General features: G+C 71.8%; 48 protein-coding genes, 3 tRNA genes and 1 pseudogene. 30 read left to right on the top strand and 22 right to left on the bottom strand.

Going from position 1 to position 51,789, the window contains the following annotated elements; translation table 11 throughout:
• Positions 1-48 precede the first annotated feature (48 nt).
• Both B124_RS29760 and B124_RS29755 read right to left on the bottom strand, forming a co-directional pair.
• Complete coding sequence (locus tag B124_RS29760; RefSeq protein WP_496506080.1) at positions 49-540, bottom strand: transposase; 492 nt, start codon at positions 538-540, stop codon at positions 49-51.
• A gap of 150 nt (positions 541-690) precedes the next feature.
• Positions 691-921, bottom strand: coding sequence for an IS110 family transposase (locus B124_RS29755; protein WP_496506086.1), 231 nt, complete (start codon positions 919-921; stop codon positions 691-693).
• Positions 922-1,274: 353 nt separating this feature from the next.
• On the opposite strand from B124_RS29755, the gene paaB reads away from it, so the two are divergent.
• The 4 genes from paaB to B124_RS29735 all read left to right on the top strand — a co-directional run bounded on the left by paaB (position 1,275) and on the right by B124_RS29735 (position 4,391).
• Entirely contained in the window at positions 1,275-1,607 is a 333-nt protein-coding gene (paaB, locus tag B124_RS29750) for a 1,2-phenylacetyl-CoA epoxidase subunit PaaB (RefSeq protein ID WP_496506085.1), read from the top strand.
• Positions 1,604-2,407, top strand: a complete 804-nt coding sequence (gene paaC / locus B124_RS29745; RefSeq protein WP_496506079.1) for a 1,2-phenylacetyl-CoA epoxidase subunit PaaC — start codon at positions 1,604-1,606, stop codon at positions 2,405-2,407. The genes paaB and paaC overlap by 4 nt, the downstream gene beginning before the upstream one ends.
• The gene (paaD, locus tag B124_RS29740) at positions 2,401-2,985 is read left to right on the top strand and encodes a 1,2-phenylacetyl-CoA epoxidase subunit PaaD (protein ID WP_496506078.1); all 585 of its coding nucleotides are present in this window, start codon (positions 2,401-2,403) and stop codon (positions 2,983-2,985) included. Before paaC ends, paaD begins: the two co-directional genes overlap by 7 nt.
• Before the next feature lie 305 nt (positions 2,986-3,290).
• Positions 3,291-4,391: a 2Fe-2S iron-sulfur cluster-binding protein gene (locus B124_RS29735; protein ID WP_496506077.1), complete on the top strand. Its 1,101-nt coding sequence runs from the start codon at positions 3,291-3,293 to the stop codon at positions 4,389-4,391.
• Positions 4,392-4,426: 35 nt separating this feature from the next.
• Here the strand turns inward: B124_RS29735 and B124_RS29730 are convergent, their stop codons facing one another.
• The 4 genes from B124_RS29730 to B124_RS29715 form a co-directional block, all read right to left on the bottom strand.
• Positions 4,427-4,771, bottom strand: a complete 345-nt coding sequence (locus tag B124_RS29730; protein ID WP_496506076.1) for a rhodanese-like domain-containing protein — start codon at positions 4,769-4,771, stop codon at positions 4,427-4,429.
• Positions 4,772-4,841: 70 nt separating this feature from the next.
• Entirely contained in the window at positions 4,842-5,696 is an 855-nt protein-coding gene (locus tag B124_RS29725; RefSeq protein WP_496506075.1) for a J domain-containing protein, read from the bottom strand.
• Positions 5,697-6,032: 336 nt separating this feature from the next.
• Positions 6,033-6,608: a TerD family protein gene (locus B124_RS29720; protein ID WP_496506074.1), complete on the bottom strand. Its 576-nt coding sequence runs from the start codon at positions 6,606-6,608 to the stop codon at positions 6,033-6,035.
• Positions 6,609-7,067: 459 nt separating this feature from the next.
• A tRNA-Leu gene (locus B124_RS29715) sits at positions 7,068-7,151 on the bottom strand.
• Positions 7,152-7,535: 384 nt separating this feature from the next.
• Between B124_RS29715 and B124_RS29710 the strand changes: the two genes are divergently transcribed.
• From B124_RS29710 to B124_RS29680, 7 genes are all read left to right on the top strand, one after another.
• Positions 7,536-8,411, top strand: coding sequence for an FHA domain-containing protein (locus tag B124_RS29710; RefSeq protein ID WP_496506073.1), 876 nt, complete (start codon positions 7,536-7,538; stop codon positions 8,409-8,411).
• A gap of 10 nt (positions 8,412-8,421) precedes the next feature.
• On the top strand, positions 8,422-8,928 hold the full coding sequence (locus B124_RS29705) for an FHA domain-containing protein FhaB/FipA (protein WP_496506072.1): 507 nt from the start codon (positions 8,422-8,424) through the stop codon (positions 8,926-8,928).
• 26 nt (positions 8,929-8,954) lie between these two features.
• A complete protein-coding gene (locus tag B124_RS29700; RefSeq protein ID WP_496506071.1) occupies positions 8,955-10,508 on the top strand; it encodes a PP2C family protein-serine/threonine phosphatase in 1,554 nt (517 codons plus the stop codon).
• 25 nt (positions 10,509-10,533) lie between these two features.
• Positions 10,534-11,943 (top strand): FtsW/RodA/SpoVE family cell cycle protein, encoded by a 1,410-nt coding sequence (locus tag B124_RS29695; protein WP_496506070.1) that lies wholly within the window; start codon positions 10,534-10,536, stop codon positions 11,941-11,943.
• Entirely contained in the window at positions 11,940-13,394 is a 1,455-nt protein-coding gene (locus B124_RS29690) for a peptidoglycan D,D-transpeptidase FtsI family protein (RefSeq protein ID WP_496506069.1), read from the top strand. The genes B124_RS29695 and B124_RS29690 overlap by 4 nt, the downstream gene beginning before the upstream one ends.
• Positions 13,395-13,673: 279 nt before the next feature.
• Entirely contained in the window at positions 13,674-15,614 is a 1,941-nt protein-coding gene (gene pknB / locus B124_RS29685; RefSeq protein ID WP_496506068.1) for a Stk1 family PASTA domain-containing Ser/Thr kinase, read from the top strand.
• 78 nt (positions 15,615-15,692) lie between these two features.
• Positions 15,693-15,765 (top strand) — tRNA-Ala (locus tag B124_RS29680).
• A gap of 106 nt (positions 15,766-15,871) precedes the next feature.
• Here the strand turns inward: B124_RS29680 and B124_RS29675 are convergent.
• On the bottom strand, positions 15,872-16,696 hold the full coding sequence (locus B124_RS29675; RefSeq protein WP_496506067.1) for a DUF5324 family protein: 825 nt from the start codon (positions 16,694-16,696) through the stop codon (positions 15,872-15,874).
• 180 nt (positions 16,697-16,876) lie between these two features.
• Here B124_RS29675 and B124_RS29670 point away from each other — a divergent pair, with 180 nt between their 5' ends.
• Positions 16,877-17,401 carry a peptidylprolyl isomerase gene (locus B124_RS29670; RefSeq protein ID WP_496506066.1) on the top strand — a complete coding sequence of 175 codons (525 nt, stop codon included), beginning with the start codon at positions 16,877-16,879 and terminating at the stop codon, positions 17,399-17,401.
• 118 nt (positions 17,402-17,519) lie between these two features.
• A complete protein-coding gene (locus B124_RS29665; RefSeq protein ID WP_496506065.1) occupies positions 17,520-18,419 on the top strand; it encodes a rhomboid family intramembrane serine protease in 900 nt (299 codons plus the stop codon).
• 311 nt (positions 18,420-18,730) lie between these two features.
• Here B124_RS29665 and crgA read toward each other — a convergent pair whose 3' ends face one another.
• A complete protein-coding gene (gene crgA / locus B124_RS29660) occupies positions 18,731-18,988 on the bottom strand; it encodes a cell division protein CrgA (RefSeq protein WP_027752954.1) in 258 nt (85 codons plus the stop codon).
• A 128-nt stretch (positions 18,989-19,116) separates the two neighbouring features.
• Between crgA and B124_RS29655 the strand changes: the two genes are divergently transcribed.
• From B124_RS29655 to B124_RS29625, 7 genes are all read left to right on the top strand, one after another.
• Positions 19,117-19,866, top strand: a complete 750-nt coding sequence (locus tag B124_RS29655) for a DUF881 domain-containing protein (RefSeq protein WP_496506064.1) — start codon at positions 19,117-19,119, stop codon at positions 19,864-19,866.
• Positions 19,867-19,938: 72 nt separating this feature from the next.
• Positions 19,939-20,187 (top strand): hypothetical protein, encoded by a 249-nt coding sequence (locus B124_RS29650; RefSeq protein WP_496506087.1) that lies wholly within the window; start codon positions 19,939-19,941, stop codon positions 20,185-20,187.
• Positions 20,184-20,882, top strand: a complete 699-nt coding sequence (locus tag B124_RS29645) for an aminodeoxychorismate/anthranilate synthase component II (RefSeq protein ID WP_496506063.1) — start codon at positions 20,184-20,186, stop codon at positions 20,880-20,882. Before B124_RS29650 ends, B124_RS29645 begins: the two co-directional genes overlap by 4 nt.
• Complete coding sequence (locus tag B124_RS29640) at positions 20,879-23,491, top strand: class E sortase (protein WP_496506062.1); 2,613 nt, start codon at positions 20,879-20,881, stop codon at positions 23,489-23,491. The genes B124_RS29645 and B124_RS29640 overlap by 4 nt, the downstream gene beginning before the upstream one ends.
• Positions 23,492-23,539: 48 nt before the next feature.
• Positions 23,540-24,517, top strand: coding sequence for a class E sortase (locus B124_RS29635; protein WP_496506061.1), 978 nt, complete (start codon positions 23,540-23,542; stop codon positions 24,515-24,517).
• Between the two features lie 169 nt (positions 24,518-24,686).
• Positions 24,687-25,232 carry a DNA-binding protein gene (locus tag B124_RS29630; protein WP_496506060.1) on the top strand — a complete coding sequence of 182 codons (546 nt, stop codon included), beginning with the start codon at positions 24,687-24,689 and terminating at the stop codon, positions 25,230-25,232.
• A 46-nt stretch (positions 25,233-25,278) separates the two neighbouring features.
• On the top strand, positions 25,279-26,748 hold the full coding sequence (locus B124_RS29625) for a serine/threonine-protein kinase (protein ID WP_496506059.1): 1,470 nt from the start codon (positions 25,279-25,281) through the stop codon (positions 26,746-26,748).
• 34 nt (positions 26,749-26,782) lie between these two features.
• On the opposite strand, the gene B124_RS29620 is transcribed toward B124_RS29625, so the two are convergent.
• The 4 genes from B124_RS29620 to B124_RS29605 all read right to left on the bottom strand — a co-directional run bounded on the left by B124_RS29620 (position 26,783) and on the right by B124_RS29605 (position 30,051).
• Positions 26,783-28,282, bottom strand: a complete 1,500-nt coding sequence (locus B124_RS29620; RefSeq protein WP_496506058.1) for a hypothetical protein — start codon at positions 28,280-28,282, stop codon at positions 26,783-26,785.
• A complete protein-coding gene (locus B124_RS29615; protein WP_496506057.1) occupies positions 28,276-28,695 on the bottom strand; it encodes a hypothetical protein in 420 nt (139 codons plus the stop codon). Before B124_RS29615 ends, B124_RS29620 begins: the two co-directional genes overlap by 7 nt.
• 79 nt (positions 28,696-28,774) lie before the next feature.
• Entirely contained in the window at positions 28,775-29,719 is a 945-nt protein-coding gene (locus B124_RS29610) for a vWA domain-containing protein (RefSeq protein ID WP_496506056.1), read from the bottom strand.
• A gap of 197 nt (positions 29,720-29,916) precedes the next feature.
• The gene (locus B124_RS29605) at positions 29,917-30,051 is read right to left on the bottom strand and encodes a DLW-39 family protein (protein ID WP_018838829.1); all 135 of its coding nucleotides are present in this window, start codon (positions 30,049-30,051) and stop codon (positions 29,917-29,919) included.
• A gap of 179 nt (positions 30,052-30,230) precedes the next feature.
• Between B124_RS29605 and B124_RS29600 the strand changes: the two genes are divergently transcribed.
• On the top strand, positions 30,231-31,736 hold the full coding sequence (locus tag B124_RS29600; protein WP_496506055.1) for an MFS transporter: 1,506 nt from the start codon (positions 30,231-30,233) through the stop codon (positions 31,734-31,736).
• Between the two features lie 52 nt (positions 31,737-31,788).
• Here B124_RS29600 and B124_RS29595 read toward each other — a convergent pair.
• From B124_RS29595 to dnaA, 9 genes and pseudogenes are all read right to left on the bottom strand, one after another.
• A tRNA-Ile gene (locus B124_RS29595) sits at positions 31,789-31,862 on the bottom strand.
• Between the two features lie 68 nt (positions 31,863-31,930).
• A complete protein-coding gene (locus tag B124_RS29590; RefSeq protein ID WP_496506054.1) occupies positions 31,931-32,707 on the bottom strand; it encodes a DUF3566 domain-containing protein in 777 nt (258 codons plus the stop codon).
• Between the two features lie 3 nt (positions 32,708-32,710).
• Positions 32,711-35,353 carry a DNA gyrase subunit A gene (gene gyrA, locus B124_RS29585; protein WP_496506053.1) on the bottom strand — a complete coding sequence of 881 codons (2,643 nt, stop codon included), beginning with the start codon at positions 35,351-35,353 and terminating at the stop codon, positions 32,711-32,713.
• A gap of 90 nt (positions 35,354-35,443) precedes the next feature.
• Positions 35,444-37,576 carry a DNA topoisomerase (ATP-hydrolyzing) subunit B gene (gene gyrB / locus B124_RS29580; protein WP_496506052.1) on the bottom strand — a complete coding sequence of 711 codons (2,133 nt, stop codon included), beginning with the start codon at positions 37,574-37,576 and terminating at the stop codon, positions 35,444-35,446.
• A 292-nt stretch (positions 37,577-37,868) separates the two neighbouring features.
• Positions 37,869-38,480, bottom strand: a complete 612-nt coding sequence (locus B124_RS29575) for a DciA family protein (RefSeq protein ID WP_496506051.1) — start codon at positions 38,478-38,480, stop codon at positions 37,869-37,871.
• Positions 38,477-39,610, bottom strand: a complete 1,134-nt coding sequence (recF, locus tag B124_RS29570; RefSeq protein ID WP_496506050.1) for a DNA replication/repair protein RecF — start codon at positions 39,608-39,610, stop codon at positions 38,477-38,479. The genes B124_RS29575 and recF overlap by 4 nt, the downstream gene beginning before the upstream one ends.
• Positions 39,611-39,688: 78 nt before the next feature.
• The gene (gene gnd / locus B124_RS29565; protein WP_496506084.1) at positions 39,689-40,567 is read right to left on the bottom strand and encodes a phosphogluconate dehydrogenase (NAD(+)-dependent, decarboxylating); all 879 of its coding nucleotides are present in this window, start codon (positions 40,565-40,567) and stop codon (positions 39,689-39,691) included.
• Between the two features lie 55 nt (positions 40,568-40,622).
• Positions 40,623-41,762, bottom strand: a complete 1,140-nt coding sequence (dnaN, locus tag B124_RS29560; protein WP_496506083.1) for a DNA polymerase III subunit beta — start codon at positions 41,760-41,762, stop codon at positions 40,623-40,625.
• An 814-nt stretch (positions 41,763-42,576) separates the two neighbouring features.
• Positions 42,577-43,977: pseudogene (gene dnaA, locus B124_RS29555) on the bottom strand (chromosomal replication initiator protein DnaA); the annotation flags it as partial.
• Between the two features lie 871 nt (positions 43,978-44,848).
• Here dnaA and rpmH point away from each other — a divergent pair.
• The 9 genes from rpmH (at position 44,849) to B124_RS29510 (ending at position 51,473) form a co-directional block, all read left to right on the top strand.
• Entirely contained in the window at positions 44,849-44,986 is a 138-nt protein-coding gene (rpmH, locus tag B124_RS29550; RefSeq protein WP_496506049.1) for a 50S ribosomal protein L34, read from the top strand.
• A gap of 16 nt (positions 44,987-45,002) precedes the next feature.
• Entirely contained in the window at positions 45,003-45,371 is a 369-nt protein-coding gene (gene rnpA, locus B124_RS29545) for a ribonuclease P protein component (protein WP_496506048.1), read from the top strand.
• Positions 45,368-45,652: a membrane protein insertion efficiency factor YidD gene (yidD, locus tag B124_RS29540; RefSeq protein WP_018838819.1), complete on the top strand. Its 285-nt coding sequence runs from the start codon at positions 45,368-45,370 to the stop codon at positions 45,650-45,652. The genes rnpA and yidD overlap by 4 nt, the downstream gene beginning before the upstream one ends.
• A 3-nt stretch (positions 45,653-45,655) precedes the next feature.
• Positions 45,656-46,927, top strand: a complete 1,272-nt coding sequence (yidC, locus tag B124_RS29535; protein WP_496506047.1) for a membrane protein insertase YidC — start codon at positions 45,656-45,658, stop codon at positions 46,925-46,927.
• Between the two features lie 110 nt (positions 46,928-47,037).
• Complete coding sequence (locus B124_RS29530) at positions 47,038-47,508, top strand: Jag family protein (RefSeq protein ID WP_496506082.1); 471 nt, start codon at positions 47,038-47,040, stop codon at positions 47,506-47,508.
• A 148-nt stretch (positions 47,509-47,656) separates the two neighbouring features.
• Positions 47,657-48,358, top strand: coding sequence for a 16S rRNA (guanine(527)-N(7))-methyltransferase RsmG (rsmG, locus tag B124_RS29525; RefSeq protein ID WP_496506081.1), 702 nt, complete (start codon positions 47,657-47,659; stop codon positions 48,356-48,358).
• A 236-nt stretch (positions 48,359-48,594) separates the two neighbouring features.
• Positions 48,595-49,638, top strand: coding sequence for a ParA family protein (locus tag B124_RS29520; RefSeq protein ID WP_496506046.1), 1,044 nt, complete (start codon positions 48,595-48,597; stop codon positions 49,636-49,638).
• On the top strand, positions 49,635-50,732 hold the full coding sequence (locus tag B124_RS29515; protein ID WP_496506045.1) for a ParB/RepB/Spo0J family partition protein: 1,098 nt from the start codon (positions 49,635-49,637) through the stop codon (positions 50,730-50,732). Before B124_RS29520 ends, B124_RS29515 begins: the two co-directional genes overlap by 4 nt.
• A gap of 123 nt (positions 50,733-50,855) precedes the next feature.
• Positions 50,856-51,473, top strand: a complete 618-nt coding sequence (locus B124_RS29510) for a GNAT family N-acetyltransferase (protein ID WP_496506044.1) — start codon at positions 50,856-50,858, stop codon at positions 51,471-51,473.
• 70 nt (positions 51,474-51,543) lie between these two features.
• Here B124_RS29510 and B124_RS29505 read toward each other — a convergent pair.
• Positions 51,544-51,789, bottom strand: a 246-nt coding sequence (locus B124_RS29505) for an IS30 family transposase (RefSeq protein WP_496506043.1), incomplete at its 5' end; no start/stop codon positions are given.

The raw sequence follows: 51,789 nt of genomic DNA, 5'->3' as shown, positions 1-51,789 counted from the left end.
GGCCCTGCCGGGTGCGAGCACGGAGGGGGCGGCTGCCTAATGCTGTTGTCAAGCTGTGAGGTGGAGAGGCGGCCGGGCTTGGTAGGGGTGGCGGTCGCGCAGGATTGCGTGGAGGACGTTGACTTTTCGGCGGGCCAGGGCGGTCAGGGCTTGGTGATGGCGTTTGCCCTNGGCTCGTTTGCGGTCGTCGAAGGTCCGCGAGGCCGGATCGCGCTGGATGGAGCAGAGCGTTGCCTGGCAGAAGATCCGCTTGAGGGCCTTGTCGCTGCCGGTGGCGCTGCGCGAGTGGCGGACTTTCCCGGACTGGGAGAGCGCAGGCGCCAGGCCGGCCGCGGCGGCGAGCGCGTCACCGCTGGCGAAGCGGTGGATATCGCCGACGAGGGCGGGGAACTCGGCGGTCAGTGTGGCCCTCATCCCCGGCAGGCTGCGGATGAGGGCCCCGTCAGGGTGGATGCCGGCCAGTCCTTCGGTCTCGGCCTCCAGGGTGGTGAGCCGGTCCTTGCCGGCGAGGAGTTCACCGGCGAGTTCCCGGATGAGCATCGCGGTGCGGCGCTCGCCGACGACGGCGGTGCGCTGAGCGTTCGCCGAACAGGCCGCGGCCTGGGCCAGGGTTTGGGCAAGGGGCTGTCTGACACCGCGTTTGCGCAGGCAGTCGGCGATACGGCTGGGTCCGGCCCGGCGGATCTGGGCCTAGGTGACGTAGTGGCCGAGCAGGATCAGGGCCGACTTGCGGGTCGGGTCTGTGGCCCGTTCCAGCCCGGGATGGATGCCGGTGAGCAGGTCACGCAGCCGGGCGGTGCAGGCGGTTGCGTCCNTGACCAGTGTGGTGCGGTTGCTGACCAGCAGCCGCAGTTCCACGGCGGTCTCTTCCGGCAGCTCGACAGTGCGCAGGTCGTCACGGAGCATGACCTGTTCGGCGATGACCTACTCCTTCCGCCTGTCCTCGCCCTCCACAGCGATGATCCGCAGCGCCTGATCACCAGTCCGGAACAAGTGGCGGGGCAGGGGGATCAGCCGCCTGAGCCATCCAGGGCAGCCAGCATGAAAGCCATCCCTGCCCCACCCGCGCAGTCCCAGAGTCGCGAACTCCCGGGACCCACTCAAGAAGGTAGGACCGCATGAGCGCGGAGAACGTCAACGCGGGGCGGCATACGGGTGCGGGCTCTGGCGGCACGGAACCAGACACGGACGGGGGCGTGGGCACGGACGCGGGTCTGGGCGCGGACGCGGGTGCCCGCTCCGGCGCGGGCGCGGGCCATGGCGCAAGCGCGGGCGTGGGCCTTCGCGGCGCGGATGCCGGGACCGGTGCCGGCGAAGGCGCCCCGGCGGGGGACTGGCCGCTGTGGGAGGTGTTCGTCCGCAGCAGACGCGGCCTGTCGCACGTGCACGCCGGCTCGCTGCACGCCCCGGACGCCGCCATGGCCCTGCGCAACGCCCGCGATCTCTACACCCGGCGCCAGGAGGGCGTCTCGGTGTGGGTCGTGCCGTCGGCGGCGGTCACGGCCTCCTCACCCGACGAGAAGGACCCGTTCTTCGCGCCCGCCGCCGACAAGCCGTACCGCCACCCGACGTTCTACGAGCTGCCGGAGGGGGTGCGGAACCTGTGAGCACCGCCCCGGACCCGGCCCCCGCCGCCCCGGCACCCGCCTCCACCACCGCCGAGCCCGCCACCGCCGAGCCGGCCATCGCGGGCCCCGCCGCCGCGGGTGCGCTGGCGCTGGGGGACGACGCGCTGGTGCTCTCCCACCGGCTCACGGAGTGGACCGGTCACGCGCCGGTCCTGGAGGAGGAGGTCGCCCTCGCGAACATCGCGCTCGACCTCCTCGGCCAGGCGCGCACGCTGCTGTCCCTCGTCGGCGACGAGGACGAGCTGGCGTTCCTCCGCGAGGAACGCGCCTTCCGCAACGTCCAGTTGGCCGAGCAGCCGAACGGCGACTTCGCGCACACCATCGCCCGCCAGCTCTACTTCTCCGTCTATCAGGAGCTGCTGTACGGGCAGTTGGCCGCGGACGGCGAGGCGGCACCGCTGGCGCCGCTCGCGGCGAAGGCGGTCAAGGAGGTCGCGTACCACCGCGACCACGCCGAGCAGTGGACGCTGCGCCTCGGCGACGGCACCGAGACCTCGCACGCCCGGATGCGCGCCGGCCTCGACGCCCTCTGGCGGTACACGGGCGAGCTGTTCCGGCCCGTCGAGGGACTGGCGGTGGACTGGGCCGGGCTGGAAGCGGCGTGGCTGGACACCGTGGGCGACGTGCTGGCGCGCGCCACGCTCACGCTGCCCGAGGGCCCGCGCGGCACGGGCTGGTCGGCAGGCGCCGGACGGGAGGGCGTGCACACGGAGCCGTTCGGCCGGATGCTCGCGGAGATGCAGCATCTGCACCGCAGCCACCCGGGGGCGTCATGGTGACGGACACGGAGACGAACGCGGACCCGTCGCCGGCGACCCCGCTGGAGGAGCGGCTGCGGGAGCTGGCCGGCAGCGTGCCGGACCCGGAGCTGCCGATGCTCACGCTCGCGGAGCTGGGCGTGGTGCGCGGGGTGCGCAGGACCGGGGCGGCGGCGGTGGAGGTCGAGCTGACCCCGACGTACACGGGCTGCCCGGCCGTGGAGGCCATGGCCGAGGACATCGAGCGGTTGCTGCGCGAGCGCGGCGGGATGACGGACGTGCGCGTCCGGCGCGTGCTGGCCCCGGCGTGGACGACGGACGACATCACGCCGGAGGGCCGCCGCAAGCTGGCGGAGTCGGGCATAGCCCCGCCCCGCACCACCCGGCCGTCCGGCCCGGTGCCGGTGACGCTGAGCCCGCGACAGGGCGTGCCTGCGGCCACCCCTGCGCACACAGGAAAGGCCGAGCCCGTGCGCTGTCCGCACTGCGGCTCGGCCGATACCGTCCTGCTCTCCCCGTTCTCGTCTACAGCCTGCAAGGCGCTGTGCCGCTGCACCGACTGCCTTGAGCCCTTTGACCACTTCAAGGAGCTGACTTGAACCCTCCCCAGCCGAAGCAGGGGATTCCTGGCTCAGGAAGCCCGGCGGGTCAGCGACCCGAAAGGTCTTACACCCTCAACACCAGCCGGGACGGAACCCGCCCGGTTTGATGCAACAAGCTCGGAGGTGCATGTGCTGTCTTGGCTCTCGATCAGCACGCACAGGATGCTTGGTTCTCGCAACCCGCGTCCAGGGCGTTACCAGACGCTGATCCAGCCTGAAGGCGGATCGACTTACCCTCTTCTGCTCCCCAGGAGTCCGATTCATCCCCGGCCTGATCGCCAAGGCATCCTGGGAGGAAACACGTGACCTCCGCCGCCGCACCCCGGGGGCACGCCGTCTTCCACGACCTCAAGGTCGCCGACGTCCGCCGCCTCACGGACGACTCCGTCGCCGTCACCTTCGCCGTGCCGCCCGAGCTGCGCACCGCGTACAGCTTCCGCGCCGGGCAGCACGTCGCCCTGCGGATCCCCACCGGCACCGACGGCGGCGCCAGCGACCGGCGGACGTACTCGATCTGCTCCCCCGAGGACCCCGAGCCCGCCGAGCTGACCGTCGGCGTCCGCGAGGTCGCCGGCGGCGCCTGCTCGCCGTACGTCAACCGGCAGCTCGCGCCGGGGGAGACCCTGCCCGTGCTCACCCCCGCCGGCCGCTTCGGGCTGCGCGGCGCCGCCGTCCCCGACGGGCGCTACGGCGCGGTGGTCGGCGGCAGCGGCATCACCCCCGTGCTCTCCCTCGCCGCGACCCTCCTCGGGCGCGACCCCGCGGCCCGCTTCTGCCTCGTCCGCAGCGACCGGTCCACCGACTCCGCGATGTTCCTGGAGGAGGTCGCCGACCTCAAGGACCGCTATCCCGACCGGCTGCAGGTCGTGCAGTCGCTCAGCCGCGAGGAGCAGCAGGCGGGGCTGCCCGCCGGGCGGCTGGACGCGGCGCGGCTGGCGGAGCTGCTGCCCGCGCTGCTGCCGGTGGCGGAGGTCGCGGGCTGGTTCCTGTGCGGGCCCTTCGGGCTCATCCAGCAGGCGGAGCGCGGGCTGCGCGCCCTCGGCGTGCCCCGCGGCCGGATCCACGAGGAGATCTTCCACGTGGACGACGCCCCCGCCCCGCAGCCGGCCGCCGGCACGGCGCCCGAGCACAGCACGCTGACCGCCACCCTCGCGGGCCGCTCCGGCAGTTGGCCGCTGCGGCCGGGCGAGAAGCTGCTCGACGCGGTGCTCCGGGCCCGGCCGGACGCCCCGTACGCGTGCAAGGGCGGCGTCTGCGGTACGTGCCGGGCGTTCCTGGTCCGCGGCGAGGTCCGGATGGACCGCAGCTACGCGCTGGAGCCGGACGAGCTCGCCGCCGGATACGTGCTGGCCTGCCAGTCGCACCCGGTGACGGAGCAGGTGGAGCTGGACTTCGACCGCTGAGCCGCTGAGCCGCTGAGCCCGGGGGTGCGGAGGCGTCAGAGCACGTGGCCGGGGGCACCGCCGTCGTTCACGACCGCCCGCCCGGCGGCGGCCCACGCCTCCATGCCCCCGGCGACGTTGACGGCGTCGATCCCCTGCTGCGCCAGATACATCGCCACCTGCGCCGAGCGCCCGCCGGAGCGGCAGATCACGTTGATCCGGCCGTCCTGCGGCGCCGCCTCGGTCACCTCGCCGTAGCGCGCGGCGAACTGGCTCATCGGGACGTGCAGGGCGCCCTCGGCGTGGCCGGCCTGCCACTCGTCGTCCTCACGGACGTCCAGCAGAAAGGCGGCCTCCGTCAGCTCGTCGATGGCGACCGTGGGTACGTGACCAAAGCTCATACCCCCGACGCTACCTGACCGCCGCCCGGCTCCCCCGGCCCCGTCTGCCAGGCCCCCGCCCGGCCCCGCCTCAGCCGCGGGCCAGCTCCGCGAGCGTGGCTTCCTTCTCCGCCACCCGCACCAGCAGCTCCTCGGCGATCTCCTCCAGCAGCCGGTCCGGGTCGTCGGGCGCCAGCTTCAGCATCTGGCCGATCGCCCCCTCCTCCAACTGCTTCGCGACCGACACCAGCAGCTCCTTGCGCTGGGCCAGCCACTCCAGCCGCGCGTACAGCTCCTCGGTGCGGCTGCGCCGGGGCTCCTCGGCCGCGGGCCCGGCCTCCCACTCCGCCTTGAGCGCGGTCAGCGCGGCCACGTCCCCGGAGGCGTACGCGGTGTTCACGCGGGCGATGAACGCGCTGCGCCGGTCCGACTCGTGCTCGTCCTGCGCGAGGTCGGGGTGCGCCATGCGGGCCAGCTCGCGGTAGATCCGGCGGGCCTCCTCGCTGGGCCGCACCCGCGGCGGCGGCGATACGGGCCGGCCGGTGAGCATGTCGGCGGCCTCCGGCGAGAGCCCGTCGGAGTCGAGCCAGCCGCCGAACAGCTCCTCGACGCCGGGCATCGGCATCACCAGCGCCCGCGCCTCGTCGGCACGGCGCTTGTCCTCCGGGTCGCCGGTCTGCTCGGCCCGGGCCTCGGCGATGAGGGCGTCCAGCTCGTCGAGGCGGCTGTACATGGGGCCGAGGCGCTGGTGGTGGAGGCGGGAGAAGTTGTCGACCTCGATACGGAACGTCTCGACGGCCACCTCGAACTCGATGAGGGCCTGCTCCGCGGCGCGTACGGCGCGATCCAGGCGCTCGGCACCGCTGTCGCCGCCGTCCCCATCCCCGGCGCGGGCGTGCTCGTCGTCGGAGGGCGTCTGCTCGTCGGGTTCCGCGGGTTCCGTCACCCCGCAAGCGTACGGGGTGGGCCCCGGCGTGAGGCGGCCAGTTCCGCGAGGAGTGACCCGCCGCATACGGACCGCGCCCACCCAGCGCCCACCCAGCGTCCCCCAGCGCCGCCGCCGCGCCCGCGCCGCACCTGTGCCGCCCCACGGCCGGCGCCGGCCCCGGAAACGGCGGAACCGGCGACGGCCTTGCCGTCGCCGGTTCCGCTGACCGGGCAGGGCGGGAGGACCGCGGGCCCGAGGGCCCGCGGATCCACCGCCTCACGAGCCGTCACCGGCTCGGACGTCGACCGAGACGTCGACTCAAACGCCGACTCGGGCGTCGACTCGGGCGTCGACTCAGACGTTGACGCCGAAGTCCTGCGCGATGCCGCGCAGCCCCGAGGCGTAGCCCTGGCCCACGGCGCGGAACTTCCACTCGGCCCCGTGGCGGTACAGCTCGCCGAAGACCATGGCGGTCTCGGTCGAGGCGTCCTCGCTGAGGTCGTAGCGGGCGATCTCGTTGTTGTCGGCCTGGTTGACGACGCGGATGAACGCGTTGCGCACCTGGCCGAAGCTCTGCTGGCGGCTCTCCGCCTCGTAGATCGACACCGGGAAGCTGATCTTCTCGATCTCGGCGGGCACGCCCGCGAGGTTCACCTTCACCTGCTCGTCGTCACCCTCGCCCTCACCGGTGAGGTTGTCACCGGTGTGCTCGACGGAGCCGTCGGGGCTCTTGAGGTTGTTGAAGAAGATGAAGTGCTGGTCCGAGAGGACCTTCCCGTCGGCGCCGAGCAGCAGCGCGCTGGCGTCGAGGTCGAAGTCCGAGCCGGTGGTGGTACGCACGTCCCAGCCGAGGCCGACGACGACGGCCGTGAGCCCCGGCGCCTCCTTCGTCAGCGAGACGTTTCCACCCTTAGCGAGGCTGACACCCATGACTTACCCTGCCCCAATCCGGCGCGGGCCGCGCCGCTTGACGAACATTGCTGGGCCCGGCTGACCGCGGCACCCATTGGTGCAACGAGCACCCCGGGACCCCGGTTCCCGCCAGCGTACGGCGACGAATCGGACCTCGTGTCCACGGGTCTACCACCTTCGCCGATCGCCCCGGAACCCCCCGGGCGGCGCGTTACGCCGTCCGGGCGTTTCACGTGAAACCAGACCCCGGCAACCCTGCTGCGGCCCGGCTCTCCCCGCAACCGTTTCACACCACGCCGACCAGCGCATTCTTGCCCTGACATGCCCTGACGCGCCCTGAAATGCCCTGATGTGCGCCGCAGAGCCGCGCGGGCGACGGGGGAGCGACAGGGGGAGACCACGGCGAAACGACGGAAGGTGCCCGGCCCGATGACTTCCGTCTCGGAACCGGACACCTTCCGTCGGTGCTTCCGTGTGTGCGCGAGGGGGGAGTTGAACCCCCACGTCCTTTCGGACACTGGAACCTGAATCCAGCGCGTCTGCCTATTCCGCCACCCGCGCAAAGGGTGCGCCGTACGCGGCCACTGGCCGCCTCGGCGTCGTGCTGACGTCAGGAAGCCTAGCACGCAGTTCCGGCCCGAATCACATCCGATTTGCCCGCACCGCAACCGCTCGGGGCCGCTGGTGCGGGACACTGGGAGGAGCCGCCCGTACCATCCCAGGAGACACCTGGGCGGACGGTGAGGAGCAGGACCGGACGGCCCGACGGACAGCCGGCCGGAAGGTGCGGGACAGGCGTGAGACAGGTGTGAGAGAGGACACCGCGTACCGGCGGCGGGGACCGGGAACCAGTCCATTCCCCCGCGCGTGGATACGATCAGCGTGCAGTTTCGAGCAGCATGTTCGAGGGCCCGGCGGGAAGGCCCGTAGGAGAGGAGGTGCCCCGTGGGAGTACTCAAGCGCTTCGAGCAGCGTCTCGAGGGTCTCGTCAACGGCACCTTCGCCAAGGTGTTCAAGTCCGAGGTGCAGCCGGTGGAGATCGCCGGCGCCCTGCAGCGCGAGTGCGACAACAACGCCACGATCTGGAACCGTGAGCGTACGGTCGTGCCCAACGACTTCATCGTGGAGCTGAGCCCCCCCGACTACGACCGGCTCGCTCCGTACTCCGGCCAGCTCGGCGAGGAGCTCGCGGCCATGGTCCGCGACTACGCCCAGCAGCAGCGCTACACCTTCATGGGCCCCATAAAGGTGCATCTGGAGAAGGCGGAGGACCTCGACACGGGCCTCTACCGGATCCGCAGCCGCACCCTGGCCGGCAGCCACTCCCAGGCGCCCGCACGGGGCCGTCCTCCCGGCGGTGCGCCCGGTGCGCCCGGTGCGCCCCCCGGACCGCCCGCCCCCGCCGGCCCCGGCAGCTACGGCTCCCAGCCGAGCGACTACGCCGCCTACGGCCGGCCGCCGCAGCACCAGCCGCCGCCGATGCCCGCGGGCCCGCCGCCCGGCCCGCCCGGCGGCGCCCCCGCCGGCGGCGCGCGCCGGTTGCGCCACTGGCTGGAGATCAACGGAGTGCGCCACCAGATGACCAGGCAGTCGCTGGTCCTCGGGCGCAGCACGGAAGCAGACGTACGGATCGACGACCCCGGCGTCTCCCGCCGGCACGCCGAGATCCGTACCTTCGACGGCGGCGCGATGGTGCAGGATCTCGGGTCGACCAACGGCATCGTGGTAGACGAGCAGCACACCCAGCGCGCTACGCTCCGCGACGGCTCGCGCATCCGCGTGGGCAGCACCACCGTCCTCTACCGGCAAGCCGAAGGGTGAAGCGGGGCCGATGTCAGAGCTGACCCTGACGGTCATGCGGCTGGGTTTTCTCGCCGTACTGTGGCTGTTCGTCATCGTCGCCGTACAGGTCATCCGCAGCGACCTGTTCGGCACCCGGGTCACCCGGCGGGCCGCGGCCGTCCAGGACCGGCCGCCGCCGCGGCCCCAGGCGCCGCCGCAGGACGCCAGGGGCGGGCGCGGCGGGCGCCGGAGCCAGCGCGGGGCCCCGACCAAACTCGTGGTCACCGAGGGGTCGCTCACCGGCACCACCGTCACCCTGCAGGGGCAGACCATCACCCTGGGACGGGCCCACGATTCGACAATCGTGCTGGACGACGACTACGCCTCCTCGCGGCATGCCAGGATCTATCCGGACCGTGACGGGCGTTGGATCGTGGAGGACCTCGGTTCGACCAACGGCACCTATCTCGACCGGACCCGGCTCACCGTGCCGGTGCCGATCCCGCCCGGCGCACCGATCCGGATCGGCAAGACCGTCATCGAGCTGCGGAAGTAGAAGACCATGACCGGAGGGCGGGCACCATGCGGATGTACCCGGAGCCGACCGGCGAGGTGCGCATGAGTCTCTCTCTGCGCTTCGCCGCCGGTTCGCACGAGGGCATGATCCGTGACCACAACGAGGACTCCGGCTACGCCGGACCCCGGCTGCTCGCCATCGCCGACGGCATGGGCGGCCAGGCCGCCGGCGAGGTGGCCAGCTCCGAGGTCATCTCCGTGATGGTCGCCCTGGACGAGGACGTCCCCGGCTCCGACCTGCTCACCGCGCTCGGCACCACCGTGGAGCACGCCAACGACCGGCTGCGCCGCATGGTCGAGGAGGACCCGCGCCTGGAGGGCATGGGCACCACGCTCACGGCCCTGCTGTGGACGGGCCAGCGCCTCGGCCTGGTGCACGTCGGCGACTCCCGCGCGTACCTGCTGCGCGACGGCGCGCTGACGCAGATCACCAAGGACCACACCTGGGTGCAGCGGCTCGTCGACGAGAACCGCATCACCGAGGAGGAGGCCACCACCCATCCGCAGCGCTCGCTGCTGATGCGCGCGCTCGGCAGCGGCGACCAGGTCGAGCCCGACCTGTCCATCCGCGAGGTGCGCGCCGGCGACCGCTACCTGGTCTGCTCCGACGGCCTGTCGTCCGTGGTCAGCCACGAGACGATGGAGAACACCCTCGCCGGCTACGCCGGGCCGCAGGAGACCGTGCAGGAGCTGATCGAGCTCGCGCTGCGCGGCGGCGGCCCGGACAACATCACCGTCATCATCGCCGACGTCCTCGATGCCGCCGACGACGACACCATGGCCGGCCGGCTCAACGACGCCCCCCTGGTCGTCGGCGCCGTCGCGGAGAACCAGCACCAGATCGACACCGCCGGCATGCAGACCCCCGCCGCCCGCGCCGCGGGCCTGGGCCGGCCCACGCCGCCGCAGGCCGGCGGCTTCGGCCCGGCGGAGGACGGCGGCGACCCGTACGGGCTGTCGTACAACGACGAGGACTTCATCAAGGCCCCGCCCCGCTTCAAGTGGCTCAAGCGCGGGCTGCTGGCCGCCGTGGTCCTCGGCGGGCTGGGGTTCGGCGGCTACAAGGCGTACGACTGGACGCAGTCGCAGTACTACGTGGGCACGAAGGACGACCACGTCGCCGTGTACCAGGGCATCGACCAGAAGCTCGCCTGGATGAGCCTGTCCTCCGTCCACCAGGACCACCCGGACATCGAGCTGAAGTACCTCCCCAAGTACCAGCAGAACCGGGTCGAGGACAACATCGCCGAGGAGAGCCTCGGCGACGCCCAGGCGAAGGTGGCCGACCTGCAGAAGCAGGCCGACGTCTGCCGTACGGTCGCCGAGGCCGAGGCCGCGGAGGCCAACGCCCAGGAGGAGGAGCGGCGGCGGCAGGAGCAGGAGAAGCAGAACCCCGATAACCCTGACAATGCCGATGACCCTGACAACCCAGACAAGCAGGACCCCGACAAGCAGGGTGACGCCGGGGACGCGGCAGGGGACGAGAAGTCCGAGTCGCCGGCGCCCGGAGCCTCGCTGACCGAGGAAGAGCAGAAACTGGCGAGGCAGTGCCCGAAGTGATAACCCGTTGGGGGGCGGACCGTACATGAGCAGCAGCCACACCAGCACCATCAGCTCGGTGGCCGCGCCCAGCCGGCGCAACACCGAGCTGGCGATGCTCGTCTTCGCCGTGCTGATCCCGGTCTTCGCCTACGTCAACGTGGGTCTGGCCAAGGAGGACTCGGTCCCCGCCGGCGTCCTCGGCTACGCGGCGGGGCTCGGCTGTCTGGCCGCCGTCGCGCACCTGGTGGTACGGAAGTTCGCCCCGTACTCCGATCCGCTGCTGCTGCCCATCGCCACCCTCCTCAACGGCCTCGGCCTGGTGCTGATCTGGCGCCTCGACCAGGAGCCGGCGCTGACGACGCCCGAGCTGGGCGGCGCGATGGCGCCCGGCCAGCTCATGTGGTCGGCGGTGGGCGTCGGGCTCTTCGTCTTCGTGCTGCTGTTCCTCAAGGACCACCGGGTGCTGCAGCGGTACACGTACATCTCGATGGCCGTGGCGCTGGGCCTGCTGATCATGCCGATGGTGCCGGGCCTCGGCGCCAACGTGAACGGCGCCCGCATCTGGGTGCGCATCCCGGGCCTCGGCTCGCTGCAGCCCGGCGAGTTCGCGAAGATCGTCATCGCGGTCTTCTTCGCCGGCTACCTCATGGTCAAGCGGGACGCCCTGGCGCTGGCCAGCCGCCGCTTCATGGGGCTGTACCTGCCGCGCGGGCGCGACCTCGGCCCCATCCTGGTGATCTGGGGCCTCAGCCTGATGATCCTGGTCTTCGAGACCGACCTCGGCACCTCGATGCTGTTCTTCGGGCTGTTCGTGATCATGCTCTACGTGGCCACGGAGCGCACGAGCTGGATCGTCTTCGGCCTGCTGCTGTCCGCGCTCGGCGCGGTCAGCGTGGCCTCCTTCAACAGCCACATCGGCGACCGCGTCGACAACTGGCTCAACCCGCTGGCGCGCAGCCCCGTCAACGACGGCGTGACCGAGACCGCCCAGGCGATGTACTCCTTCGGCTCCGGCGGCCTCTTCGGCTCCGGCCTCGGCCAGGGCTACTCCCGCCTCATCGGCGGCATCGCCACCAAGAGCGACTACATCCTCGCCACCGTCGGCGAGGAGCTGGGCCTCACCGGCCTCATGGCGATCATCGTCCTCTACGGGCTCCTCATCGAACGCGGCATCCGCACCGCCCTCGCCGCCCGCGACCCGTTCGGCAAGCTGCTCGCGGTCGGGCTGTCCGGCGCGTTCGCCCTGCAGTGCTTCGTCGTCGCCGGCGGTGTCACCGCGCTCATCCCGCTGACCGGCATGACGATGCCGTTCCTCGCCCAGGGAGGCTCCTCGGTCATCGCCAACTGGGCGCTGGTCGCGGTCCTGCTGCGGATCAGCGACACCGCGCGCCGGCCCGCGCCGGCCCCCGCGCCGTCACCCGACGCCGAGATGACCCAGGTGGTACGCACATGAACAAGCCTCTCCGCCGGGTCGCCATCTTCTGCGGCCTGCTCGTGATGGCCCTGCTCGTCCGGGTGAACTGGATCCAGTTCGTCGAGGCCGACGAGCTGCGCAACCACGAGGACAACCGGCGCGTGGCCATCGAGCGCTACGCCCACCCCCGCGGCAACATCATCGTCGGCGACAAGGCGGTCACCGGCTCGACCGAGACCTCGGGCAGCGACTTCAAGTACAAGCGCACGTACAAGGACGGCCCCCTGTGGGCCCCCGTCACGGGCTACGCCTCCCAGGCGTTCGGCGCCAACCAGTTGGAGGCGCTGAACGACGGCATACTCACCGGCAACGACGACCGGCTGTTCTTCAACCGCACGATCGACATGATCACCGGCAAGGACAAGAAGGGCGGCAACGTCGTCACCACCCTCGACGCGAGCGTGCAGAAGGCCGCGTTCGAGGGCCTGGGCGACCGCAAGGGCGCCGTCGCCGCCATCGACCCGGAGACCGGCGCCATCCTCGGCCTCGCCACCAGCCCCAGCTACGACCCGTCCCTGTTCGCGGGCAACTCCAACAAGGACGCGAAGAACTGGAAGGCGCTCAACGAGGACAAGGACAAGCCGATGCTCAACCGGGCGCTGCGCGAGACGTACCCGCCCGGGTCCACCTTCAAGGTCGTCACCGCCGCGGCGGCGCTGGAGAGCGGCGAGTACGACATGGACGAGCCGACCGGCGCCCCGGAGACGTACAAGCTGCCGCTGTCGACCAACACCCTGAGCAACGAGGTCAAGGGCGTGTGCGAGGACGCCACCCTGCGCGAGGCGCTGCAGTGGTCGTGCAACTCGGTCTACGCGATGCTCAGCGACAAGATCGGCAACGAGGGCATGATCGAGATGGCCGAGAAGTTCGGCTTCGGCAACGCCGAACTCGACACCCCGGTCCGCGCCGCCGAGAGCGTCTACCCGGAGATGGACCGCCCGCAGAACGCCATGGGCGGCATCGGCCAGGCGTCCAACCGCGCGACGCCGCTGCAGATGGCGATGGTCGCCGCGGCCGTCGCCAACGACGGCGAGCTGATGAAGCCGTACATGGTCGAGAAGCTGGTCGCGCCGAACCTCAACGACATCGAGGTGACGCAGCCGTCGACGCTCAGCGAGCCGCTGTCCGGTGAGAACGCGCAGAAGATGCAGCAGATGATGGAGACCGTCGTCAACGAGGGCACGGGCTCCAACGCCAGGATCGACGGGGCCACCGTCGGCGGCAAGACGGGTACCGCGCAGCACGGCATCGACAACCGGGACCTGCCGTACGCCTGGTTCATCTCGTACGCCAAGGACCCCGACAGCGGCAAGCAGATCGCCGTCGCCGTCGTCGTCGAGGACGCGAGCGCGAACCGCGACGACATCTCCGGCGGCGGCGTCGCGGCGCCGATCGCCAAGAGCGTCATGGAGGCCGGGCTGGGGCGGTGAGCCGCGCCGGCGGGGGGGAACGATGGAGGGAGAAGTGGAGCACCAGGGGGTGTCCCCCGGGGGGCGGGGCGGGAAAGTGACCGCATGAGGGGAACCGCGGAGCAGCCGCGGGGCGTCACCCGATAGCGGTCGGATACCGGTCGGATATCGGCTGACGGCCTCGCCCGAACGGCGCCATCCGCGCCCGGTACGGTATGCCGAGCAGCACGAGCCGGACACTCCGCCGCCGACGCTCCATTTCGGCACGGGGGCAGGAACGGAAGAGGGCTGGGAGAAGCTATGGAAGAGCCGCGTCGCCTCGGCGGGCGGTACGAGCTGGGCCAGGTGCTCGGCCGCGGCGGCATGGCCGAGGTGTACCTCGCCCACGACACCCGCCTCGGCCGTACGGTCGCGGTCAAGACGCTCCGTGCCGACATGGCCCGCGACCCCTCGTTCCAGGCCCGCTTCCGCCGCGAGGCCCAGTCCGCCGCGTCCCTGAACCACCCCGCCATCGTCGCCGTCTACGACACCGGCGAGGACTACATCGACGGCGTCTCCATCCCGTACATCGTCATGGAGTACGTGGACGGCTCCACCCTGCGCGAGCTGCTGCACTCCGGGCGCAAGCTGCTGCCCGAGCGCACGCTGGAGATGTGCACCGGCATCCTCCAGGCCCTGGAGTACTCGCACCGCAGCGGCATCGTGCACCGCGACATCAAGCCGGCGAACGTCATGCTGACGCGCACCGGCCAGGTCAAGGTCATGGACTTCGGCATCGCCCGTGCGATGGGCGACTCCGGCATGACGATGACGCAGACCGCCGCGGTCATCGGCACCGCGCAGTACCTCTCCCCCGAGCAGGCCAAGGGCGAGCAGGTCGACGCGCGCTCCGACTTGTACTCGACGGGCTGCCTGCTGTACGAACTGCTGACCGGCCGGCCGCCGTTCGTCGGCGACTCCCCGGTGGCGGTGGCGTACCAGCACGTACGCGAGGAGGCGCAGCCGCCGAGCGCGTTCGACCCCGAGGTCACGCCCGAGATGGACGCCATCGTGATGAAGGCGCTCGTCAAGGACCCGGACTACCGGTATCAGAGCGCCGACGAGATGCGCGCCGACATCGACGCCGCGCTGGAGGGCCTGCCCGTCGCCGCGACCGCCGCGATGGGCGCCGCCGGCTTCCCCGTCGACACCCCGACCACCGCCATGACCCCGCAGAACGGCTACGGCACCACGATGCTGCCGCCCGCGCGGGACGACGACGGCGGCATGGGCTACGACGACCGCGGCCCGGGCCGCCGCCGGCAGAAGCGCAGCGGCGCCACGTCCACGGTGCTGCTGATCCTCGCCGGCATCCTGGTCCTCGTCGGCGCCATCTTCATCGGCAAGTCCATCTTCGGCAGCCAGGGCGAGGACCCGGTCAAGGTGCCGGACGTCGTCGGAGAGAAGTTCGCGGACGCCCAGAACTCCATGAGCAACGTCAAGCTCACCCTCACCAAGGAGGGCGAGGAGCGCTGCGACCAGCCCAAGGGCACGGTGTGCAGCACGAACCCCGCCGTCGGCGAGGAGGTCGAGCGCGGCTCGACCGTCACGGCGATCGTCTCCAAGGGCTCGGGTGTGCAGAAGGTCACCGTCCCGGACGTGACGGGCATTGACGCCGACGACGCCGAGGACACCCTGCGCGAGGCGGGCTTCGACGTCGAGCAGGAGGAGCAGGAGTCCAGCGAGCCGGAGGGCGAGGTCCTGGACCAGGACCCGGCCGGCGACACCAAGGCCGCGAAGGGCTCCACCGTCACGCTCACCGTCGCCGCCGCCCCGGAGGAGACCGAGCCCGCGGTGCTCAACGTCCCGAAGGTCGACGGCCTGGCGTACGAGGACGCGAAGGCGACCCTGGAGGGCCAGGGCTTCGTCGTCTCGCGCACGGACCAGCAGACGGGCGACGCGGCACCGGAGACGGTCATCGCGCAGAGCCCGGAGGCCGGCACGGCGGCCACCGAGGGCGACACGGTCACCCTGACCGTCGCCGTCGAGCCGGACGAGCCGGAAACCGTGGCGGTGCCGACGGACCTGGTCAACAAGACCGTCGCGGATGCGCGGGCCCAGTTGGAGGGCATGGGCCTGGCCGTCGGCTTCGTGCCCGGCGCCCCCCAGGACGACACCGCGGTCGTCCTCGGGCACGACCCGGCCGGGGGGACCGAGGTGGAGCCCGGCAGCACCGTGAACCTGGTCACGCGGCCGGGGTAGCGGACCGGGCGGCTCCCGGGCCGGGAGATCACCGCGATGCGAGCGCCCCCGCCGAGCGGGTAGGCTGGGGGCGGCCTCGGGGCCTTAGCTCAGTTGGTAGAGCGCTGTCTTTGCATGGCAGATGTCAGGAGTTCGACTCTCCTAGGCTCCACACCCGTCGCAGAGCCCCGCGGGCCGGTTTTCCCGGCCCCGCGGGGCTCTCGCGGTTCTCGTATGCGGTTCTCCTATGCGGCTCTCGTACGGCGACGGACGTGCGGTCAGAGGTCGTCCTCGCGTTCGTAGTACGCGCGGCGCGTGTCCGTCGACTCGCCAGTCTCCCAGCGGACCGTGCCGCCGCCCTCGGCGTCCATGTCCGACGCCGCCTGGCTGGCCTGGGCGTCCGCGTCCTCGCCGGCGTCCGCGCGGTCGATGCGGGTCTCGCGGTCCATGTACTCGGTGTCGTCGACGATGCGGGTGGTGGAGGCGTCGGCGCCCGGCTCTGTGGCTTCCGGGGGTTCGACCATCCAGTCCGGGTTGATCTGGCGGTCCCACCAGCGCCAGGCGGCGACCGCCCCGGCGGCGAGGGCGCCGAGGACGACGCCGCGCTTGACCGTACGGCCGACGGCCTGGCGGCGGTGCCGCCTGCGGGCCAGGTGGTCGATCTCCGCCGGGCTCACCTCGCCCCGCAGCGCCGACAGCGCCGCGGTGCCGCGGGCGGCGGCCTGCCGGGTCGCGGGGCCCGCGGCGGCCTTCGTCGCGGCTGCCGCGGCCTTCGTCGCCGCGGCGGCGCCCACGACGCGCGGGACGGCGTACGCCGCCGCCTCGCGCGCCCGGCGGGCCGCGCCGGTCGCGGTTCTGTCCAGTTCATCGGGCATCGCCCGGCGCACCTGCCGCACGCGGGGCTCCACGTGGGCGCCGTACGCCACATGCGCGCTCTCGGCCAGGTCGGCGACCTTGGGACCGAGGCGCTCGCGCGCCCCGTGCGCCTTGTGTGCGCACTGGTGCCTGGCGGTGGCGGCGTACGGCGCCACCGCCTCGGCCGCCTGCTGCACGCGGTGCCTCGCCGTGTCAGTGGCCGTGCGTACGCCGTTCTTGCGGGTCACGGAACTCTCCTCCTCGTAAACGGTGACACTGTTCGCCTGCTCACCTGAGTACAGATCATGCCCGGATTCACCCGACTCGGCATGTTCTGTTACTTCCACGACTTGGCGGGACGCTGGGGGTCGTGCGGGCAGGCGTGCGAGGATCAGGGGACGCAAATGAATCCGTAAGGAAGGCACATCGTGGCCGAGCAGCTCTACGCCACCCTGAAGACGAACCACGGCGACATCGAGGTGAAGCTCCTGCCGAACCACGCGCCGAAGACGGTGCAGAACTTCGTCGGGCTCGCCACCGGCGAGCGCGAGTGGACCCACCCGGCGACCGGCAAGGCGTCGCACGACAAGCTCTACGACGGCACCGTGTTCCACCGGGTGATCAGCGGTTTCATGATCCAGGGCGGTGACCCGCTGGGCAACGGCACCGGCGGCCCGGGCTACGAGTTCGCTGACGAGTTCCACCCGGACCTGTCCTTCGACCGCCCGTACCTGCTGGCGATGGCGAACGCGGGTCCCGGCACCAATGGCTCGCAGTTCTTCATCACCGTGGCGCCCACCGCCTGGCTGACCGGCAAGCACACCATCTTCGGTGAGGTCACCGGCGACGCCGGCAAGAAGGTCGTCGACGAGATCGCGGCCGTCAAGACCAAGCGGGCCGACCGTCCCGAGAAGGACGTGGTCATCGAGTCCGTGGAGATCACGAAGCGCTGACCTCAGGGAACCCGGGCGCCCCGCCCGTCGTACCACTAGCAGGCCCACCAGCAGGCGAGGACGACGGGCGGGAGCGCGGGGCGGGGCGTGCGGAGAGCCAGAGGGGACGCGGGAGCTGATGGATCAGGCACCGGGAGGCGGCGCGGAGAAGCCGGCCGAAGAGAGCGGGCTGCCCGGCTGCTACCGGCACCCGGACCGGGAGACCGGCGTGCGCTGCGTGCGCTGCGACCGGCCCATCTGCCCGGAGTGCATGATAAGTGCGTCCGTCGGCTTCCAGTGCCCCGAGTGCGTCCGCGACGGCTCCGGTACGGGCCACGCGCCGGGTGCCGCCGCGCCCCGTACGCTCGCGGGCGGCGTCATGGCGTCGGACCCGCGGCTGATCACCAAGATCATCCTCGGCCTCAACCTCGCGGTCTTCCTCGCCGTGCTCTCCGGCGGCCACCGGGTCAGCGACCCGATGCTGCTCGTCGGACAGGCCGTCTTCTCCTTCGGCGGGCCGATCGAGGGCGTCGCGGAGGGCCAGTGGTACCGGCTGCTCAGCTCCGTCTTCCTCCACGAGGAAGTCGCCCACATCGCGCTGAACATGCTGGCGCTGTGGTTCCTCGGGCCGCCGCTGGAGGCCGCGTTCGGCCGGCTGCGGTTCGTCACGCTCTATCTGCTCTCCGGCCTCGGCGGCAGCGCGCTCTTCTATCTGGTCGCCGCGCCCAACGACGCCGCCCTCGGCGCCTCCGGCGCCATCTTCGGCCTCTTCGGCGCCACCGCGGTGCTGGTGCGCCGGCTGAACTACGACATGCGGCCCGTGCTGGTGCTGCTGGCGATCAACCTGGTCTTCACCTTCACCTGGTCGGGCATCGCCTGGCAAGGCCACGTCGGCGGGCTGGCAATCGGCACGGCAGTCGCGTACGGGTTCGTGCACGCGCCCCGCGGGAAGCGGGTCCTGGTGCAGCGGGCGGTGGCCGCGGGGGCGCTGCTGGTGATCGTCGCGGTGGTCCTGATCCGCACGCTGCAACTGACATAGCGGGCCGGTGCGGCGGGGGACGTAACCTCCGGGCCGCAGCCGCGTTGAGAGGGTGGGGCAAGCAGCCACGCCCAGAGTTGTCCACAGGTAGTCAGCGATCCTGTGCGTACCGTGGGGACAGCCGTTCGATATCGAACATCCCTGCGTTTTCCTTGGCAGGTCGCAGAATCACCGCTGGTCCGGACGGTGTACCGCGGTCGGACCGGCGTCAACGCCACTGAGGTTATCCACAGATCTTCTGCTTTCTGCACAGCTGTGGATGACCTGTGGATAACTCTGCCCAGCGCCGACCGCCGCGGGTCCGGCGGCGGCTACTTCCACTGGGTGGAGACGACGAACCCCGCGAGGATGAAGCCGAAGCCCACCACGATGTTCCAGTTGCCGATCGCGTCGATCGGCAGGTCTCCTGTGGTGACGTAGAACACGACGATCCACGCGAGCCCGATGACGAACAGCGCCAGCATCAGCGGCGCCACCCAGCTCCTGCCGGAGCCGGACAGCTTGAACTCACCCGACTTCGGCGGCGGCGGGGTGTAATCGGCCTTCTTACGGATCCGTGACTTCGGCACGAGAGACTCTCCTGTCGACGCTGCGGTTGCGGGCCTGTCGGGGAGGCCCCGAGCCGCGGGGGCGGCTCCTTCCCCGGGCGTGTCCGTTAGCGTAGTCCTTCCACGGGGGGTAAGGAGACAAGGGTACGGTGACCAATTCCGCACAGCGGCTCCGTATCAGGCCCGCGCGGCTGTTCACCTTCGCCGCCTTCGGCCTCGCCGGGCTGATCTTCTGGACGAGCTTCAACACCGCGCAGGGCACCAACCTGCGCACCGACGACTCCATGCTCCGCCTCTCGGACCTCATCTACGAGCGCGACCGCGCCAACCAGCGCCTCGACGGCGACAACTCCTCCCTCCGCGAGGAGGTCGACGCCCTCGCCGAGCGCGACCACGGCGCCGGCACCGCCCCCGGCAGGCAACTGCGGGAGGCGGAGCGGGCGGCGGGGGCAACCGAAGTCGAGGGCGCCGGGCTCACCGTGACCCTCACCGACGCCCCGCCGGACGCCACCGCGCTCATCCCCGGCGTCCCGGAGCCCACGCCGGACACCCTCGTCGTGCACCAGCAGGACCTCCAGGCCGTCGTCAACGCCCTGTGGGCGGGCGGCGCGGAGGGCATCCGGGTCATGGACCAGCGGCTGATCTCCACCAGCGCGGTGCGCTGCGTCGGCAACACCCTGATCCTGCAGGGCCGGGTGTACTCGCCCCCGTACACGGTCACCGCGGTCGGTAACCGCAGTGACCTCCAGAAGGCCCTGGACGCCGAGCCCGCGGTGCAGAACTACCTGCGCTACGTGGAGGCGTACGGCCTCGGCTACGAGGTCGACGCGCACGACTCGGTGACGCTGCCCGGCTACTCCGGGACCGTCGGCCTGCACCACGCCCGCCCCGTGGAGTGACGACTCCCACGTCCTCCCGGCCGGTGGCGCGTGGGAAGCCCACCGCTTCGCGGGGCACGGGTCGTTAGTCTGGTGACTCGTACGGACGAATTCGGCATCGACCACGGGTACACACAGGCAACAGCGGAGATCGGCGAAGAGGGACCCATGTACGGCTGGATCTGGCGGCATCTGCCGGGCAACGCGCTGGTACGGGCGCTGATCTCGCTCATCCTCGTGCTCGGCATCGTCTTCCTGCTCTTCCAGTACGTCTTCCCCTGGGCCGAGCCGCTGCTGCCGTTCAACGACGTCACCGTCGACGAGGGAGCCGCCCGGCGATGAACGCGCGCATTCTGGTCGTGGACAACTACGACAGCTTCGTCTTCAACCTGGTCCAGTACCTCTGCCAGCTCGACGCCACATGCGAGGTGCTGCGCAACGACGAGGTGACCCCGCAGCACGCGGACGCCGGGTTCGACGGCGTGCTGCTGTCCCCCGGGCCCGGCACGCCGGAGCAGGCGGGGGTGTGCGTCGAGATGGTGCGGCACTGCGCGGCCCGGCGGCTGCCGGTGTTCGGGGTCTGCCTCGGGATGCAGTCGATGGCCGTCGCGTACGGCGGTGTCGTCGGCCGGGCGCCGGAGCTGCTGCACGGCAAGACCTCGCCGGTCACGCACGGCGGGGCGGGCGTGTTCGCGGGGCTGCCGTCGCCGTTCACGGCGACGCGGTACCACTCCCTGGCCGTCGAGCGGGAGTCCCTTCCCGCTGAGCTGGCGGTCACGGCGGAGACGGACAGCGGCCTGGTGATGGGGCTGCGCCACCGCGAGCTGCCGGTGGAGGGCGTGCAGTTCCACCCGGAGTCCGTGCTGACGGAGTGGGGGCACCGGATGCTGGCGAACTGGCTGGTCGAGTGCGGGGACGGCGGGGCCGTCGAGCGGTCGGCGGGCCTGGCGCCGGTGGTGGGCCCGACCCCGCGGGACGTGGCGCCGGCGGGCGGGCTGGTGCCCGCGGGCGGTGGGCCGGCCGGGACCGCGGGGTGACCGACACCCGGCCGGACGGCAACGCACCGGGGCGCGCGGAGGAGCGCGAGCCGGGGCGCGAAGCGCGTTACCACGGCTACCCCGATCCGGGCGCCCCCGCGCAGCCGGCGGACGACGCCGCGGACCCGCTCGGCGGCGCGCAGTCCGGCGGCCGGCCGCCGCTGCCGCGCCGGGGCGCGCCGGGGGCGGACGGGCGCGCGGTACCGGGCGGGCACGGGGCGCGCCGGCCGGGCGCCGGGGCCTCCGGCGGGAGCGCCGGGGGGACGGGGCCGGGGTACGGCGCCGGTACGGGGCCGGGTCCCGGCGGTTACGGCGCGGGAGCCGGGGGCGGCGACGGGACGTACGAACCGGGGCCCGCCGCCGGGGGCCGGGGCCCGAGGACCGGGGGGTACGGCGCCGGGGCCGGTGGCTACGGCGCGGGGAGCGGCGGGCAGGATCCGCTGGAGCAGGGCCACCTGCCGGAGTACGCGCACCGCAACCCGCTGCGCGGCGACCCGCTGCCGCCGCCGCGCGGCGCCGACGCGGGGGCACAGCCGGGCGCGCAGCCGGGGCCGCATCAAGGGACACATCCGGGGACACATCCGGGGACACATCCGGAGACCCATCTGGGTACTCAGCCCGGCCAGCACGCCCAGGCACCGCACGGGCAGCAGCCGCAGGGCCGCTTCGCGCCGGGGCAGGGCCCGCAGCAGCAGAGCCCGCAGGGCCGGACCCCGCAGCCGCAGCATCCGCAGCCCTCGTACCCGCAGCCGCACGTCCCCCGGCAGGGGCCCGCGTCCGCCGACGGCCCGCGCCCCCGGCCGCTGGAGCCCCGGCCCGAGTCACCGACGTCGGCGGTCTCCCGCTGGTTCCGGCCGCACACCCCGCCGGACACCCACGACCCCAACGCCGCCCCCGCGCAGGGCACTCCGCGAAACGATCCGCCACCCCACCAGCCCGGCCAGGGCCAGGGCGGCTACGCGCCCGCCGCGGACCCGCACCGCCGGGACGACGGCGCCGCGTCCGGCGGCTACGCACCCTCGCCGTACCCCCGCACCGATCCGCCGGCCGGCCCTGCGCCGCTCGTCCCGCAGGAGGGAACCGCGGCGCAGTACCCGATGTCGTCGTACGACGCCGGCCTGCACCCGTCCCCGTACGCCGACGCGCCCGAGGCAGCCGCGTACGGGCAGCAGGCCCCCGCCGCGTACGGCCAGCAGGCCCCGGCGTCGTACGACCCGCACCTGCTCGGCTACGACCAGGCCCCCGCCGACCCCCTCGGCGACCCCCGCCCCGCGACCTCCGGCGACCCGCTGACGGACCCCCTCGGCCCGGCGGCCCAGGCCGGCCGTACGGCCCCGGCGAGCGACCCGCTGACCGACCCGCTCGGGACGGCCACCACGCCGGGCCACGCCGCGCCCGCCGCAGACCCCCTCGCAGACCCCCTCACCGACCCCCTCGCCGACCCTCTCCCCGGCGAGACCCCCAAGCCCGCCGCCCCGCGCCGCCACGCCGGACGGCCCGCCGTCGAGGAGCAGCAGCCCTACGCAGCACCCGCCCAGGGCCGGCACGCCGGCGGCGCCACCGCCGCGGGCCCCGCCCCCGCGGACACGGGCGCTGCCCCCGCTGCCCCCGCCGGTACGGCGCCTGGCCACCGCGACCCCTCCCCCTGGGGCGACCTCTCCGCCGCCGCCCACACCGGCGCCCCCGCACCGGCCGGCACCGCCCGTACCCCCGGCCCTACCGCGGCCCCCGCCACCCCCGCCCCGGACGAGCAGCGCCTCACCTGGGGCACCGCCCCCGCCACCCGCCGCCGCGGCCCGGCCGCGGGCGAAGGCCGCGGCGACCGCGAGGACCGCACCGTTCAGACGATGTCCCTGAACGTCGCCCGCGCCCTCGGCGGCCGCATGGCCGCCCGCAAGGCCGCCCGCGCCGCGAAGCAGCAGCGCACCGTGCTGATCAGCCGGATCACCGGCGAGGCGTTCATCACCTTCGGCGTGCTGATGCTCCTCTTCGTCGTGTACCAGCTCTGGTGGACCAACGTCCTCGCCGACCGCGAGTCCCGGCAGGAGGCCAAGCAACTGGAGGAGCAGTGGAAGCGCGGCGAGGGGGCGGGCAAGGAGGACGCCCGCGACCCGGGGGCGTTCGAGGCCGGCGAGGGCTTCGCCATCATGCACATCCCCTCGCTGGACGTGAACCGCCCGGTGGCGCAGGGCATCGACAAGCAGAAGGTCCTGGACCGCGGGCTCCTCGGCCACTACTCGGAGGGGGACCTCAAGACCGCGATGCCGTGGGACGAGAAGGGGAACTTCGCGGTCGCCGGGCACCGCAACACCCACGGCGAGCCCTTCCGGTACATCAACAAGCTGGAGGAGGGGGAGGAGATCATCGTCGAGACCAAGGACACGTACTACATCTACAAGGTGTCCAGCACGCTGCCCTCCACCTCGCCGTCGAACACCGACGTCATCGATCCGGTGCCCGAGGGGTCGGGGTTCACCGAGCCGGGCCGCTACGTCACACTAACGACCTGTACACCTGAGTACACGTCCAAATATCGGCTTATTGTCTGGGGCAAGATGGTCGAGGAGCGTCCGCGCAGCGAAGGCAAGCCCGACGCGCTCATGGACTGAGCGGTACGGGCGGCCGGAGGCCGGCGGGACGGAACGAACGGGGAAGCGGTGGCAGCGACGGGCGATGAGCGGGAGAGCAGACCGGCAGCCAGAGCCGCGGAAGAGGCTGCGCAGGAAGCCCCGGAGCAGGAAGCCCCGGAGCAGGGCGCGGAGGAGTCCGTAGCGGACGAGACCGCGGCGGAGTCCGCGGCGGAGTCCGCGGCGGAGTCCGCAGCGGAAGGCCCAGGGGAGGGCCCCGCGGAAGACGCAGCAGAAGGCCCGGCAGACGACGCGGCGGAAAGCCCGGCCCCGGCCCGCCCCCGACGCCGCCGCCAGCGCCACCCCCACGGCCGGCGCTCTCGCCGCGGCGTCCTCGCCGGGGCCGTCAGCCTCGTCGGCGAGGTGATGATCACCATCGGCGTCCTCATGGCGCTCTTCGTCGTCTACTCCCTGTACTGGACGAACGTCCAGGCCAACCGCGCCGCCGGCCGCATGACCGACGACCTGCGCGAGTCCTGGGAGAAGACCCCCGACGACGGCAAGCCCCGCCCCGTGAACATCGGCGACCTCAAGGGCGGCATCGGCTTCCTGCACGTGCCCGCGATGGAGGAGAACATCCTCGTGCGGAAGGGCACCGCGACCGAGGACCTCAACAAGGGCGTCGCCGGCTACTACACCGAGCCCGTGAAGTCGGCCATGCCCTGGGACCGCCGCGGCAACTTCACACTCGCCGCGCACCGCGACGGGCACGGCGCCAAGTTCCACGACATCCACCGCATCGAGGAGGGCGACCCGATCGTCTTCGAGACGAAGGACCGCTGGTTCGTCTACAAGACGTACGCCGTCCTCTCCGAGACCTCGAAGTACAACACCTCCGTGCTGGACAAGGCCCCCGAGGAGTCCGGGAAGACCAAGCCCGGCCGGTACATCACGCTCACCACGTGCACCCCGATGTACACCTCCCGGCACCGCTACGTCGTCTGGGGCGAGCTGGAGCGCGTGGACCGCGTCGACGAGCAGCGCACTCCGCCGCCCGAGCTCTCCTGAGTACCGCGGTGCGCCCCCTGGTTTGGCACGCGTAGACCGTCGCGGACGTGGAGGAACGCGTCCCGGTTATCTCCCCTCCCCAAGGTCTGTCTGGGCGCGGTCCCGCTCCGTAGGATGCAGTTCGCAAGCGCGAATCTGGACTCGGGGACATCTGGGGAGGCCGCACGGCATGGGAGCTCCACGGCAGGACACCAGCGAACGCGCAAGAGAGCTACAGCGAAGCTGGTATGGCGAACCGCTGGGCGTGCTGTTCCGGCGGCTGATCGACGATCTCGGCCTCAACCAGGCGCGGCTGGCCGCCGTGCTCGGTATTTCGGCGCCGATGCTGTCGCAGCTCATGAGCGGGCAGCGGGCGAAGATCGGCAATCCGTCGGTGGTGCAGCGGGTGCAGGCGCTGCAGGAGCTGGCCGCGGAGGTGTCGAGCGGCAGCGTTTCGGCGGCGGAGGCGGCGGAACGGATGGAGAGCATCCGCAAGAGCGCGGGAGGGGCGGTGCTGGGGACGACGCAGACGCAGTCGTCGACCGGATCGACGACGGTGCGCCGCGTCGTCCGGGAGATCCAGTCGCTGCTGCGCTCGGTGGCCGCCGCCGGCGACATCATCGACGCGGCGGACCGGCTCGCGCCGACCCATCCGGAGCTGGCAGAGTTCCTCCGGGTGTACGGCGCGGGTCGCACCGCCGATGCCGTAGCACATTACGAAGCACATCAGTCATAACCGGATGAATTGCTAAAGGAACCGTACAAAGGGCGGGCGCAGCAGCATGGGTGAGGTCTTCGCTGGGCGGTACGAGCTGGTCGATCCGATCGGCCGGGGCGGGGTCGGCGCGGTCTGGCGCGCCTGGGATCACCGGCGGCGGCGCTATGTGGCGGCCAAGGTGCTGCAGCAGAGCGACGCGCACACGCTGCTGCGCTTCGTCCGCGAGCAGGCGGTACGCATCGACCACCCCCATGTGCTGGCACCCGCCAGTTGGGCGGCGGACGACGACAAGGTGCTGTTCACGATGGACCTGGTGCGCGGCGGCTCACTGGCCCATCTGATCGGCGACTACGGACCGCTCCCGCCGCGGTTCGTCTGCCTGCTGCTCGACCAACTGCTGGCGGGGCTGGCCGCGGTGCACGGCGAGGGCGTCGTGCACCGCGACATCAAGCCGGCGAACGTGCTGCTGGAGGCGACCGGCACCGGCCGGCCGCACCTGCGGCTCTCCGACTTCGGCATCTCCATGCGCAAGGGCGAGCCGCGGCTGACGGACACCAACTTCGTCGTCGGCACGCCCGGTTACTTCGCGCCGGAGCAGATGCTCGGCGCCGAACCGGACTTCCCCGCGGACCTGTTCGCGGTGGGGCTGCTGGCGCTGTACCTGCTGACCGGGGAGCGTCCGGACGGGGACGCGCTGGTGAAGACGTTCCTGACCCACGGCGTGCCACCGGCTCCTGCCGAGGTGCCGGAGCCGCTGTGGCAGGTGCTCGCGAGCCTGCTCCAGCCGGACCCGGACGCGCGGTTCCGGACGGCGACGGGCACGCGGAAGGCGCTGACGGAGGCGGCGGAGCTGCTGCCGGAGCTGGATCCGGCGGAGGAGCCGGTGGAGGTCTTCGACCAGCTCGGGCCGCTGCCGGCGGGATTCGGGCCGCGGGGCCCGGAGCGGCCGGAGCGGGGCGGGGGCGAGGACCGGCCGGACGCCGGTTCGGGTCTGGGCGCTGGTCCTGGTCTTGGCCCTGGTCCGGGTGTGGGCCCTGGTCCTGGTTCTGGTCCTGGTCCTGGTCCGGCCGGTGGTACGGGTGCCGCCGCGGCGGCGGGGCCGTCGGGCGCGGGTGTACCCGGCCCGGCGTACGCCCCCGGCGCCACCGGACACGTACCGGCGCCCGCCGCCGCGCATGCCGCGGCCGAGGCGGGCCCGGCGGGTCCCGGCTCCGCGCAGCGGCCCGCGCCGGGTGCGCCGGGTGCGCCGAGTGCGGGAGGACCGGACGAAGCGACGAGCTACGGCATCGCGCCGCCCGCGGCGGCGCAGCCGCCGACGCCGACACCCACGGCCCCGTACACGACCGCCCACCCGCAGCACCCGCAACCCCAACAGCCCCCACCGCAGCCTCAGCAGCACCAGCCCCAGCCGCCCCCGCCGGGCGCCCGCCAGCCGGAACGGCGACCGGGACCGCCGGCGAAGGCGGCGGTCCCGGTCGTGGTGCTCGCGGTGCTGCTGATGGCGGCCGGCGTCTGGGCCCTGGTCTCGGGCTGACGCCCGGCTTCCCCTGCTACTGCCTGCTGCCCTGCTACGTCCGCCAGTTCTGCTGCGGCGGCAGCGGCGGGTGCCCGTCTCCGTACGGCCGCTCGCCGTACGGCGGACCCACCGGCCCGCCGCCGTACGCCCCCGGCGCCGTCTGCGTGTCCTCACGCGCCACCTGCGGGCTCATCGCCGCGAGCGGCACCGCCCGGCGCCGCGCCAGCAGCGTCCACAGCCCGAGGCCCGCCAGCAGCAGCACGCCCGCGCCGATCCCGGCGACCGCCAGGATCTTCTTCCCGGTACCGCCGCCGTCACCGTCTTCGTCGGCCGCCGTGCCCGCCGCCGCCGTGTCGCGGTCGTCGTCTGTCACGCCGAACCCGGCCGCCGCCGCGTCCCCGTCGTACGCCGGGCCCTCCTCCGGCTCGCCCTTGATGGTCGTGCGCAGCTCCACCGGCACCGGCCCGTCCGCGAACTCGCCGACCTCCTCCGACACGGTGACCGCGACGTAGTACCAGCCCGCGAAGCCGATGTTGCCGAAGTCCCGGCCGTACACCGCGTAGCGGTTCTCGTACGCCACCGGCGGGCTCAGCGAGGGGATCGCCGCGGGGTCGTCGCCGTAGTACGTCTCGTTCCGGCTGGCGATGAACCCGCGCGCCGGGTTGTAGAAGTCGACGCGCACCCCGTTCGAGGCGAACCCCGACTCGTCGCTGACCTGCGTCGTGCCGAACTCGGTCTGCAGGAAGAGCTGCTGGCCCCAGTCCAGCGGCACCCGGTAGAAGTGCGTGTCACCCGGCCGGATCTTGTCCGTCCACACCCCGTGGTCGATGCCGACCGCGTCGTTGAACCCGGTGCCGCCCTTGCGCGGCTCGGCCTTGTCCGTGGGCGGGGGCGGCGGCTGCGTGGGGACGGAATCGGGGTCCGGCGGCGTCGTGGACGTGGCCTTCGCCAGCGGCGGCTCCGCCATGAAGCGCAGCTCCAGCGGCCAGGGGGCCGGGCTGGAGGTCGCGTCGCTGACGCGGGTGACGATGAGGTTGTAGACGCCGGGCTCCTGGCAGGGGCCGTCGGGATCGGCCACGCGCCAGACGTAGTTGGCGATGGGCCGGGAGGCGCCGTCGGCGGCGAAGTCGGCGTCGGAGCTGCTGCACCGGTCGCCGCCCTTGCTCTCCAGCTCCAGCTCCAGGCCGTCGCCGTACGCGACCTTCGTGCCCGGCTTCGGCGCGGCCACGGCGGATATCCAGGCGTTGGACTTCGCGTCGAGCGTGACGCTGTAGTAGAGGGTGTCGCCCGGGGCGATGGAGTCGGTGTAGGTCTTGCCGGCCGCCACCTCCTCGCCACCCGTGCTGCTCGCGGCGCCCTCGATGGGCTCGGCGTCCTTCGCCGTCCGGTACTGGCCGGCGTCGACCGGCGAGTTCACCGGGGCCGCAGCCGGTGCACCGGCACGCTCCCCGGCCGGAGCCGCCGAAGCGGGAGCCGCCGCCGAGAGCGCGGCCAGCGCGCCCAGCGCCGCCGCGGCGGCGGCCGGCCCCGCCATCGTTCGCGTTCTCACCATCCACCCCTTACGCCGTTGCCTGCCGCCACCTCTGACGTCGCCGGCCGCTTCCGGTTCCGTACGATCACGAACGCGGCCCCCGCGCCGACGAGCAGCACGCCCCCCGCGATCCCGCCGGCGAGCGGCAGCACGGAGTCCGATGATTCCCCGTCCCCCGCGGCCCGCGCATCACCTTTGCCGGTGTCCTTGCCGTCTCCGCCGTCCTTGCCGTCCGCGACCGCCGGCGCCCCGTGCTGCGGGCCGGACTTCTCCTCGCCCAGCACGTCCACGCGCAGCACGACGCCGATGGCCGTGTTCCGCGCGAACCGCGCGGCCGCGGGCCCCAGCGAGACCGACAGGTAGTACTCCCCGCCGCGCCGCGCAGGCAGGACCGCGCTGCCGACCTCGTACCGGTTGGTCCAACTGACCGGCACCGTACCGAGGTCGGAGGCGACGGGCTCACCGTATTGACGCCCTCGTCTGCCCGAGGGCAGACGATTCCGGTCTGCACCACTACGTGGTGCTCCCTTGGGTTCCTGCTTCGCTGGCCCTTGCCATCTCCCCGGAAGGAGCGGGTCTTACATGGGCCTCCACAGGCGGTACTTTCCGCCCGTCCGGCGGCAGGTCCGCCAATCCCGTTGTCGGACAAAGCGACTGTAGCAGCGGCGCTGCGGCCGTACGGCCGCCACGGTCCGGATGCCCTTCTCCTCCACCCTGAAGGGCGGAACACCGGACACGCGTCCGGTAGCGGTCGCCGCCCTCGCCAGGGATGCGGCTGACGGCGTTGGTCAGCGGCTGGGCGCCCTCGTCCTGCTCGAAGCGGTCGTCCTGGGCGTCGCACCGGGTCGCGTAGTCGTCGGTGGCCTGCAGCTCCAGCTCGATGCCGTCGCCGTACGCGACGGGCACGCCCGGCTGCGGTACGGCGGTGACGCCGAAGTCGGCGGCGGAGGCGGCGTCCAGCGCGCCGGGCGGGCGCTCGGGGAGGTCCCGGGCGGCCTGCTGCAGCGCGTAGCCGATGGGGGTGTCGCCCTTCGGCTTCACATCTGCTACGGCGTCCTTGACGCGGCCCCGGTCCAGCTCCTCGACGGGCACGGCGAGCCGGGTGTCGGTGCAGCCGCTGGCGCGGTCGGCGCCGTAGACGCGCAGGCCGGTCGGGTAGCCGTCGGGCAGGGCGTCGACGACGGTGCCCACGGCCTCGCGGGCGGACTCGATCCGGGTGGCGCCGGAGCCGTCGTCGTCGGCCATGGAGCCGGAGGAGTCCAGCACCATCGCCAGTCCGTTGCCGGTCAGCGCGGGGGCCGCGGGCTCAGCGGGGGCTGCGGGCGCGGCGGGTGTCCCCGGCGCGCCGGGTGCGGCGAGCGCCGCCGGCAGCGGGGCGGCGGCCAGCGCGGCGGTGAGCGCCGTGGTCACGCCCGCGTACGCGGGCCGTCTGACCCGGCCTCGCAGTGGTCGTCCCATGACATGTCCCCCTCGTCCTCCGCCATGTGCTCATGCACCGTAAAACGTGTGCAGTAGCAAACAACAGGGGGTGTGCGTCACGGTCGTGCAACACAGCCGGGTCATGCCGAGGCCCCAGCCGCACCGCCGCAGAAGCGGCGGGGCCGGGGCCCGGAGCCGGCCGGCGAGCCGGCGGCTCTGCTGGGAACTCTCGCGTCTCAGACGCCCGAAGAGGAGGGCACCGAGTCGGTGGCCTCCGTCCACAGGTCTTGCTCGGCGCGATCCGCCTGGATCTGGCGGTACACGAGAAGCCCGCCCAGAGCGGCCAATGCGATCAGGAACAGCTTCTTCACCGCGCTACCTCGTCCTTCCAGAGACATTGGACTACGAAGCCCGATGATACACAGCGCAAACGACACCGGAGGGGGCTCAGTAGCACGGCACTAGGACGGCACTAGGACCTGAGACCCCCGTCCCGGTTCCATCCGGCGCCCGATCCGTACGCGCCCCTCGGCCGCGCACGATGGCACCCATGACCACGCCCGACACGACCGATGCGACCCACACGACCGACGTCACCGACACCGCCGAGAGGGCAGCCACCACGAAGGCGACCGGTCCGGCCGGCAGTCCGCGAACCCCCGCCCCCGGCGCGGCACCTCCCCCGTCCCGGCTCTGGCCGGTGCTGCTCGCCTCGTACATCGGCCAGTTCCTCGTCGTCCTCGACGTCTCCGTCGTCAACGTCGCCCTGCCCAGCATGCGCGACGACCTCGCCCTCAGCGGCAGCGCGCTGCAGTGGGTCGTCAACGGCTACGCCCTCACCTTCGCCGGCTTCCTGCTGCTCGGCGGCCGGCTCGCCGACCTCTTCGGCCCCAAGCACGTCTACCTCGCCGGCCTCGGCCTCTTCGCCGCCGCCAGCCTCGCCGGCGGCCTGGCGCAGAGCGACGCCGTGCTCATCACCGCCCGCGCCGCCCAGGGCGTCGGCGCCGCGCTCCTGGCCCCCGTCACCCTCTCCCTGCTGACCCGGGCCCTGCCCGAGGGCGCCGCCCGCAGCCGGGCCATCGCCGCCTGGACGGCGGTCGGCGCCGCCGGCGGTGCCACCGGCGGGCTCATCGGCGGCGTGCTCACCGACTACGCGTCGTGGCGCTGGGTGCTGCTGATCAACGTGCCGATCGGCGTCGCCGTCGGCGCCGTCGTGCTGCTCTGGCTGCGCGAGCACCACCGCGGCGCCGACCACCCCGCCCTGGACCTCCCCGGCGCCGCGCTCGTCACCAGCGGCGTCGGCGCCGTGGCGTACGGCATCACCGAGACCGAGTCCTCGGGGTGGACCTCCGGGGCCGCCCTGCTGCCGCTGCTGGCCGGGCTCGCGGCGCTGGCGGGCTTCGTCGCCGTGGAGGCGCGGGCCGCGCAGCCGCTGATGCCGCTGCGGCTGTTCCGTATCCGCGCGGTGGCCGTCGGCAACGTCGTGACCCTCGTCAGCATGATCGGCGCGTTCGCGATGTGGTACTTCCTCACCCTCTACATGCAGACCGTCCTCGGCTACAGCGCCGTCCGCACCGGCCTGGCCTTCCTCCCGCACACCGCCGCGCTCATCCTCGCCTCGCAGTTCGCGCCCCGCCTCACGGCCCGCTTCGGCAGCCGCACGATGACGGTGGCGGGCGGGCTGCTCCTGGCCGGGGGCTTCCTGTGGCAGTCGGCGGCGCTGGCCGCGGACGGCACGTTCGCCACCGCGATCCTCGGCCCGGCGCTGCCCATGGCCGCGGGCATGGCGGTGCTGATGGCGCTGCTGACCGACGTGTCCACCTCGGGCGTCGAGGAGCGCGACGCCGGCGGCGTCTCCGGCCTGGTCAACACCTCCCGCCAGATCGGCGCGGTGCTGGGCCTGTCGATCCTCGGCGCCGTCTCCGCCTCCGCGGAAGGCGGCGGCCCCGTGACCGGCTACGCCCGCGCCTTCCTGGCCGCCGGCCTGATCACCGGCGCCTCGATGCTCCTGGTCCCCTTCCTCCCCCGGCCCGCCGGCAGGCCCGTACGCGCCTGACACAGCAGAAGGGCGCCTCCTCGTGACGAGGAGGCGCCTTTCGGGTTTCCGGTGCGGCTACCAGGACTTGAACCTGGGGCCTCATCCTTATCAGGGATGCGCTCTAACCGACTGAGCTATAGCCGCGCGCTGCACAGAGATTACCCCACCGCAGAGCCGCGGCCCAAATCGATAGCGGGCCCACCCGGCGGCTGCTACTCGTCCTCCGCGAGCGTGACCTCGATGCCGCCGACGAAGCCCGCGGAGAGGTTGTAGATGAACGCGCCCAGCGTCGCCAGCGCCGTGGCGAGGACCACGTCGATCAGCGCCACCACTGCCGTGAACCCGACCACCCGGGGCAGCGACAGGAACGACTCCAGGTCGAAGCCGGCCGAGTCGTCCGAGCCGGTGGCCTCGCTGATCGTGCCGCCGACCGTGCTGAAGACGCCCATCGCGTCCAGCACCATCCACAGCACCGTCACGGCCACGATCGTGCAGATGCCCAGCGCGATGGAGAGCAGGAAGCTGACCTTCATCACCGACCACGGGTCGGCCTTGGCGACCCGCAGCCGCGCCTTGCGGGTGCGCGGCACCGTACGGGCGCCGGTGCGCGACCTGCGTACGCCTGCGGCCGTCTGCTGCGCCTGCTCGTACGCCTGACCGCGCCCCGGCGTACGGCCCCCGGCGTGGCCGGCGGCGGCCCCGCCGGCCGGCGGGGTGTACGCCTGCGGCGGGTGGTGCGGAGCCGGCGGGGCGGCGGGGGCGGCCGTCGGCGGCGGCATCGGGCCCTCGGGGGCGCTGTCGTACGTGTACGTGTGCGCTTGCGGGTCCGCTTCCGCACCCCCGGCTCCCGGGGAACCGGAGGCGCCGCGTCTGCGCCTGCCCCGGCCGCCGTGCCCGGCGCCGGCGGCGTCCGGACCGGCCGGGGGGTTCGGCTGCGCGTACCCCTCGGCCCGCGCCGGACCGGCACCGGCGCCCGTGGCTCCACTCACGACCTACTCCTCGCCTTCACCGTCCGCGGCGCCCTTGGCCCCGGCGTCCGTGCTCCCGGCTCCGTCTGCGACGGCTGCCCCCTCGGCAGCGCCGTCGGCGTCGGCGGCCTCCTCGACCTCCTCCGCCTCCCGGCCGGCTTCGGCGTTCCGCGCGATGCCGACCACGGCGTCCCGCTTCCCCAGGTTGATCAGTTGGACGCCCATGGTGTCACGGCCCGTCTCCCTGACCTCATCGACCCGCGTACGGATCACGCCGCCGCCGAGCGTGATGGCGAGGATCTCGTCCGTCTCCTCCACCACCAGCGCGCCGACCAGCGAACCCCGGTCCTCCACCAGCTTCGCCGCCTTGATGCCGAGTCCGCCTCGCCCCTGAACGCGGTAGTCGTCCACGTTCGTACGCTTCGCGTACCCGCCGTCGGTGGCGGTGAACACGAACGTACCGGGCCGCACGACATTCATCGAGAGGAGTTCGTCACCCTCGCGGAAGCTCATGCCCTTCACACCGGAGGTGGCGCGGCCCATCGGGCGCAGCGCCTCGTCCGTTGCAGTGAAACGGATCGATTGGGCCTTCCTGCTGACGAGCAGCACATCGTCCTCGGCCGAGACCAGCTCGGCACCGATCACCTCGTCCGGCGAGCCGTCCGGCATCTCCCGCAGGTTGATCGCGATCACGCCGCCCTGGCGGGGCGAGTCGTAGTCCTTGAGCACCGTCTTCTTCACCAGCCCGGCCTTGGTGGCGAGCACCAGGTACGGCGCGGCGGCGTAGTCCCGGATCGCCAGGATCTCCGCGATGTGCTCGTCCGGCTGGAACGCCAGCAGGTTCGCGACGTGCTGGCCCTTGGCGTCGCGGCCGGCGTCCGGCAGCTCGTACGCCTTGGCGCGGTACACCCGGCCCTTGTTCGTGAAGAACAGCAGCCAGTGGTGGGTGGTGGAGACGAAGAAGTGGTCGACGATGTCGTCCTCGCGCAGCCGCGTCCCGCGTACGCCCTTGCCGCCGCGCTTCTGCGCGCGGTAGTCGGTGCTCTTCGTCCGCTTCACATAGCCGCCGCGGGTGATCGTGACGACGATGTCCTCCTCGGCGATCAGGTCCTCGATGGACACGTCGCCCTCGAAGGGCACGAGCTGCGTACGCCGGTCGTCGCCGAACTTCGCGACGATCGCCGCCAGCTCCTCGCTGATGATCTGCCGCTGCCGCTCGGGGGAGGCGAGGATCGCGTTGTAGTCGTCGATCTTCGCCTGGAGCTCGTCGTGCTCCGCGGTGATCTTCTGGCGCTCCAGGGCGGCCAGCCGGCGGAGCTGCATCTCCAGGATCGCGTTCGCCTGGATCTCGTCGATCTCCAGCAGGTCCATCAGGCCCCGGCGCGCCACGTCCACCGTCTGCGAGGCCCGGATCAGCGCGATGACCTCGTCGATCGCGTCCAGCGCCTTCAGCAGGCCGCGCAGGATGTGCGCCCGCTCCTCGGCCTTGCGCAGCCGGAAGGTGGTGCGGCGGACGATGACGTCGATCTGGTGGTCCACCCAGTGGCGGATGAACGCGTCCAGCGACAGCGTGCGCGGCACGCCGTCGACCAGCGCCAGCATGTTGGCACCGAAGTTCGTCTGCAGGTCGGTGTGCTTGTAGAGGTTGTTCAGCACGACCTTCGCGACGGCGTCCCGGCGCAGCACGATGACCAGCCGCTGGCCCGTACGCGACGAGGTCTCGTCCCGGACGTCGGCGATGCCCGTCAGCCGGCCGTCCTTCACCCCGTCGGCGATCTTCTGCGCCAGGTTGTCGGGGTTGACCTGGTACGGCAGCTCGGTAACCACCAGGCACTGCCGGTCCTGGATCTCCTCCACCTCGACCACCGCGCGCATCGGGATCGAGCCGCGGCCGGTGCGGTACGCCTCCTCGATGCCCTTGCGGCCGACGACCAGCGCGCCGCTGGGGAAGTCCGGGCCCTTGATGCGCGCGAGGAGGGCTTCGAGCAGCTCGTCGCTGGACGCCTCGGGGTGCTCCAGGTACCACTGCACCCCCTCGGCGACCTCCCGCAGGTTGTGCGGCGGGATGTTCGTCGCCATGCCGACCGCGATCCCCGCCGAGCCGTTGATCAGCAGGTTCGGGAAGCGGGCGGGCAGGACAGTGGGCTCCTGGGAGCGGCCGTCGTAGTTGTCCCCGAAGTCGACGGTCTCCTCGTCGATGTCGCGGAGCATCTCCATCGCCAGCGGCGCCATCCGGCACTCGGTGTAGCGCATGGCGGCGGCCGGGTCGTTGCCCGGGGAGCCGAAGTTGCCGTTGCCGTCGACGAGCGGCATCCGCATCGACCACGGCTGTGCCAGCCGCACCAGGGCGTCGTAGATCGCCGAGTCGCCGTGCGGGTGGTAGTTGCCCATCACGTCGCCGACGACGCGCGCGCACTTGAAGTACCCGCGCTCCGGGCGGTAGCCGCCCTCGTACATCGAGTACAGCACGCGGCGGTGCACCGGCTTCAGCCCGTCGCGGATGTCCGGCAGCGCACGCGAGACGATCACGCTCATCGCGTAGTCGAGATAGCTGCGCTGCATCTCGGTCTCGAGCGAGACGGCGTCCACGCGCAGCACGATGCCGCCGTCTTCGCCCTCGCCGTCCGGCTGCGGGTCGGGGTTCTGGGGAGTGAGCTCGTCGGCCATTGCGGGTCTTTTCTACCTTTTCGTAGAGGTCTCGAAGGCGGTCGGTCGCGCTCCCGGGCGGGGAGCCCCGGGCGCCCGGGCGGGGCCGACTCAGATGTCGAGGAAGCGGACGTCCTTGGCGTTGCGCTGGATGAACGAGCGGCGTGCCTCGACGTCCTCGCCCATGAGCACCGAGAACAGGTCGTCCGCCGCGGCGGCGTCGTCGAGCGTGACCTGGCGCAGCACGCGGTGGGCCGGGTCCATGGTGGTGACCCGCAGCTCCTCCGCGTTCATCTCGCCCAGGCCCTTGAAACGCTGGATCGAGTCGTCCCTGATCCGCTTGCCCGCCGCGCGGCCCAGCTCGATGAGCTGGTCCCGCTCGCGGTCGGAGTAGGCGTACTCGAACTCGTCCCTGGTCCACTTGATCTTGTACAGCGGGGGCTGGGCCAGGAACACGTGGCCGCCCTCGATCAGCGGGCGCATGAAGCGGAACAGGAGCGTCAGCAGCAGCGTCTGGATGTGCTGGCCGTCGACGTCCGCGTCGGCCATCAGCACGATCTTGTGATACCGCAGCTTGTCGAGGTCGAAGTCCTCGTGGATGCCGGTGCCGAACGCCGAGATCAGCGCCTGCACCTCCGTGTTCTGCAGCACCCGGTCGATCCGGGCCTTCTCCACGTTGAGGATCTTGCCGCGGATCGGGAGGATCGCCTGGTACCGGGGGTTGCGGCCGGACTTCGCCGAGCCGCCCGCGGAGTCGCCCTCCACGATGAAGATCTCGCACTTGGACGGGTCGTTCGACTGGCAGTCGCTCAGCTTGCCCGGCAGCGACGCCGTCTCCAGCAGCCCCTTGCGCCGCGTCAGGTCGCGCGCCTTGCGGGCCGCCACGCGGGCCGTCGCCGCCTGGATGGACTTGCGGACGATGTCCGCGGCCTCGTTCGGGTTCCGGTCCAGCCAGTCCGTCAGATGCTCGTGCGTGACCTTCTGCACGAAGGTCTTCGCCTCCGTGTTGCCCAGCTTGGTCTTCGTCTGGCCCTCGAACTGCGGCTCGCTCAGCTTGACCGAGATGATCGAGGTCAGGCCCTCGCGGATGTCCTCGCCGGTGAGGTTGTCGTCCTTCTCGCGCAGCAGCTTACGGTCGCGCGCGTACCGGTTCACCAGGCCCGTGAGCGCCGCCCGGAAGCCCTCCTCGTGGGTGCCGCCCTCGTGGGTGTGGATCGTGTTCGCGAACGAGTACACGCCCTCGCTGTACTGGGTGTTCCACTGCATCGCGATCTCGACGGAGATCTTGCGCTCGGTGTCCTCGGCCTCGAAGTCGATCACCGACGGGTGCACCGGCTCGCCCTTGCGCGAGTTCAGGTGGCGTACGAAGTCGGAGATGCCGCCCTCGTAGTGGTACGTGACGCTGCGCGCCTTGTCCTCGTTCTCGGCGCCCGCGGTGTCCGCGCCCGAGGTCTGCTTCGCCGCCGCCCGCTCGTCCGTCAGCGTGATCGACAGCCCCTTGTTCAGGAACGCCATCTCCTGGAAGCGGCGCGACAGCGTCTCGAACGAGTAGTCCGTCGTCTCAAAGACGTCGCTGTCCGCCCAGAACGTGACCGTGGTGCCGGTCTCGTCCGTCGCCTCGTTCCGCGCCAGCGGCTCGGTCGGGATGCCCAGCTTGTAGTCCTGTGTCCAGCGGTAGCCGTCGGTCTTGACCTCCACCGACAGCCGGGTAGAAAGCGCGTTCACGACGGACACGCCGACGCCGTGCAGACCGCCGGAGACCGCGTACCCGCCGCCGCCGAACTTGCCGCCCGCGTGCAGCACCGTCAGCACGACCTCCACCGCCGGCTTGTTCTCCGACGGCACGATGCCCACCGGGATACCGCGGCCGTTGTCGACGACGCGCACGCCGCCGTCGGCGAGCAGCGTCACCTCGATCGCGTCCGCGTGGCCGGCCATCGCCTCGTCCACCGAGTTGTCCACGACCTCCTGCACCAGGTGGTGCAGACCGCGCTCACCGGTCGAGCCGATGTACATGCCGGGGCGCTTGCGTACGGCGTCCAGGCCCTCCAGGACCGTGATCGCGCTCGCGTCGTACGCCGCGTCCTCGACGGCCTCCGCCTCCGCGTGGGCGAGTGCCCGCTCGGCAGCCGCGACCGCCGCCTCCGTGGCGCCGTCGGCGCCCGGAGAGACGTTCTCGCTGGCAGGGATGTTCTCGTTGGAGTTGCCGGAATCGGCCACGAAGCGCCCTTTCTGGCACAGCACGGGCCACTCTCCTGGCTGAGCGGGAGCGGCCGCGTCGTTGTTGGTCAGCGTGTTCCGCAAGTGGGCGGGTTGCTCCCCAGTCTACCGGTAGCCCACGACAGAATGGCGGTTTGCAGGTGCCTGAACCCGCATGTGGCGCCCTGAACATCTGCCCGCCGAGGGGGGCTGCACACACCGGGGCCTGCAGAGCCTCTGAGCGCCACTCAGCGCTTCGGGGCGTCAACCATGAGCTACTGTGACCGACCTCACTCCATCACAGGTTTACCGACCGGGTTCAGCAGAAGGTACGGGCCTACCCGTACGTGTCCCCGGGACCCCGGCTCCCCGGTGCCCGCAGCGGCCCGAAGCGCCGCCCGCCGCCCCCCGGGCCCACCACTTTGATCAGCTTCACGGTGCCCTGGCCCAGCTCCTCGTTCAGCCGCGCCACCAACTGCGGCGCCAGCAGCCGCAACTGCGTCGCCCACGCCGTGGAGTCGCACACCACCACGAGCACCCGCTCCTGCTCGTCGTACCGCTCGGGCGCGCAGTGCTGCGCCACTTCCGGCCCGACGAGCTGCGGCCAGCGGCCCATCACACCGCCCACGGCCGCCGGCGCCTCCCAGCCCCGCTCGGTGATCAGCCGGCTCACCGCGGCACCCAGCGGCAGCGGATCGCGGCCGTCGGCGCGGGCGCCCGAGCGCAGCCCGCCGTCGCGGCGGGCCTGCCGGCGCTGCTGCGCCGCCGCACCCCGCGCACGGGCCTCCGCGCGCGCCGCCCGCAGGGCCACACGCGCCAAGTCGACACCGGAGGGCTCGGGAGCGGCCGGAGACCCCGCCGTCGACCCCGCCGGAGACCCGGGAGCGCCGGAGTCCGCGGACGGGCCGGGGCGTCCGGCACCTTCGGGACGTACGGGCTCCTCGCTCATCCGCGCTCCACCCGCCCGTCGGCCACCGTGAACCGCGCCCCAGCCAGCGCCCCCGGCACGTCCTCGGCCACCGCCGCCGTCACCAGCACCTGCTCGCCGGGCGCCACCAGCTCCGCCAGCCGCTCCCGCCGCCGCGCGTCCAGCTCCGCGAACACGTCGTCCAGCACCAGCACCGGCTCCCCGCCGCCCTCGCCGCGCAGCAGCTCGTACGACGCGAGCCGCAGCGCCAGCGCGTAGGACCACGACTCCCCGTGCGACGCGTACCCCTTCGCCGGCAGCTCGCCCAGCTTCAGCACCAAGTCGTCGCGGTGCGGACCCACCAGCGTCACGCCCCGCTCGATCTCCTGCTTCCGCGCCTGGGCCATCGCCTCCAGCAGCAGCCCCGCGAACTCCTCGCGGGTACGCGCCTCCGCAAACCGCCCGCCCGCCGGCGACCGGTACTCACACGCCACCGGACCGCCGCCCGGCGCCACCTGCTCGTACGCCTTGTCCACCAGCGGCTGCAGCAGCGAGATCAGGTCCAGGCGCTGCGCCAGCAGCTCCGCGCCGGCCCGCGCCAGATGCTGGTCCCACACGTCCAGCGTCGACAGATCCAACTGCCGCCCGCCGTGCCGCCGCGCCATCGCGGCCGTCTTCAGCAGCGTGTTGCGCTGCTTGAGCACCCGGTCGTAGTCGCTGCGCACGCCCGCCAGCCGTGGCGCACGCGCCGTGATCAGCTCGTCGAGAAACCGGCGCCGCTGATCCGGATCGCCCTTGACCAGCGCCAGGTCCTCCGGCGCGAACAGCACCGAGCGCAGCACGCCCAGCAGGTCGCGCGGACGCACCTGGGACGAACGGTTCAGCCGCGCCCTGTTCGCCTTGCCCGGGTTCAGCTCCAGCTCCACGAGCTGCTGCCGGCCGTCCTGAGTCACCGCGGCCCGTACCACCGCACGCGCCGCGCCCATCCGCACCAGCGGCGCGTCCGCGGACACCCGGTGGCTGCCGAGCGTCGCGAGATAGCCGACCGCCTCGACCAGATTCGTCTTGCCCTGGCCGTTCGGCCCGACGAACGCCGTCACCCCCGGGTCGAGGGGCACCTCCGCCCGCTCATACGAACGGAAGTCGGCCAGCGAGAGATGAGACACGTGCATGGCCCGACGCCGACCTCCCCAGGCAGACGGCCGATTCACCGAACAGCGGGCCGGCGCTGCCGCCGGCCACCCGGCAGGTTACTTCTCCTCCTTGACCGCGTGGCCACCGAACTGGTTCCGCAGCGCAGCGATCATCTTCATCTGCGGCGAGTCGTCCTGGCGCGAGGCGAAGCGGGCGAAGAGCGACGCCGTGATCGCCGGCAGCGGCACCGCGTGGTCGATGCCCGCCTCCACCGTCCACCGGCCCTCGCCGGAGTCCTCCGCGTACCCGCGGAGCTTGTCCAGGTGCTCGTCATCGTCCATCGCCCGGACCGCCAGGTCCAGCAGCCAGGAGCGGATGACCGTACCCTCCTGCCAGGAACGGAACACCTCGCGCACGTCGGTGACGGAGTCCGCGGCCTCCAGCAGCTCCCAGCCCTCGGCGAAGGCCTGCATCATCGCGTACTCGATGCCATTGTGGACCATCTTCGCGAAGTGCCCCGCGCCGACCTTGCCGGCGTGGACGGAGCCGTACTCGCCCTCCGGCTTCAGCGCGTCGAAGACCGGCTGCACCCGCGCCACGTGCTCGGCGTCGCCGCCGTACATCAGCGCATAGCCGTTCTCCAGCCCCCACACGCCTCCGGAGACGCCGCAGTCCACAAAGCCGATGCCTTTCGCACCCAGCTCCTCGGCGTGCTTCTCGTCATCCGTCCAGCGCGAGTTGCCGCCGTCCACGAGCACGTCGCCGGGTTCGAGCAGCTCCGCCAGCTCGTCGACGGTCGACTGCGTGGCCGCGCCCGCGGGCACCATCACCCACACCACGCGCGGGGCGGGCAGTGCGTCCACAAGAGCCTTCAGGCTGTGGACATCGGCGACATCCGGATTGCGGTCGTACCCCACGACGGTGTGACCCGCACGCCGGATGCGCTCACGCATGTTCCCGCCCATCCGGCCGAGACCCACGAGACCGAGCTCCATCACTGCCCCTTCGTCCATCTGTGCGTCTTATCGGGTCCGAGCCTACGCCGGACCCTCAGCCGCTCAGCCGCACGGGCATGATCAGGTACTTGTACGCCTCGTCCGCCTCGGCGTCGAGCGCGGGCTTGCCGCTGAGCAGCGCCGGCTTCGTCGACGTCGTGAACGAGAGCTGCGCCGCGGGCGAGTCGATCGCGCTCAGCCCGTCGAGCAGGAACGTGGGGTTGAAGGCGATCGAGATGTCGTCGCCCTCAAGATGCGCGTCCACCCTTTCCACAGCCTGTGCGTCGTCGCTTGAACCGGCCTCCAGCGTCAGCACCCCCTGCTCGAAGCTCAGCCGCACCGGGGTGTTCCGCTCGGCCACGAGCGCCACGCGCTTCACGGCCTCGACGAACGGCGGGGTCTCGATGACCGCCACCGAGTTGAACTCCGTGGGGAACAGCGTGCGGTACTTCGGCAGGTCGCCCTCGATCAGCCGCGTCGTCGTCCGCCGGCCGGCGCCCTCGAACCCGATCAGGCCCTCGCCGGCACCGGCGCCCGACAGCGCGAGCGTCACGATGTCACCGCTGGTCAGCGACTTGGCCGTGTCCAGGAGCGTCTTGGCGGGGACGAGAGCCACCGAAGAGGCGTCCGCGGTCTCCGGCTTCCACAGGAACTCGCGGACCGCGAAGCGGTACCGGTCCGTGGAGGCCAGCGTGACCGTGTCGCCCTCGATCTCGATCCGCACGCCCGTGAGCACCGGCAGCGTGTCGTCCCGGCCGGCGGCGATGGCGACCTGCGCGACGGCGGCGGCGAAGACCTCGCCGGAGACCGTGCCGGTCGCGGTCGGCATCTCCGGCAGCGCCGGATACTCCTCCACAGGCAGGGTGTGGAGTGTGAACCGCGAGGAGCCGCAGACCACGGTGACTCGGACGCCGTCCGTGGAGATCTCCACAGGCCTGTTGGGAAGCGCGCGGGAGATGTCGGCGAGCAGCCGCCCGGAGACGAGGACCGTGCCGTCCTCCTCCACGTCCGCCTCCACCGAGACGCGGGCGGAGACCTCGTAGTCGAAGCCGGAGAGGCTGAGGGTCCCGCCGTCCGCGCCGTCGGCTTTCAGCAGCAGCCCGGCGAGCACCGGCGCAGGCGGCCGGGCCGGGAGGCTGCGCGCCGCCCAGGCCACTGCCTCCGCGAGTACGTCGCGCTCCACCCGGATCTTCACGGAGACCGCCTCCTGGTGCTCTCGGCCCTTGCCGGCTCGGTTGGTGTGGGAGACCAGTCTGACGCACGCCACCGACACAGGGGGTGGGTCGGGGTCAACTCGTCGCCGTCGCCCTCGAAGGCCGTCGACCGCACTTGTGCACAGGCCCTGCTTCGAAGCGGATTCCGAGCTAGATACGTGTAGAGGTAGTAGTAGGGCTTGTGGAAACCGTGGAAAACCCTGTCTGCGCAGGTCAGCCCGCGAATTTTGCCCACAGGCGGGTTGGGGACGGAGGGTGGATAACCCGCGGTTCCTGTGGACGGGGCCCGGCTGTGCACAGGCCGTTCACAGGCAGGGGCCACTTAGCCACAGCTCCATCCCCAGAGTTACCCGGGTTTCTGCACAGCCAATCCGGCCTCTCGGTGTGACGGCTTTCACTCGACCCGGTGAAGGCGCGCGTTGCGTTGCCGAACAGTGGACAACCTTGTGGACAGGCTGTGTACAGAGCGGGGTTTTCTGTGGGTGAGTGGTCTTCCGCGGTGGACAGCGCTCGCGGCCGGTCGGCGCACTCCCGGGCGTCCACAGGGTGTGGGCAACGGCCGCCCACAAATTCACACCCCGGTGAGCTGCATGGACGCGAGTTGTCCAGATCGCGTCCACACCCTCCGGTGGGTAACTCGCCGATCCCCAGGGTGTGGACGGCCGGGAGCGCGCCGAGGTGTGGAGAAGTGCCAGTTCAGGGCCGGGAATCGAACAGGGCGCGGGGGCTCGGCTGTTCGGGTACGCGCACGGGGCGGGCGCAGGGGTGGGGCGCAAGGGCGGGGCGCGGCGCCCGCTAGCTGTTCTTGATGCGGTTGGTCAGCTCGGTGACCTGGTTGTAGATCGAGCGCCGCTCGGCCATCAGCGCCCGGATTTTGCGGTCCGCGTGCATGACGGTGGTGTGGTCCCGGTTGCCGAACTGGGCGCCGATCTTCGGCAGCGAGAGGTCTGTCAGCTCCCGGCACAGGTACATGGCGATCTGGCGCGCGGTGACCAGCACGCGGCTGCGGGAGGAGCCGCACAGGTCCTCCACCGTCAACCCGAAGTAGTCGGCGGTGGCAGCCATGATCGCCGCGGCGGTGATCTCCGGGGCCGCGTCCTCGCCGCCGGGGATGAGGTCCTTCAGCACGATCTCGGTGAGCCCGAGGTCCACCGGCTGCCGGTTGAGCGAGGCGAAGGCCGTGACCCGGATCAGGGCGCCCTCCAGCTCGCGGATGTTGCGGGAGATCCGGGAGGCGATGAACTCCAGCACCTCCGGCGGCGCGTTCAACTGCTCCTGGACCGCCTTCTTGCGCAGGATCGCGATCCGGGTCTCCAGCTCCGGCGGCTGCACGTCGGTGATCAGGCCCCACTCGAAGCGGTTGCGGAGCCGGTCCTCCAGGGTGATCAGCTGCTTGGGCGGCCGGTCGCTGGAGAGCACGATCTGCTTGTTGGCGTTGTGCAGCGTGTTGAAGGTGTGGAAGAACTCCTCCTGCGTCGACTCCTTGCTCGCCAGGAACTGGACGTCGTCGACCAGGAGGATGTCCATGTCGCGGTAGCGCTTGCGGAACGTGTCCGCCTTGCCGTCGCGGATGGAGTTGATGAACTCGTTGGTGAACTCCTCTGAGCTCACGTAGCGCACGCGGGTGCCGGGGTAGAGGCTGCGGGCGTAGTGGCCGATGGCGTGCAGCAGGTGCGTCTTGCCCAGACCGGACTCGCCGTAGATGAACAGCGGGTTGTACGCCTTGGCCGGGGCCTCGGCGACGGCGACCGCCGCGGCGTGCGCGAAGCGGTTGGAGGCGCCGATGACGAAGGTGTCGAAGAGGTACTTCGGGTTCAGCCGCGCGGTCGGCTCGCCGGGCCCCGTGGCCGGGGCGGGCTGGGCGGCGAGCGGGCCGGGCGCGCCGCTGGGCGCGGGCAGCTCGACGTTGCCCATGGCCTGGACGAGCGGCGGGACCTGGGCGCCGGAGGGGCCGGGGCCGCCGGGGTGGGCGTACCTGTCGTGGGCGGGGCGCTGCGCGAGGTGGTCGTGGGCCGCGTAGTAGTCGGCGGCGTCGGTGCCTCCCGCCCCGTCGGGCTGGGCGCCGGGCGGGCCCGGGTGGTGGTCGGCGCGGGGCCAGGCGGCCGGCGCCGGGCGCGGCTGGGCGTACTCGGGGTACGTCGGGGCGGCGGTGGGCAGGCGGTCGTCCCCGGGGGCCGGGCGGCTGTAGGCGTCGTACGGCGGCTCGGGCAGCAGGCCGCCGCTGTTCTGGTGGCTCTGGTGGCCCTGGTGCGGGGGCCCCGCGGCGGTGTGGGGCAGCGGGAGGTGCGGAGCGGCGGGGTATGCGGCCTGCTCGTGCGCCGGCGGCTGCGGGCCCTGCGGGGTGTGGGGTACGTGCAGGCCGTGCCCGCTCGGCTCGGGCCCCGGCTGCGCGGGCGGGGGCGGGGGCTGCTGCGGCTTCGACTCCGGCTCGCCGGGGCTGACGGTGACGGCCAGGCCGATGGGCTGGTGGCAGGCGTGGCTCAGCGCCTCGGTGATCTTGGAGGCGAGACGGCCCTCGAAGACGCCTTTCGCGTACTCGTTGGGCACGGCCAGCACGGCGGTGCCGGCGACGAGGACGAGGGGCTGGCAGTCGCGCAGCCACCGGTGGTCCTTGGCCTCGATGCCCTGGTCGTCCGCGAGCAGCCGTTCGAGCACGCGTGGCCAGACTGCAGCGAGATCGGCAGGCAGGTCGGCCACGGGGCACGCTCTTTCAGGTCACGGCAGGTCACGAAGGTGTGATCTCGGGACGGGTGGGATGGATCCGCGCAAGGGTCGGAAGTCCAGCCACGGTAGTCACGCCGACCTGCCCCATTCAAGTCGTTGTCCACAGGCTGTGCACAGTGTCCTATGGTGTGTCGGCCGCACCGGGCGGGTTTGACCGGACGGCAGCCGCCCGCGTACCGTGTCGAGGTCGAGATGTCGACGGCTGCTGCCGCCTGCCTCCGATCAGTCTCAGGCCGCGACAGTGATCATGTCACGTGTCGGGCGATGACGAGCCGGCTCGAGGGCGCACGGTGGCAGCCGTTCGGCGCCTAACCACCCGTGACGATTCTCCTGGAGCCCCCGAGTGAGCAAGCGCACTTTCCAGCCGAACAACCGCAAGCGTGCCAAGACGCACGGCTTCCGGCTGCGTATGCGTACCCGCGCCGGCCGTGCCGTCATCACGGCCCGTCGCAACAAGGGTCGCGCACGCCTGTCCGCCTGACCCCGTTGGTCTGCCCGTGCTGCCCGCTGAGCACCGGCTGCGGCGGCGCGAGGACTTCGCCCGAGCGGTACGCCGCGGACGACGGGCTGGCCGCCCGCTGCTCGTCGTCCATCTGAACAGCGGCGGTGACCCGCATGCCGCCGGGGAGAACGCCTCCCCGCCGCGTGCGGGTTTCGTCGTCAGCCGGGCCGTCGGGCCGGCGGTCGCGCGCAACCTCGTCAAGCGTCGCCTGCGTCATCTCATACGGGATCGGATGGATGAGCTGCCCGCAGGTAGCCTGGTGGTCGTACGGGCGCTGCCTGGCGCCGCGGAGGCCGGCTTCGACCGGCTGCGCGATGACCTGGACGCAGCGCTGGGGCGGTTGCTGGGAAGGGCGCCGCGATGAAGTATCCGCTGCTTTGGTTGATCAAGCTGTACCAGTGGACCATCAGCCCGCTGCTCGGGCCGGTCTGCAAGTACTACCCGTCGTGCTCGCACTACGGCTATGAGGCGATCCGGCTGCACGGCGCGGTCAAAGGCACGGGCCTGACCGCCTGGCGCATCCTGCGCTGCAATCCGTGGTCGCTCGGCGGGGTCGACCATGTTCCGCCCCGCAAGCATCCGGTCTGGCACCAGCGGCTGCGCAGCCGCCTGGGCAAGACGCAGCCCAAGGCCCAAGGAGCCTGATTCGTGGACACGATCCTCGGTCCTCTCTATACGGCAGTTTCCTGGATCATCGTCCAGTTCCACTCGCTGTTCAGCCTCGTTTTCCCCGAGGACAGCGGCTGGGCCTGGGGGTTGTCCATCGTGGCGCTGGTGGTCGTGATCCGCGTCGCCCTGATCCCGCTCTTCGTGAAGCAGATCAAGGCGACGCGGAACATGCAGGTGCTGCAGCCGAAGATGAAGGCGATCCAGGAGCGCTACAAGAACGACAAGCAGCGCCAGTCCGAGGAGATGATGAAGCTGTACCGGGAGACGGGTACCAACCCGCTCTCGAGCTGTCTTCCCATCCTCGCCCAGTCCCCCTTCTTCCTGGCGCTCTTCCAGGTGCTGAACAAGATCGCCGGCAACCACGAGGTCGGCGTCCTCAACGCCACGCAGGTCGAGCAGGCCCGTGAGGCCCACGTCTTCGGGGCTCCGATCGCGGCGAAGTTCATGGACAGCGCGAGCAAGGTAGAGAGCCTCGGCTCCACGCTCGCGGACGTGCGGGTCGTCACCATCATCATGATCGTGCTGATGTCGGGTTCGCAGTTCTACACGCAGCGTCAGCTCATGACGAAGAACGTCGACCTGACGGTCAAGACGCCGTTCATGCAGCAGCAGAAGATGCTGATGTACATCTTCCCGCTCATGTTCGCCGTCTTCGGCATCAACTTCCCCGTCGGCGTCCTGATCTACTGGCTGACGACCAACGTGTGGTCCATGGGCCAGCAGATGTACGTGATCAAGCGGAACCCCACCCCGGGCAGCAAGTCCTACGCGCACCTGCTGGAGCGTATGCAGAAGCACGTCATCGCCCACGAGGGCGTGCGCGGCCGCCGCGACCGCTACGTCGTCAAGCAGATGGTCGCCAAGGGCAAGGACCGCAACGAGGACGAGAAGAAGTTCGTCTCGGCGCTGGCCAAGCACGACCTGAAGCCTCAGGCGGACGGCACCGTGATCAAGAGCGAGACCCCGCTGGCCGACGCCAAGCCCGGCGGCGGCGACCCCGGCCGGCGGCAGCAGCCGAAGCGGCAGTCGAAGTCCCAGCGCCGCAGCCACGCCCAGTCCGGCGGCACCGGCCAGCGGCAGGAGAGCGGGGCCGGCGCCGCGGAGCCCGAGGACAAGAAGCCCGCGTCGAACGCCGAGAAGAAGAAGGCGGGCGGCTCATCCGGCAGCGGCGGTGCAGGCGGCAGCGCCCGTAACGCGAAGTCCGGTCAGCGCAAGGGGCCGCAGCGGCCCAAGCACCCGTCGAAGAAGTAAGAAGGAGTCCCCACGTGACGGACACCGCTTCCGCTACCGGCGAAGCCGGTTCGGAGACCGAGGCCAAGCCCGGGCAGCCCGAGGAGACCGACGCCACGGCCGAGGACGTCCTGACGCGCCTTGAGCAGGAAGGCGAGATCGCCGCCGACTATCTGGAGGAGCTGCTCGACATCGCGGACCTCGACGGCGACATCGACATGGACGTCGAGGGTGGCCGGGCCTCGGTGTCGATCATCAGTGAAGGGGCGTCGGACCGCCAGTTGCAGAAGCTGGTGGGGCGCGACGGCGAGGTGCTGGAAGCGCTGCAGGAGCTGACCCGGCTGGCCGTGCACCGGGAGACGGGGGACCGCAGCCGGCTGATGCTGGACATCGCGGGGTTCCGGGCGCGCAAGCGGGCGGAGCTGACCGAGCTGGGCACCGAGGCCGTGGAACGGGTGAAGGAGAGCGGCGAGCCGGAGAAGCTGCGCCCGATGTCGCCGTTCGAGCGCAAGGTGGTGCACGACGCGGTGAAGGCCGCGGGGCTCCGCAGCGAGTCGGAGGGCGAGGAGCCCGAGCGCCGCGTGGTCGTGCTCCCGGCTTGACCCGAACGTCACTGCTCCACCTCTGGGCCGGTTGATCCGACCGGCCCAGAGTGCTCTTCTGATACCTGCCGTCGCCAGCCCGCCCCCGCCCCGCCCCTGCTCCAGCGAGAGGACGTCCCCCGTGTCCGATGTTGCGGATCTTCCGCCGGTGCCGGAAGCCGCCGGCAAGGTCTTCGGCGGTGCCCTTCCGGACGCGGTGCGCTACGCCGAGCTGCTGGCCGACACGGCGGTGACGCGCGGGCTGATCGGCCCGCGGGAGGTCCCCCGGCTGTGGGAGCGACACCTGCTGAACTGCGCGGTGCTCGCCGAGGTGGTGCCCGAGGGCGTCGCGGTCTGCGACGTCGGCTCGGGTGCCGGGCTGCCGGGCATTCCGCTGGCGCTGGTCCGCCCCGACCTGCGGATCACGCTGCTGGAGCCACTGCTGCGGCGGACCCGGTTCCTCCAGGAGGTCACCGAGCTGCTGGGGCTTGAGCAGCAGGTGACCGTCGTCCGCGGCCGGGCCGAGGAGGTCCTCGGCACGCTGGAGCCCGTCCATGTGGTCACCGCGCGGGCGGTGGCCCCGCTGGACCGGCTGGCCGGCTGGGGAGTGCCGCTGCTGCGCCCGTACGGAGAGATGCTGGCTCTCAAGGGCGAGAGCGCCGAGGAGGAGCTGCGCGCCTCGAAGGCCGCGCTGCACAAGCTCGGCGTCACGGAGACCGAGATCGTGCATGTCGGAGCCGACGTGGTGGACCCGCCGGCGACCGTGGTGCGGGCCGTGGTGGGCGAGAGCCCGGGGGGCGTGCGGTTCGCTGCCAAGCGGGCCCGGGCCGCACGGAAGGGCGGTCGCGGCGGGCACGGCCGACGCCGTTAGTCTGCTCGTATCCGAAAGACGGCCGATCGGTCCATTAAAGCCGTCTACCTTACATGTACCGGAGTGTCGCCGCGGTGGTGCCCTCGGGGCTGTGCATCGTGTTTCACGTGAAACATCGTTCGTTGCTCCCCGGGATCCTCAGTCGAGGACGCGGTGCCGCAGAGGCCCGCAAATCGGCTGTGGACAAGGAATCATCCACAGGAGGACGGGCCTCGCTGGTTCGCGACCCCGAAAGCATGGCAGGCTCTGTGCAGTGCGAGTCTGAAGTCGAGGAGAGTGAATCCTTGCGGTCCGACGCCAATGTCGCGGGGCCGATGGCCGATCCGGTCCCCGGTCCCCGCTCCGAATCGGCGGATGTTTCACGTGAAACACCGCCCCCGATGGACGACACCCCGATCGGCCGTGCCGCTCAACTCGCCGTAGAGGCGCTCGGGCGGGCCGGTCAGGGTCTGCCGCGCCCTGAGCAGACCCGTGTGATGGTCGTCGCCAACCAGAAGGGCGGGGTCGGTAAGACCACCACCACGGTCAACCTGGCGGCATCCCTGGCCCTGCACGGGAATCGGGTGCTGGTCATCGACCTCGACCCGCAGGGCAATGCCTCGACCGCACTGGGCGTGGACCACCACGCCGAGGTGCCGTCGGTCTACGACGTGCTGGTGGAAGCCAAGCCGCTGGCCGAGGTGGTGCAGCCGGTCCCCGATGTCGAAGGGCTGTTCTGTGCGCCGGCGACCATCGATCTCGCGGGCGCGGAGATCGAGTTGGTCTCGCTGGTGGCGCGGGAGAGCCGGCTGAAGCGGGCGATCGACGCCTACGAACAGCCGTTGGACTACATCTTCATCGACTGTCCGCCGTCCCTCGGCCTGTTGACCGTCAACGCCATGGTGGCGGGCAACGAGGTCCTCATCCCCATCCAGTGCGAGTACTACGCGCTGGAGGGACTGGGGCAGTTGCTGCACAACGTCGACCTGGTGCGTGGGCATCTCAACCCCAGGCTCCATGTGTCGACGATCCTCCTCACGATGTACGACGGGAGGACGCGCCTGGCCTCCCAGGTGGCGGACGAGGTCCGGGGCCACTTCGGCGCCGAGGTGCTGAGGACCAGCATCCCGCGCTCGGTGCGGATCTCCGAGGCGCCGAGCTACGGCCAGACCGTCCTCACTTACGATCCGGGGTCAAGCGGCTCGCTCTCCTATCTGGAGGCGGCACGTGAGATGGCCCTGCGCGGTATGCCCAGACAGGGCGAGGCTCATCATGAGCGGCACGACGGAGGGGCTCAGTGACGGAACGACGCAGAGGACTGGGCCGTGGGCTGGGGGCGCTGATCCCCGCCGCTCCCACTCCCGCCGATGACTCGGGACCGCTGGTCGGCGGCGCCACCATGTCGCCGGCAGCGGTGCCGGTCATAGTGTCGGAGCGGGCGCCGGAGGCCCTGGCGCAGGGGTACGAGGAGCAGGCGCCGGAGCACGTCTACGAGGCGCCGCAGGCCGTCGAGGGTGCCGCGGACAGCGGCGAAGTGGCCGGTGCGCACTTCGCCGAGGTTCCGCTGGACGCCATCACGCCGAACCCGCGGCAGCCGCGGGAGGTGTTCGACGAGGACTCCCTCGCCGAACTGGTCACCTCCATCCAGGAGGTCGGGCTCCTCCAGCCGGTCGTCGTCCGCCGGCTGGACCCGGACCGCTATGAGCTGGTCATGGGTGAGCGCCGCTGGCGTGCCTGCCGCGAGGCCGGCATGGAGCGGATCCCCGCGATCGTCCGCGCCACGGACGACGAGAAGCTCCTCCTGGACGCGCTGCTGGAGAACCTGCATCGGGCGCAGCTCAACCCGCTGGAAGAGGCCGCCGCCTACGACCAGTTGCTGCGGGACTTTGAGTGCACGCACGACCAGCTCGCCGACCGGATCGGCCGCTCCCGTCCGCAGGTCTCCAACACGCTGCGGCTGCTGCGGCTCTCGCCGCCCGTGCAGCGGCGGGTGGCGGCCGGGGTGATCTCCGCGGGCCATGCGCGGGCGCTGCTGTCCGTGGAGGACGCGGGCGAGCAGGACCGGCTGGCACACCGCATCGTGGCCGAGGGGCTGTCGGTGCGTGCCGTCGAGGAGATCGTGACCCTCATGGCGTCGGAGCCCAAGAGCGGGCGCCGCCCGAAGGCGCCGCGGGCCGGCAACCGGATGTCGCCGGCGCTGACTGATCTGGCGTCCCGGCTCTCCGACCGCTTCGAGACCCGGGTGAAGGTCGACCTCGGGCAGAAGAAGGGGAAGATCGTCGTCGAGTTCGCCTCGATAGAGGATCTGGAGCGCATCCTCGGCTCGATGGCACCCGGCGAGGGCAAGGTGCTGGAGAAGAAGCTGAGCGGTGAGGACGCCGACGAGGACGAGTGACCCACTCCCCTCCTCGTTCCACGAGACAGGCCGCGGACGGAATCCGCGGCCTGTTTTGTCGTCTCCGGATACGATGCATACGGGTATCGAGGGGGATGCCGGTGAAGGAGGGGATCGGGCTCCATGGGGCGAAGGCTCGTACCGCTCACCCTGGACAACCTCCCGGACGTCCCCAAGCGCTGCCGCTCGTGCGTCTTCTGGGAGCTGGATCACGTCAGCGGTGAAGCCGCCGCCAAGTCCGGGCACCCCGAGCGGGAGAAGGAAGCCTGGATCTCCTCCGTCCTGCTGGAGTGGGGATCCTGCGGCCGGGTCGTCTACGTCGACGACGTGCCGGCCGGGTTCGTCATGTACGCCCCGCCCGCCTACGTGCCCCGCTCTCTCGCCTTCCCGACGAGCCCGGTGTCGGCGGACGCCGTCCAACTGATGACCGCGTGGCTCAACCCGGGGTATCAGGGCCAGGGGCTGGGCCGGACCATCGTCCAGGCGGTCGCGAAGGATCTTCTCCGCCGGGGTGTGAAAGCCGTCGAGGCGTTCGGAGACGCGGCCTGGAAGGAGCCGGCGTGCGTGCTGCCGGCGGACCATCTGGTGTCGGTCGGCTTCAAGACCGTACGGCCCCACCACCGCTACCCCCGGATGCGGCTGGAGCTGCGCTCCGCGATCTCCTGGAAGGAAGACGTGGAGCTGGCGCTCGACAAGCTTCTCGGTGCCGCCCGCAAGGATCCGGTGCTGCGGCCTCTCTGACACCCGCCCCGGCACAACGAAGGGCCCGTCCCGCAGGCAGATTCTCGGGGTCCTCGCAACACCTGATGGCTTACGTGGTCGTCAGTAGATCACGCAGGCGCTCGGCTGGTGTTCTCCAGTCGAGCGTTTTGCGTGGTCGGCGGTTGAGTTGCTGGGCGACGTGTTCGAGGTCTTCTGGGCTGTGGACGGACAGGTCGGTGCCTTTGGGGAAGTACTGCCGCAGCAGGCCGTTGGTGTTCTCGTTCGATCCGCGTTGCCAGGGTGAGTGCGGGTCGCAGAAGTAGACCGGTACTCCCGTGGCCACGGTGATCTGTTT

The sequence above is a fragment of the Streptomyces sp. CNP082 genome (assembly GCF_059570535.1).
The sequence above is the reverse complement of the archived record's forward strand: the minus strand, read 5'-3'. Positions and strand labels throughout refer to the sequence as shown.

Excerpts from the sequence above, each read along its gene's own strand:
- B124_RS29730 (WP_496506076.1), bottom strand. The coding sequence starts at position 4,771 with ATGAGCTTTGGTCACGTACCCACGGTCGCCATCGACGAGCTGACGGAG.
- B124_RS29620 (WP_496506058.1), bottom strand. The coding sequence starts at position 28,282 with ATGGTGAGAACGCGAACGATGGCGGGGCCGGCCGCCGCCGCGGCGGCG.
- B124_RS29720 (WP_496506074.1), bottom strand. The coding sequence starts at position 6,608 with ATGGGTGTCAGCCTCGCTAAGGGTGGAAACGTCTCGCTGACGAAGGAG.
- B124_RS29695 (WP_496506070.1), top strand. The coding sequence starts at position 10,534 with ATGAGCAGCAGCCACACCAGCACCATCAGCTCGGTGGCCGCGCCCAGC.
- B124_RS29700 (WP_496506071.1), top strand. The coding sequence starts at position 8,955 with ATGCGGATGTACCCGGAGCCGACCGGCGAGGTGCGCATGAGTCTCTCT.
- B124_RS29600 (WP_496506055.1), top strand. The coding sequence starts at position 30,231 with ATGACCACGCCCGACACGACCGATGCGACCCACACGACCGACGTCACC.
- B124_RS29690 (WP_496506069.1), top strand. The coding sequence starts at position 11,940 with ATGAACAAGCCTCTCCGCCGGGTCGCCATCTTCTGCGGCCTGCTCGTG.
- pknB (WP_496506068.1), top strand. The coding sequence starts at position 13,674 with ATGGAAGAGCCGCGTCGCCTCGGCGGGCGGTACGAGCTGGGCCAGGTG.
- B124_RS29630 (WP_496506060.1), top strand. The coding sequence starts at position 24,687 with ATGGGAGCTCCACGGCAGGACACCAGCGAACGCGCAAGAGAGCTACAG.
- B124_RS29705 (WP_496506072.1), top strand. The coding sequence starts at position 8,422 with ATGTCAGAGCTGACCCTGACGGTCATGCGGCTGGGTTTTCTCGCCGTA.
- gyrA (WP_496506053.1), bottom strand. The coding sequence starts at position 35,353 with ATGGCCGACGAGCTCACTCCCCAGAACCCCGACCCGCAGCCGGACGGC.
- gnd (WP_496506084.1), bottom strand. The coding sequence starts at position 40,567 with ATGGAGCTCGGTCTCGTGGGTCTCGGCCGGATGGGCGGGAACATGCGT.
- B124_RS29610 (WP_496506056.1), bottom strand. The coding sequence starts at position 29,719 with ATGGGACGACCACTGCGAGGCCGGGTCAGACGGCCCGCGTACGCGGGC.
- B124_RS29625 (WP_496506059.1), top strand. The coding sequence starts at position 25,279 with ATGGGTGAGGTCTTCGCTGGGCGGTACGAGCTGGTCGATCCGATCGGC.
- B124_RS29665 (WP_496506065.1), top strand. The coding sequence starts at position 17,520 with ATGGATCAGGCACCGGGAGGCGGCGCGGAGAAGCCGGCCGAAGAGAGC.
- yidD (WP_018838819.1), top strand. The coding sequence starts at position 45,368 with ATGAAGTATCCGCTGCTTTGGTTGATCAAGCTGTACCAGTGGACCATC.
- B124_RS29520 (WP_496506046.1), top strand. The coding sequence starts at position 48,595 with ATGGCAGGCTCTGTGCAGTGCGAGTCTGAAGTCGAGGAGAGTGAATCC.
- recF (WP_496506050.1), bottom strand. The coding sequence starts at position 39,610 with ATGCACGTGTCTCATCTCTCGCTGGCCGACTTCCGTTCGTATGAGCGG.
- B124_RS29645 (WP_496506063.1), top strand. The coding sequence starts at position 20,184 with ATGAACGCGCGCATTCTGGTCGTGGACAACTACGACAGCTTCGTCTTC.
- B124_RS29575 (WP_496506051.1), bottom strand. The coding sequence starts at position 38,480 with ATGAGCGAGGAGCCCGTACGTCCCGAAGGTGCCGGACGCCCCGGCCCG.
- paaD (WP_496506078.1), top strand. The coding sequence starts at position 2,401 with ATGGTGACGGACACGGAGACGAACGCGGACCCGTCGCCGGCGACCCCG.
- B124_RS29510 (WP_496506044.1), top strand. The coding sequence starts at position 50,856 with ATGGGGCGAAGGCTCGTACCGCTCACCCTGGACAACCTCCCGGACGTC.